55 protein-coding genes and 1 tRNA gene (2 of these 56 running past the window's edge) are annotated in these 56217 nt (G+C 59.8%); 23 read left to right on the top strand and 33 right to left on the bottom strand.

Annotation, left to right across the window (positions count from 1 at the left end):
* The 5 genes from C9E91_RS05970 to C9E91_RS05950 all read right to left on the bottom strand — a co-directional run.
* A protein-coding gene (locus C9E91_RS05970) for an alpha/beta hydrolase family protein (protein WP_107107443.1) crosses the window boundary here: on the bottom strand, positions 1-544 show its 5' portion. The gene continues 449 nt to the left of window position 1, outside the view; only the first 544 of its 993 coding nucleotides appear in the window; it begins with the start codon at positions 542-544; its stop codon lies beyond the left edge, outside the window.
* A 90-nt stretch (positions 545-634) separates the two neighbouring features.
* Positions 635-2272, bottom strand: a complete 1638-nt coding sequence (locus tag C9E91_RS05965; protein WP_107107442.1) for a cisplatin damage response ATP-dependent DNA ligase — start codon at positions 2270-2272, stop codon at positions 635-637.
* Positions 2272-3282, bottom strand: a complete 1011-nt coding sequence (locus C9E91_RS05960) for a ligase-associated DNA damage response exonuclease (protein ID WP_107107441.1) — start codon at positions 3280-3282, stop codon at positions 2272-2274. The genes C9E91_RS05965 and C9E91_RS05960 overlap by 1 nt, the downstream gene beginning before the upstream one ends.
* A 72-nt stretch (positions 3283-3354) precedes the next feature.
* The gene (locus C9E91_RS05955; RefSeq protein ID WP_107107440.1) at positions 3355-3927 is read right to left on the bottom strand and encodes a TMEM175 family protein; all 573 of its coding nucleotides are present in this window, start codon (positions 3925-3927) and stop codon (positions 3355-3357) included.
* Between the two features lie 93 nt (positions 3928-4020).
* Entirely contained in the window at positions 4021-6339 is a 2319-nt protein-coding gene (locus tag C9E91_RS05950; protein ID WP_107107439.1) for a sensor domain-containing protein, read from the bottom strand.
* A gap of 238 nt (positions 6340-6577) precedes the next feature.
* On the opposite strand from C9E91_RS05950, the gene C9E91_RS05945 reads away from it, so the two are divergent.
* Positions 6578-7951: a TIGR03808 family TAT-translocated repetitive protein gene (locus C9E91_RS05945; protein ID WP_107107438.1), complete on the top strand. Its 1374-nt coding sequence runs from the start codon at positions 6578-6580 to the stop codon at positions 7949-7951.
* A 6-nt stretch (positions 7952-7957) separates the two neighbouring features.
* Here C9E91_RS05945 and C9E91_RS05940 read toward each other — a convergent pair whose 3' ends face one another.
* The 7 genes from C9E91_RS05940 to C9E91_RS05910 form a co-directional block, all read right to left on the bottom strand.
* Positions 7958-8740 (bottom strand): crotonase/enoyl-CoA hydratase family protein, encoded by a 783-nt coding sequence (locus C9E91_RS05940; RefSeq protein WP_107107437.1) that lies wholly within the window; start codon positions 8738-8740, stop codon positions 7958-7960.
* Positions 8737-9606: a hydroxymethylglutaryl-CoA lyase gene (locus C9E91_RS05935; RefSeq protein ID WP_107107436.1), complete on the bottom strand. Its 870-nt coding sequence runs from the start codon at positions 9604-9606 to the stop codon at positions 8737-8739. The genes C9E91_RS05940 and C9E91_RS05935 overlap by 4 nt, the downstream gene beginning before the upstream one ends.
* Entirely contained in the window at positions 9603-11591 is a 1989-nt protein-coding gene (locus tag C9E91_RS05930; protein ID WP_107107435.1) for an acetyl/propionyl/methylcrotonyl-CoA carboxylase subunit alpha, read from the bottom strand. The genes C9E91_RS05935 and C9E91_RS05930 overlap by 4 nt, the downstream gene beginning before the upstream one ends.
* 9 nt (positions 11592-11600) lie before the next feature.
* Positions 11601-11984, bottom strand: coding sequence for a RidA family protein (locus tag C9E91_RS05925; RefSeq protein WP_107107434.1), 384 nt, complete (start codon positions 11982-11984; stop codon positions 11601-11603).
* Positions 11985-11994: 10 nt separating this feature from the next.
* The gene (locus tag C9E91_RS05920) at positions 11995-13602 is read right to left on the bottom strand and encodes a carboxyl transferase domain-containing protein (RefSeq protein ID WP_107107433.1); all 1608 of its coding nucleotides are present in this window, start codon (positions 13600-13602) and stop codon (positions 11995-11997) included.
* 35 nt (positions 13603-13637) lie between these two features.
* Positions 13638-14801 carry an isovaleryl-CoA dehydrogenase gene (locus tag C9E91_RS05915; protein WP_107107432.1) on the bottom strand — a complete coding sequence of 388 codons (1164 nt, stop codon included), beginning with the start codon at positions 14799-14801 and terminating at the stop codon, positions 13638-13640.
* A gap of 79 nt (positions 14802-14880) precedes the next feature.
* Positions 14881-18354, bottom strand: coding sequence for an indolepyruvate ferredoxin oxidoreductase family protein (locus C9E91_RS05910; protein ID WP_107107431.1), 3474 nt, complete (start codon positions 18352-18354; stop codon positions 14881-14883).
* A 292-nt stretch (positions 18355-18646) separates the two neighbouring features.
* On the opposite strand from C9E91_RS05910, the gene C9E91_RS05905 reads away from it, so the two are divergent.
* Positions 18647-19306 carry a glutathione S-transferase family protein gene (locus C9E91_RS05905; RefSeq protein WP_107107430.1) on the top strand — a complete coding sequence of 220 codons (660 nt, stop codon included), beginning with the start codon at positions 18647-18649 and terminating at the stop codon, positions 19304-19306.
* Positions 19307-19333: 27 nt separating this feature from the next.
* On the opposite strand, the gene C9E91_RS05900 is transcribed toward C9E91_RS05905, so the two are convergent.
* The gene (locus C9E91_RS05900; RefSeq protein ID WP_107107429.1) at positions 19334-20230 is read right to left on the bottom strand and encodes a LysR substrate-binding domain-containing protein; all 897 of its coding nucleotides are present in this window, start codon (positions 20228-20230) and stop codon (positions 19334-19336) included.
* Positions 20231-20261: 31 nt separating this feature from the next.
* Positions 20262-20618: a hypothetical protein gene (locus C9E91_RS19735; protein WP_181316020.1), complete on the bottom strand. Its 357-nt coding sequence runs from the start codon at positions 20616-20618 to the stop codon at positions 20262-20264.
* Between the two features lie 47 nt (positions 20619-20665).
* Between C9E91_RS19735 and C9E91_RS05890 the strand changes: the two genes are divergently transcribed.
* Complete coding sequence (locus tag C9E91_RS05890; RefSeq protein ID WP_107107427.1) at positions 20666-21028, top strand: MmcQ/YjbR family DNA-binding protein; 363 nt, start codon at positions 20666-20668, stop codon at positions 21026-21028.
* Here the strand turns inward: C9E91_RS05890 and C9E91_RS05885 are convergent, their stop codons facing one another.
* Together C9E91_RS05885 and C9E91_RS05880 are read right to left on the bottom strand one after the other, a co-directional pair.
* A complete protein-coding gene (locus C9E91_RS05885; protein WP_107107426.1) occupies positions 21029-21649 on the bottom strand; it encodes a glutathione S-transferase family protein in 621 nt (206 codons plus the stop codon).
* 118 nt (positions 21650-21767) lie between these two features.
* Positions 21768-22124: a DUF4406 domain-containing protein gene (locus tag C9E91_RS05880; protein WP_107107425.1), complete on the bottom strand. Its 357-nt coding sequence runs from the start codon at positions 22122-22124 to the stop codon at positions 21768-21770.
* Between the two features lie 123 nt (positions 22125-22247).
* On the opposite strand from C9E91_RS05880, the gene C9E91_RS05875 reads away from it, so the two are divergent.
* Positions 22248-23009: a DeoR/GlpR family DNA-binding transcription regulator gene (locus C9E91_RS05875; RefSeq protein ID WP_107107424.1), complete on the top strand. Its 762-nt coding sequence runs from the start codon at positions 22248-22250 to the stop codon at positions 23007-23009.
* A gap of 23 nt (positions 23010-23032) precedes the next feature.
* Here C9E91_RS05875 and C9E91_RS05870 read toward each other — a convergent pair whose 3' ends face one another.
* Positions 23033-23623: a phosphatase PAP2 family protein gene (locus C9E91_RS05870; protein ID WP_245407434.1), complete on the bottom strand. Its 591-nt coding sequence runs from the start codon at positions 23621-23623 to the stop codon at positions 23033-23035.
* Between C9E91_RS05870 and C9E91_RS05865 the strand changes: the two genes are divergently transcribed.
* The 5 genes from C9E91_RS05865 to C9E91_RS05845 all read left to right on the top strand — a co-directional run bounded on the left by C9E91_RS05865 (position 23622) and on the right by C9E91_RS05845 (position 27352).
* The gene (locus C9E91_RS05865; protein WP_107107423.1) at positions 23622-24098 is read left to right on the top strand and encodes a DUF2127 domain-containing protein; all 477 of its coding nucleotides are present in this window, start codon (positions 23622-23624) and stop codon (positions 24096-24098) included. The two genes, C9E91_RS05870 and C9E91_RS05865, sit on opposite strands and share 2 nt — an antisense overlap.
* Positions 24099-24430: 332 nt before the next feature.
* Positions 24431-24673: a hypothetical protein gene (locus C9E91_RS05860; RefSeq protein WP_146143980.1), complete on the top strand. Its 243-nt coding sequence runs from the start codon at positions 24431-24433 to the stop codon at positions 24671-24673.
* Between the two features lie 241 nt (positions 24674-24914).
* Positions 24915-25721 carry a DUF2092 domain-containing protein gene (locus C9E91_RS05855; protein ID WP_107107500.1) on the top strand — a complete coding sequence of 269 codons (807 nt, stop codon included), beginning with the start codon at positions 24915-24917 and terminating at the stop codon, positions 25719-25721.
* A complete protein-coding gene (locus C9E91_RS19955; protein WP_107107421.1) occupies positions 25718-25930 on the top strand; it encodes a hypothetical protein in 213 nt (70 codons plus the stop codon). The genes C9E91_RS05855 and C9E91_RS19955 overlap by 4 nt, the downstream gene beginning before the upstream one ends.
* A gap of 99 nt (positions 25931-26029) precedes the next feature.
* Positions 26030-27352, top strand: a complete 1323-nt coding sequence (locus C9E91_RS05845; RefSeq protein ID WP_107107420.1) for a DUF2254 domain-containing protein — start codon at positions 26030-26032, stop codon at positions 27350-27352.
* Positions 27353-27358: 6 nt separating this feature from the next.
* Here the strand turns inward: C9E91_RS05845 and C9E91_RS05840 are convergent, their stop codons facing one another.
* Positions 27359-28366 (bottom strand): asparaginase, encoded by a 1008-nt coding sequence (locus tag C9E91_RS05840; protein ID WP_107107499.1) that lies wholly within the window; start codon positions 28364-28366, stop codon positions 27359-27361.
* A 110-nt stretch (positions 28367-28476) separates the two neighbouring features.
* Positions 28477-29100 (bottom strand): helix-turn-helix transcriptional regulator, encoded by a 624-nt coding sequence (locus C9E91_RS05835; RefSeq protein ID WP_107107419.1) that lies wholly within the window; start codon positions 29098-29100, stop codon positions 28477-28479.
* 100 nt (positions 29101-29200) lie between these two features.
* On the opposite strand from C9E91_RS05835, the gene C9E91_RS05830 reads away from it, so the two are divergent.
* Positions 29201-30625, top strand: coding sequence for an MFS transporter (locus tag C9E91_RS05830; protein ID WP_107107418.1), 1425 nt, complete (start codon positions 29201-29203; stop codon positions 30623-30625).
* Here the strand turns inward: C9E91_RS05830 and C9E91_RS05825 are convergent.
* The 4 genes from C9E91_RS05825 to C9E91_RS05810 all read right to left on the bottom strand — a co-directional run bounded on the left by C9E91_RS05825 (position 30606) and on the right by C9E91_RS05810 (position 34730).
* On the bottom strand, positions 30606-31604 hold the full coding sequence (locus C9E91_RS05825) for an NAD(P)H-quinone oxidoreductase (protein WP_107107417.1): 999 nt from the start codon (positions 31602-31604) through the stop codon (positions 30606-30608). The two genes, C9E91_RS05830 and C9E91_RS05825, sit on opposite strands and share 20 nt — an antisense overlap.
* A gap of 79 nt (positions 31605-31683) precedes the next feature.
* Complete coding sequence (locus C9E91_RS05820) at positions 31684-33489, bottom strand: bifunctional diguanylate cyclase/phosphodiesterase (RefSeq protein ID WP_107107416.1); 1806 nt, start codon at positions 33487-33489, stop codon at positions 31684-31686.
* Positions 33490-33696: 207 nt separating this feature from the next.
* Positions 33697-33948: a ribbon-helix-helix domain-containing protein gene (locus C9E91_RS05815; RefSeq protein WP_028750717.1), complete on the bottom strand. Its 252-nt coding sequence runs from the start codon at positions 33946-33948 to the stop codon at positions 33697-33699.
* Positions 33949-34181: 233 nt separating this feature from the next.
* The gene (locus C9E91_RS05810) at positions 34182-34730 is read right to left on the bottom strand and encodes an HdeD family acid-resistance protein (protein WP_107107415.1); all 549 of its coding nucleotides are present in this window, start codon (positions 34728-34730) and stop codon (positions 34182-34184) included.
* Positions 34731-34877: 147 nt separating this feature from the next.
* Between C9E91_RS05810 and betI the strand changes: the two genes are divergently transcribed.
* The 3 genes from betI to betA all read left to right on the top strand — a co-directional run bounded on the left by betI (position 34878) and on the right by betA (position 38774).
* Positions 34878-35495: a transcriptional regulator BetI gene (gene betI / locus C9E91_RS05805; RefSeq protein WP_107107498.1), complete on the top strand. Its 618-nt coding sequence runs from the start codon at positions 34878-34880 to the stop codon at positions 35493-35495.
* Positions 35492-36961: a betaine-aldehyde dehydrogenase gene (gene betB, locus C9E91_RS05800; RefSeq protein WP_107107414.1), complete on the top strand. Its 1470-nt coding sequence runs from the start codon at positions 35492-35494 to the stop codon at positions 36959-36961. The genes betI and betB overlap by 4 nt, the downstream gene beginning before the upstream one ends.
* 163 nt (positions 36962-37124) lie before the next feature.
* The gene (gene betA, locus C9E91_RS05795; protein WP_107107413.1) at positions 37125-38774 is read left to right on the top strand and encodes a choline dehydrogenase; all 1650 of its coding nucleotides are present in this window, start codon (positions 37125-37127) and stop codon (positions 38772-38774) included.
* A gap of 58 nt (positions 38775-38832) precedes the next feature.
* On the opposite strand, the gene C9E91_RS05790 is transcribed toward betA, so the two are convergent.
* Entirely contained in the window at positions 38833-39279 is a 447-nt protein-coding gene (locus C9E91_RS05790; protein ID WP_107107412.1) for an RrF2 family transcriptional regulator, read from the bottom strand.
* 490 nt (positions 39280-39769) lie between these two features.
* Here C9E91_RS05790 and C9E91_RS05785 point away from each other — a divergent pair, with 490 nt between their 5' ends.
* From C9E91_RS05785 to C9E91_RS05755, 6 genes are all read left to right on the top strand, one after another.
* Entirely contained in the window at positions 39770-40501 is a 732-nt protein-coding gene (locus tag C9E91_RS05785) for a phosphoadenylyl-sulfate reductase (protein WP_107107411.1), read from the top strand.
* A 128-nt stretch (positions 40502-40629) separates the two neighbouring features.
* Positions 40630-41583 (top strand): sulfate adenylyltransferase subunit CysD, encoded by a 954-nt coding sequence (gene cysD, locus C9E91_RS05780; protein WP_107107410.1) that lies wholly within the window; start codon positions 40630-40632, stop codon positions 41581-41583.
* Between the two features lies 1 nt (position 41584).
* Positions 41585-43069, top strand: coding sequence for a sulfate adenylyltransferase subunit CysN (gene cysN, locus C9E91_RS05775; RefSeq protein WP_107107409.1), 1485 nt, complete (start codon positions 41585-41587; stop codon positions 43067-43069).
* Between the two features lie 223 nt (positions 43070-43292).
* Positions 43293-43640, top strand: coding sequence for a hypothetical protein (locus tag C9E91_RS05770; RefSeq protein ID WP_107107497.1), 348 nt, complete (start codon positions 43293-43295; stop codon positions 43638-43640).
* Positions 43641-44068: 428 nt separating this feature from the next.
* A complete protein-coding gene (locus tag C9E91_RS05765) occupies positions 44069-45130 on the top strand; it encodes a porin (RefSeq protein WP_107107408.1) in 1062 nt (353 codons plus the stop codon).
* Between the two features lie 562 nt (positions 45131-45692).
* Positions 45693-46757, top strand: a complete 1065-nt coding sequence (locus C9E91_RS05755; protein ID WP_107107406.1) for a 3-deoxy-7-phosphoheptulonate synthase — start codon at positions 45693-45695, stop codon at positions 46755-46757.
* 106 nt (positions 46758-46863) lie between these two features.
* Here the strand turns inward: C9E91_RS05755 and C9E91_RS05750 are convergent, their stop codons facing one another.
* Positions 46864-47643: a class I SAM-dependent methyltransferase gene (locus C9E91_RS05750; protein ID WP_107107496.1), complete on the bottom strand. Its 780-nt coding sequence runs from the start codon at positions 47641-47643 to the stop codon at positions 46864-46866.
* 202 nt (positions 47644-47845) lie between these two features.
* Here C9E91_RS05750 and C9E91_RS05745 point away from each other — a divergent pair, with 202 nt between their 5' ends.
* Positions 47846-48736: a LysR family transcriptional regulator gene (locus C9E91_RS05745; RefSeq protein WP_107107405.1), complete on the top strand. Its 891-nt coding sequence runs from the start codon at positions 47846-47848 to the stop codon at positions 48734-48736.
* Here the strand turns inward: C9E91_RS05745 and C9E91_RS05740 are convergent.
* From C9E91_RS05740 to C9E91_RS05710, 7 genes are all read right to left on the bottom strand, one after another.
* A complete protein-coding gene (locus C9E91_RS05740; RefSeq protein WP_146143979.1) occupies positions 48733-49131 on the bottom strand; it encodes a DUF6314 family protein in 399 nt (132 codons plus the stop codon). The genes C9E91_RS05745 and C9E91_RS05740 overlap by 4 nt on opposite strands.
* A gap of 31 nt (positions 49132-49162) precedes the next feature.
* Positions 49163-49693, bottom strand: a complete 531-nt coding sequence (gene msrA / locus C9E91_RS05735; protein WP_107107403.1) for a peptide-methionine (S)-S-oxide reductase MsrA — start codon at positions 49691-49693, stop codon at positions 49163-49165.
* Entirely contained in the window at positions 49690-50139 is a 450-nt protein-coding gene (gene msrB / locus C9E91_RS05730; protein WP_107107402.1) for a peptide-methionine (R)-S-oxide reductase MsrB, read from the bottom strand. The genes msrA and msrB overlap by 4 nt, the downstream gene beginning before the upstream one ends.
* A 188-nt stretch (positions 50140-50327) precedes the next feature.
* Positions 50328-50825: a free L-methionine (R)-S-oxide reductase MsrC gene (gene msrC / locus C9E91_RS05725; RefSeq protein WP_107107401.1), complete on the bottom strand. Its 498-nt coding sequence runs from the start codon at positions 50823-50825 to the stop codon at positions 50328-50330.
* A 44-nt stretch (positions 50826-50869) separates the two neighbouring features.
* A complete protein-coding gene (locus C9E91_RS05720; protein ID WP_245407433.1) occupies positions 50870-51667 on the bottom strand; it encodes a pentapeptide repeat-containing protein in 798 nt (265 codons plus the stop codon).
* A gap of 815 nt (positions 51668-52482) precedes the next feature.
* Positions 52483-52917: an IS200/IS605 family transposase gene (tnpA, locus tag C9E91_RS05715; RefSeq protein ID WP_107107399.1), complete on the bottom strand. Its 435-nt coding sequence runs from the start codon at positions 52915-52917 to the stop codon at positions 52483-52485.
* 148 nt (positions 52918-53065) lie between these two features.
* A tRNA-Pro gene (locus C9E91_RS05710) sits at positions 53066-53142 on the bottom strand.
* Between the two features lie 305 nt (positions 53143-53447).
* Between C9E91_RS05710 and C9E91_RS05705 the strand changes: the two genes are divergently transcribed.
* Entirely contained in the window at positions 53448-53843 is a 396-nt protein-coding gene (locus C9E91_RS05705) for a hypothetical protein (RefSeq protein WP_107107495.1), read from the top strand.
* A gap of 191 nt (positions 53844-54034) precedes the next feature.
* Here the strand turns inward: C9E91_RS05705 and ftsZ are convergent, their stop codons facing one another.
* Positions 54035-55057, bottom strand: coding sequence for a cell division protein FtsZ (gene ftsZ, locus C9E91_RS05700; protein ID WP_107107398.1), 1023 nt, complete (start codon positions 55055-55057; stop codon positions 54035-54037).
* Between the two features lie 193 nt (positions 55058-55250).
* Between ftsZ and C9E91_RS20145 the strand changes: the two genes are divergently transcribed.
* Both C9E91_RS20145 and C9E91_RS05690 read left to right on the top strand, forming a co-directional pair.
* On the top strand, positions 55251-55553 hold the full coding sequence (locus C9E91_RS20145) for a DUF2293 domain-containing protein (protein WP_107107397.1): 303 nt from the start codon (positions 55251-55253) through the stop codon (positions 55551-55553).
* A gap of 62 nt (positions 55554-55615) precedes the next feature.
* A protein-coding gene (locus C9E91_RS05690) for a GIY-YIG nuclease family protein (RefSeq protein ID WP_107107396.1) crosses the window boundary here: on the top strand, positions 55616-56217 show its 5' portion. Its footprint extends 127 nt past the window's final position; 602 of the gene's 729 nt are visible here — the first part of the coding sequence; the start codon lies at positions 55616-55618; the stop codon falls past the right edge of the window.

Below are 56217 nucleotides of genomic sequence, written 5' to 3'. Positions count from 1 at the left end.
CGGAAACCTCGTCATAGAAACCCGAGAAATTGCCCTTTTGGCCGTTTTCGCCGCGCATCGACGGGATCATGACGACGTAGCCGGCATCGACATAAGGCTTCATCAGCAGCCAATGGCCCTGACCGATGGCGTTGCCACCATGGAGGAAGAGCACGGCGGGCCTCGGCTTCGGCGTGCGCTCATAGCGCGATACCCAGGCAACGAGTTCCAGCTCGCCGCCGAGACCGCTGCGATAGAAAATCTGATCGGCGTCTGATGGCGCGACCAACGGCTCATATTTGTCGGGCGCCGGACCTTTGTTCAGAAGCTCGGTGCGGAACTTGTGGCGCTCCTTGGCATAATCGCCAACCAGAAGCGGAGGCTCGGCCACTGCGACGGCCGGCTTGCTAGTTTGGGGATCTATAACCTTGGCATCAACCGACTTGGCGACAGGAGCCGCGGTTTCGGCAGCCTTTGCGATGTTGGGAGCAAAAAGTGTTACGGCAAGACCGGCAAGAATGGTACGGCGACTGGGGCGAAATGCGTTGTCTTCAGACGTTGTCATATGATCTGTCCAAATATGCCCGGCGAATCGAAATCTGCACGGGTTGAAAGACGAGGCCAACTCACATTGTGGTGAGGAATCAACCAAGATCTATTCATCAACGGCAGGGGCCTTGGCGTCAATCAGCGCCACCAAATTTTCCAGCCGATCCGCCTCGTAGGGCGGCTTGTCGGGCCTGAGACGCGCAATTCGCGGAAAACGCATGGCGACACCGGACTTGTGCCGCGTCGAGCGATTGATCCCTTCGAAAGCGACCTCGAGGACGAAGCCGAAATCGCGATCGGCGCGCACCGCTCTTACTGGGCCAAAACGATCGATCGTATTGTTGCGCACGAACTTGTCGAGCACCTCCAGCTCGGCATCCGTGAAGCCGAAATAGGCCTTGCCGACCGGCACCAGTTGTTCACCCTCCGGTGTCATCGACCAGACGCCGAAGGTGAAATCGGAATAGTAGCTGGAACGTTTGCCATGGCCGCGCTGGGCATACATCAGCACGGCATCGACATTGTATGGGTTCCGCTTCCATTTGAACCACGGCCCCTTGGCGCGGCCAGCGAGGTAGGCGCTGTCGCGGCGCTTGATCATGACGCCTTCGATCACGGGATCCGGCGGCGCCGACCGCAAGCGGTCCAACTCTTCCCAGGAGGTAAAATCGACCAGCGGCGAGAGGTCGAAACGATCGTGGGGTGCGGCTTCGATAATTTCCGTCAGCCGTTCGCGCCGATCAAGAAATCCGCGGGCACGCACATCCTCTTCGCCGTCGAACAGCAGATCATAGGCACGGATAAAGGCCGGGTATTCCTCCAGCATCTTCGCAGTCACCGTCTTGCGGTTCAACCGCTGCTGCAGATCGGAGAAGGTGCGTGTCGGGCTGTTGGAGCGCGCCGTGCCACCGATCAGCAATTCGCCGTCGACGACGCCTTCGAAGCTGATGGCATCGACGATGTCCGGAAAAGCGCCGGAGATATCGTCGCCGGAGCGGGAATAGAGCTTACTCGTCATACCCGCCCGCGAAAGCTGGACGCGGATGCCGTCCCATTTCCACTCGGCGGCATAATCCAGGGGATCGAGCCCAGTGAGATCGCCGGGCTCGACGGCATTGGCGAGCATGACGGAATGAAAGATCGCCGGCGTCGCCAGCACCGGCTTGTCGCCCTTGCCCTCCAGCCACTGAAACAGGCTCTCATAGGGCGGCTGCAACCCATGCCACAGCGTTTCGATCTCGGTCACGTCCTTATCACTCAGCTCCGCCAAAGCCTGCTTGGCAAGCCGCGCCGACACGCCGATACGCAGCGCGCCGGTGGCGAGCTTCAGAAAAGCAAACCGGCCTGACGTATCCAGCCGGTCGAGCAGGTCGCGAACGAAGCTGCGCACCTCGGTACGCCCCAGCGCATTCATCCGACGCACCACCTCGCCGAGCTTCGGCTGCTCGCCCGCCGGGCGGACGATGTCGCTTTCCTTGTCCCAGACCAGCGAGATGGTCTCGGCGAGATCACCGACATAATCATAGGAATAGCGAAACAGCACCTCGTCCATGCGTTCAAGCACGAGCTCGCGCAGCATCGCCGGCTTGACGTTGCGCACCTCGAGCGTGCCGGCGATTGCCGCAAGACCGTAGCCGCGATCCGGGTCGGGCGTATCGCGGAAATAGTCGGTGAGCAGCTTCAGCTTGCCGTTGCGGCTCGGCGTCAGCACCAGGCGATCGAGGAGATCTGCGAAGGCTTTCATCAGTCCCCCTCATCCTCATAGCCGATCAGATGCAGCGGCTTGGCCGGAATGCCCTGCAATTCGCACCAGCGCACAAGCGCTTCTTCGCGTCCATGGGTGACCCAGACTTCTCCCGGCTTCAGCTCCGAAATGGTCTCCGTCAGCTCCGGCCAATCGCAATGATCCGAAATGACGAGCGGCAGCTCGACGCCGAGCTGCTTGGCGCGCTGGCGCACCATCATCCATCCCGACGCAAAGGCGGGCAGAGGTTCATGGAATCGCCGCGCCCAGCGATCGGAAAAAGCCGATGGCGGTCCGACGACGACAGCGCCCTTGAAGATCGACTGATCCCGGCTTTCGATCGTTGCCGGCAATAATTCGCCGAGGACGATGCCCTGCCCGGCATAATAATCGCACAACGTCTCCAACGCGCCGTGAATATAGATCGGCCTGTCGTAACCGGCATCGCGCAGCAGCCGGATGACGCGCTGCGCCTTGCCCAGCGCGTAGGCGCCGATGAGATGGGTGCGCTCGGGAAATTGCCGGAGCGAAGCCAGGAGCTTCGCCGTCTCGTCCAGCGGATCGGGATGATGGAACACCGGCAATCCGAAGGTCGCCTCGGTAATGAAGACATCGCAGGGAACGGGCACATAGGCAGCGCAGGTCGGGTCGGGCCGCCGCTTGTAATCGCCGGATACGACGATGCGCAGCCCATCCTTCTCTACCGCGATCTGCGCGGAACCAAGCACATGACCGGCCGGATGAAACCGCACCCGAACGTCGTTGATGGTCAGCTCCTCGCCGAAACCGACCGCCTGCTCCGATCCGGCAAAATCATCGCCATAGCGTATCCGCATGATGTCCAGGGTCTGGCGGGTGGCGAGCACCCGGCCATGGCCGGCGCGGGCATGGTCGGAATGTCCATGCGTTATCAACGCCCGCTCGACCGGTCGCACCGGATCGACATAGAAGCCACCGATCGGGCAGAACAGCCCCTCAGGGGCGGGATACAGCAATTGATCCGGTCTCATAGGACAAAAGATAGCGTGATTTATGCAATTATGTAGCGATCATTGGCGCTTTTTGAGCGAATTCGCCTTCCACTACTTCAGCATCCGCTCGAAGCGCCGGTCCGGGACCAGCCATATGCAGGCGACGATGAAATAGATGCCGAGGGAGATAAACGGATTGATGGCGGCAAGGATGATCGCGAGGATGTAGAGGCTGACGGAGAGCGCGGCCTTGCCATCCGGGCCGAGTGTGTGGGCAAAATCGGAATCCGTGCCATGCACCCGGATCAGCATCCGTCCGAGGATGTAGTAGGCGAAACCGCACATCAGCAAGACGAAGCCATAAACCATCACCGGGGTCATGGCGAAGTCGTTATCGTCCATCCAGCCGGTGGCGAAGGGCATCAGTGACAGCCAGAACAGCAGATGCAGGTTCGCCCAAAGCACGCCGCCCCTGACATGCTTCACCGCCTGGAACATATGATGGTGATTGTTCCAGTAGATGCCGACGTAGACGAAGCTTAGAACATAGGAAAGCAGCGTCGGGATCAGCGGTATGAGCGCCTGCAGCCCCTCGCCATGCGGCGCTTTCAATTCCAGCACCATGATGGTGATGATGATGGCGATCACGCCATCGGAAAAGGCTTCGATACGCCCCTTGCCCATAAATCGACTTCCCCTCTTCGCGTCAGGCCTCGGACAGAATCAATTTAAGGGCCTGCGTATATGGAGGCAGAATTACAGCGGACAGGGATGGGTTCAAGCGAGGCGATCGCGGGCGTCCGTCAGAATCCTCGAGATTTCCGCCGCCCCGACCGGCCGCGAGAAATAGAAGCCCTGGGCGTCATGGCACTGAGCCTGGCGCAGGAATTCGAGTTGCTCGTCCGTCTCCACGCCTTCGGCGACGACAGCAAGGCGGAGCCGGCGCGCGAGCGAGATGACGGCGGAGGCGATGGCGACGGTCGTCTCGTCGCGCGGTAACGCCTCGACGAAGGAGCGGTCCATTTTGAGACGGTCGAAGGGAAAGGTCTTCAGCGCCGCCAGGCTGGAATAGCCCGTGCCGAAATCGTCGATGGACAGGCGCACGCCAAGCGCCTTCAGCGCCTGCATCACATGCAGGGCGCGCGGCACGTCATGCATCAACGTGCTTTCCGTCAACTCGAGCTCCAGCCATTGCGGGTCGAGGCCGCTCGCCTCCAGAGCTTCGGTGACATGCGCGGCAAGCGCCGGATCGCTGAATTGCCGCGCCGAAACATTGACGGCGATCGTAAGCGGCGGCAGGCCCATCGCCTGCCATTCCTTGGCCTGTCGGCAGGCCTCGTTCAGCACGAATAAGCCGAGGGGGATGATCAGCCCGGATTCTTCCGCAAGCGGGATAAACTGACCGGGCGGCAGCATGCCGTGGCGCGGATGACGCCAGCGCACCAGCGCTTCCAGTCCGACGATGCGGCCGCTCGCGACATCGACCTGCGGCTGGTATTCCAGGAAGAACTGCTTGGCGCCGATGGCGCTGCGCAATTCTTCCTGCTCGCTCAGCGGCATGGTGCCACCCGCGTCCGACCTATGGATATGATATTGCAATCGGTTGCGGCCATGTTCCTTGGCCTTGTACATGGCCGCGTCGGCGCAGGCGATCAACTCATCCGGCGTCTCGCCATCGGCCGGAAAGGCGGCAACGCCGATACTGCTCGTCACGGCGACCTCGATTTCCCCGATCATCACCGGCTGCGTAATCGCCTTCTGCAGTTCGCGCAGCCGCCGCGTGATGCCGGTGTCGTGGCGCGACTGATGGACGATGACCAGCAGGAATTCGTCGCCGCCGAGTCGTACCACCATGTCGGAGGCCCTGAGGCTATCGACCATGCGCGCCGTCAATTCCTTCAACAGCTCGTCGCCGGCGCTGTGGCCGCGGCTGTCATTGACTTGCTTGAAATTGTCGAGATCGACATAGGCGACCGTCACCTTGCGGCCGTTTCGACGCGCCTTGAACAGGATCTTCGCCATGTTCTCCTTGAGAAAGGCACGGTTCGGCAGGCCGGTCAGGTCGTCATGATGGGCCATGAAGTAAATACGGTCTTCGGCGCGCTTGCGCTCGATGGCGATGCCGGCAATGTGGGTCGCCATGGCCACCAGCTCCAGCTCGCGTTCGGTCGGCTCGCGCACGGTGCCGGAATAGAGCGCGAACGTGCCGAGCACATTGCTCTGCGAGGTCACGATCGGCGTCGACCAGCACGAGCGCAGGCCGTACTGCGCGGCTAGAGCACTAAAATCCTCCCAGAGCGGGTCCGTCTGGGTGTCACTAACGAAGACCGGCTTGCCACGCCAGGCGGCCGTACCGCAGGAACCGACCTTCGGGCCGATGGCGATGCCGTCGATCAGGCGGCTATAGGCGGCAGGCAGATTGGGTGACGCACCATGGGAGAGACGGATGCCTTCAGGATCGAGCAGCAGCACCGACCCCTTGATGTCGGTCATCTGATCCTCGACCATTAATACCAGCGCCTCGAGGATCATCTCCAGCGGCTCGCTCTTGGCGATCATTTCCAAAAGTTCGGCCTGGCTGCGGCGCAGATGCTCCTGGCGCTTGCGCTCGGTAATATCGCGCGACGTGCAGATCAGGCCGATCACCTCGCCACGATCGTTGCGCAGCGGTAACTTCGAGGTCAGCCGATAGACCGGCTTGCCGCCGTTCGCGGAGGGAATGACGTCCTCCATATCAAGCCGCGGCTTGCCGGTAGCGATGATTTCCTGCTCGATGCGGTAGTATTTCGTAGCCCGCTCCAGCGGCACCAGATCAAAATCGGTCTTGCCGGTCAGCGCGCTTGCTCTTTCCATGCCGAGACTTTTTGCCGTGGCGGCATTGGCGAAGACGAAGCGGCTTTCCCGATCCTTGACGAAAAGAAAATCCGGCAGTTCATGCACGATCGCCTTGAGGCGTAGTTGCTCGATGCCATCGGCGACATGGTGCGCATTCGCCGCCATCAGCGCCTGCGTCGCTGCCAACAGGCGCTCCGTCTCAATATCAAGCGAACGACTGCGCTCGCCTGACCGGACGTGCTGAAGAGCCGGCTTATTCATGATGTGCATTCTCCCAACCCGGCCGCAGCTTCATCAAATGTCACAACCGAAACGCGATCATTATAGCTCCCGCTTCCTTCGAGGCTCTTAAGCGGATGGGTGAACGAAAGGATAAAACGGCGGAACCTGCGAGAAACGGGCGGCCTAATTCTACGAAAACAGCTCTTTTCGTGCCAAATCGGGACAGGCGCGCATGGCACGGTTCCTGCTTCTGCAAGGTTCGTTTCAGGAGTTGATAATGGTCCAGCGCCGCGCGTTCATTGCCTATATCGCCGCCTCGGCTGCAACCGGCCTGTTTGCCCGAAGCGCCTTTTCTGCGCCGCTCGCCAAGATGGCCGGCGCCGAGATGCGTGGACCGATCGATGCCATCGCCTACAAGGCGACACCGGGCACCAGCGACATCAGAAGCGGCAAGCTTCAGGCGATGATTGACAGCGCCGCGCGCGACAACGCGCCGGTCTTTCTGCCGCCCGGCAATTACAATGTGTCGAACCTTTCGTTGCCCGATAATACGCGCGTTACCGGCATCCCCGGCGCTTCGCGGCTGGTCTATGGCGGCGAAGGCCATCTGATGAGCGCCGACAAGGCGAAACGCATCGAACTGTCCGGCCTCGTCCTTGATGGCGGCAACCGCTGGCTTGCCGACTATGCCGGCGGGTTGCTGCAATTTACCGGCGTCGACCAGGTGCTAATCGACAATTGCGACATCGCCGGCAGCCGCAAACATGCACTGCAATTGGAGCGCTGCGGCGGGCGGATCGAACGCAGCCGCATTTCGGGGGCAGCCGAAGCCGGCCTTTATGCGGTCCAGTCGACCGGATTGACAGTCGCGGGCAATACGGTCGAGGATTGCGGCAATGGCGGCGTCCTCATTCATCGCTGGGACAAGGGCGAAGACGGCAGCATCGTCACCGGCAATCGCATCTCCCGCATCGGCGCCAATGATGGCGGCACCGGCCAGAACGGCAACGGCATCAACATCTTTCGCGCCGACGGCGTTTTGGTCTCCGGCAACCAGATAGCCGATTGCGCCTTCACTGCCGTCCGCGCCAATTCAGCCTCGAGCGTGCAGATCACCGGCAATCAGTGCTTGCGCTCCGGCGAAACGGCGATCTTCTGCGAATTCGAGTTCGAAGGCGCCGTGGTCAGCAACAATCTCGTCGATGGTGCTGCCAACGGTATCGCCATTGCCAATTTCGACAAGGGCGGGCGGCTTGCCAGCGTCACCGGCAATATCATCCGCAACCTGTCCCTGACCGGCCCCTACCCCCAGGAAAGCGGCTTCGGCATCGGGATCTCAGCCGAAGCCGACACGCTGATTGCCTCGAACCTCATCGAAAACGCCCCGCTCTGGGGCCTGAAACTCGGCTGGGGTCCCTATCTCCGCAACATCGTCGCCACCGGCAACATCGTCCGCCAAGCCCCTATCGGCTGCGCCGTTTCCGTCGCCGATGGTGCCGGCGCGGCTGTCATCTCCGACAATCTGTTCCAGCAAATGGAAAAAGGCGCAGTCTTCGGCTTTCGGTGGGACAAACCAGCTTCCGGCGACCTTACGATAACAGAGAGCGGAGAGTTTCCACAACTGACGATAGAGAGAAACAGGCTGATTTAAACGCCGCTATCTCCAGCTTGGCTCCCGCCGCTCGAAGAAGGCCGTAACCCCTTCCCTTGCTTCCTCCGTCTCCCACGTATCGGCCAGTTGAGTGATGACGCGATCAATAAGCTCATCGCTGATCGGCATGCCGAGAGAACGAGCCAGTGCCTTTGCCCGCGCCGCGGCCTGCGGCGAGGCGGCAAGCAGGTGGCGGATTTCGGATTCGATGGCTTCGTCGAGTGCGTCCTCCGGGACGACCCGGGACAGCAGGCCGGCCGCATGGGCCTGCCAGGCGTCAATGATCTTGCCAGACAGGAAGAGCGGGCGAGCCTTGGCCTCGCCGATGCGAGCAATGACATAGGGGCTGATCGTGGCGGGGATGATGCCGAGCCGAACCTCCGTCAGGCCGAAACGAGCCGTCGCCGCGGCAATCGCCATATCGCAGATACTGAGGATGCCGATGCCGCCGCCGAAGGCATTGCCATGCACGCGGGCGATCAGCGGCTTCGGCAATTCGTTCAGTGCCTTGAACATCATGGCAAGCCGCCGGGCTTCGACGATGCGTCCCGCACGGGTGGCATCGAACTGGGCGCGCATCCAACCGAGATCGCCGCCGGCGCAAAAGCTTCCGCCTTCACCCGCAAGAACCACCACGCGCACGCTTGCGTCCCTGCCGAGATCGTAAGCCGCCTCCGTCAGGGCATCGATCATCTCGGCCGACAGGGCGTTGTGCTTTTCCGGGCGCGCCAAGGTCAGGCGGGCGACACCACGTTCCTCGATGGCGATATGGATGGTTTGCGATGTCATGCGACGCTCCTCAGGCTGCGGGCAAAAGCGGCGGCTTGGGCAAGCTTCTCGTCATCGAGGCCTGTTTCGAAACCGTGCAGTGCCAGATAGTGGTGAACCGCCACGGTATCGACATTGCCTTTGGCGCCGGGCGCAAAAGGACAGCCGCCGAGACCGCCGGCAGCGGCATCAAACACCCGGATGCCCCGATCCAGGGCTACGCCGATATTGTCCAATGCCCGGCCCGAAGTATCGTGAAAATGACCGGCCAGCATGGCGGCGGGGAGATCGGCAAGCACGACTTCCAGCATTCTGTCTACCGCCTCCGGTTCGCCCCTGCCGATCGTATCGCCGAGGCTGATCTCGTAACAGCCGAGTTCGCGCAATTGCCGAGCGACGCTTGCGGCATTTGCCGGCGGCACTGCGCCTTCATAGGGGCATTCGACGCCGCAACTGACATAGCCGCGCAGCGGAATGCCACGATCACGGCTCGCCGCGGCCACCGGCCGGAAACGCTCGATGCTTTCGGCGATGGAGCAATTGATATTGCGGAGTGAAAAGCTTTCGGAGGCAGACGCGAAGATCGCCACCTCGTCGGCGCCTGCTGCAAGCGCCGCCTCCAGCCCCTGCATATTCGGCGTCAGCACCGCATAGCGAACACCGGGCTTGCGTTTGATCCCGGCCATGACATCGGCAGCATCGGAGAGCTGAGGCACCCATTTCGGACTGACGAAGCTGGTGACTTCGATGCGCTCGAAACCGCAATCGGACAGCAGATCCACGAGTTCGATCTTGGTGCCCGTGTCGATCAGCCGCTTTTCGTTCTGCAGGCCATCTCGCGGCGCCATTTCTACTATTGTGACATGGTTGGAAGTGCGGTCGGTCATTGCGTGTCCTCCGGCCGGAGCGATAGCAGGACAGCGCTCTCGCTGGTCTGATCCCCTTCGCCGACATGCAGGCTTTCCACCACACCGTCGCGCGTCGCCGTCAGCGTCAGCTCCATCTTCATGGCTTCCATGACGATCAGCGCCTCGCCCTTTGCGACCATGTCGCCTTCCTGCACCCGAACGATCTTGATGAGGCCGGGCATCGGCGCAATCAGCCGGTCGCCGCCAACGGCCGCCTCTTCAGCGCTATCCAGTGGGTCGGCCCGATGGAAATGATGGGTGTGGCCATCGAGGAACAACGTCATGCTGTGCGGCATCTGGAAAAAGTCGGCACGCAATTGCCGCCCGTCGATCTCCACGCGGCAGCAGCCATCATTGCGGCTGATGATCTGAACGGCGAGCGCGCGACCATCGAAATGCACGGAGTATCGATCCTGCCCTTTCGCAATCACGCGGCCGTTCGTGTGGCCGCCACTGTGATGCAAGGTGACAGGGCGGTTCACCTCACCCCAAAGCTGCCAAGCGCCAAGCGCTTGCCACGGGTCGCTCTCCAGGGATCGCGCCATGCCTCCGGCCTCGAAGATGGCGGCAATGGCAAGCGCGATATCGTCCGGTATCGGTGCTGCAGTCAGCCTCTCCGCGTCGCGGTCGATCAGGCCCGTATCCGGATGGCCCGCAACGAAATCCGGCTGCTGGCTCAATCGAACCAGGAAATCGAGATTGCTTGCCGTTCCCGCCGCCTGGGTATCCTGCAGCGCTCGCGTCAGCTTGGCGAGGGCCGCTTGACGGGTTGGCGCATGGACGATGAGCTTGGCGATCAGGGGATCGTAATGCGGTGTAATGCTGTCGCTTTCGCGCACGCCGGTATCGATGCGGACATCGCCCTCCGGAAATCTGAGATGTGAGAGCGTGCCGGTCACCGGCAGGAAACCCCGCGATGGGTCTTCGGCATAAAGCCGTGCCTCGAAGGCCCAACCGTCGATGGAGAGTTCGGCCTGGGTTCTCGGCAAGGGCTCGCCGCCGGCAATCCGCAATTGCCATTCGACCAGATCGACGCCGGCTATCGCCTCGGTGACAGGATGCTCGACCTGCAGGCGGGTGTTCATCTCCATGAAGAAGAAGCGATCCGGCGACAGGCCATCGGAGACATCGGCAATGAATTCGACAGTGCCGGCACCGCGATAATCGATGGCGCGGGCTGCGCGGACGGCAGCTTCGCCCATGGCGCTGCGCATCTCCTCCGTCATGCCGGGGGCCGGCGCCTCCTCGATCACTTTCTGATGACGGCGTTGCAAAGAACAATCGCGCTCGAAAAGATGCACGACATTGCCATGGCTGTCGCCGAAGACCTGGATTTCGATATGCCGGGGCTGGGTCAAATATTTTTCGATCAGCACGGCGTCGTCCCCGAAAGCGGATTTCGCCTCGCGTCTTGCCGCTTCCAGCGAGGCCACAAAATCTTCCGGTCGATCCACCCGCCGCATGCCCTTGCCGCCGCCGCCTGCCCGCGCCTTGATAAGAATAGGAAAGCCGATCTCTGTTGCCCGCTCCGCAAGGAAAGCCGTGTCCTGTTTATCACCATGATAGCCGGGAACGACAGGCACGCCTGCGCGCTCCATCAACGCCTTGGCCGCGTCCTTCAGGCCCATGGCGCGGATCGAGGCCGGCGATGGGCCGGTAAAAACCAGTCCTGCGGCTTCGACGGCCTCGGCGAAATCGGCATTTTCCGAGAGAAAGCCATAGCCGGGGTGAATGGCCTCGGCGCCGGATCGCCGTGCGGCGGCGATGATCCGCTCCCTCGAAAGATAGCTTTCGCTCGCAGCCGCCGGACCGATGTGAACGGCCTCGTCCGCCAACGCCACATGCAACGCATCTCTGTCGGCGTCCGAATAGACGGCGACCGTGCGGATGCCCAGCCGCCTTGCCGTCCGGATGACCCGGCAGGCGATTTCTCCGCGATTGGCGATCAATATCCTTGAAAACATTGGCAAACCCTATTGCGCGGCGACGACCTCGACTTCGAGCAGCCACGCGGTGTCGAAAATCCCCGCGATCACCACCGTCATCGCCGGGGCGAGCGAGCCCAAGTACTCACTGCGGATCTCGCGGTTCTCGAGCGTATGGTGACGATCGGCGAGAAAGGTGGTGACCTTGACGATGTCGGCCTTGCTCATCCCCGCAGCCTTGAGCTGTGCGTCGACATTGAGCCAGACCTGACGCGCCTGCGCCTGAAATCCCTCGGGAAGCGTATCATCGGCGGTCGTCGGAATCTGGCCGCTGACAAACAGCAATCTCTCAAAATTCTCCAGTTTGACGGCCTGGGCGTAGCCGCCGCGCGGCTGCGGTGCGTTCTTGGCATTGACGATGTCGCGTTTCATCTCAATCTCCTCACATCCTGAACAGGCCGAAGCGCGTGTCTTCGACCGGCGCGTTGAGCGCGGCGGAAAGCGACAGAGCCAGCACATCACGGCTCTTGCGCGGGTCAATGATACCGTCGTCCCACAGACGCGCTGAGGCGTAGAGTGGGTGGCTCTGGGTCTCGAACATCTTCAAGGTCGGTTGCTTGAAGGCCGCCTCTTCCTCCTTTGTCCAAGGCTTGCCGGCGCGCGCCAGGGCCTCGCCGCGCACCGTCGCCAGCACGCCGGCCGCCTGCTCTCCGCCCATGACCGAGATACGGCTGTTGGGCCAGGTCCAGAGGAAGCGCGGCGAATAGGCCCGGCCGGCCATACCGTAGTTGCCGGCGCCGAAGGAGCCGCCGATGAGCATGGTGATCTTCGGCACTTTCGTCGTTGCCACCGCCGTCACCAGCTTGGCGCCGTGCTTGGCAATGCCTTCCGTTTCGTATTTCCGGCCGACCATGAAGCCGGTGATATTCTGCAGGAAAACCAGCGGGATTTTGCGCTGCGAGCAAAGCTCGACGAAATGCGCGCCCTTCAATGCCGATTCCGAAAACAGCACGCCATTATTGGCGATGATGCCGACGGGGATGCCGTGAATATGGGCAAAGCCACAGACCAGTGTGGCGCCATAGCGCGCCTTGAATTCGTCAAAGCGTGAGCCATCGACGATACGGGCAATGATTTCACGGACATCGTAGGACGTGCGCAGGTCGGAGGGCACGATGCCGAGTATATCCTCCGGATCGTAGAGCGGCGGCTCCGGCGCGCGCAGTTCGACGGTCGTCGGTTTGTGGCGATTGAGATTGGCCACGGCCTGCCGCGCCAAGGCAAGCGCATGCGCATCGTCGCGCGCCAAATGGTCGGCGACGCCGGATAGACGCGTGTGCACATCGCCGCCGCCAAGATCTTCGGCAGACACCACCTCGCCGGTTGCGGCCTTGACCAGCGGCGGCCCGGCGAGAAAGATCGTCCCCTGCCCCTCGACGATGATGGTCTCGTCGGACATGGCCGGCACATAAGCGCCCCCCGCCGTGCACGACCCCATGACCACGGCGATCTGCGGAATGCCCGCCGCCGACATATTGGCCTGATTGTAGAAGATGCGGCCGAAATGTTCGCGATCTGGAAAGACCTCATCTTGGTTCGGCAGGTTGGCCCCGCCGGAATCCACAAGATAGAGGCAGGGAAGATTGTTTTCAGCCGCGATCTCCTGCGCCCTCAAATGCTTCTTCACCGTGATCGGATAATAGGTGCCGCCTTTGACGGTGGCATCGTTGCAGACGATCATGCAGTCGCGGCCGGCAACGCGGCCGATGCCGGCGATCAAACCCGCTCCCGGCGCCTCATCGCCATACATGCCGTGAGCCGCCGTCGCGCCGATTTCGAGGAAAGACGTCGCAGGATCGATCAGCCCCGCCACCCGGTCACGCGGCAGTACCTTGCCGCGACTGACATGACGCTCGCGCGCCTGCACGCCGCCGCCCTCCGCCGCCCGCAACGCCGCCGCCTTAGCCACACCGATCGCCTCCAGCATCGCGGCACGATTGTCCCTGAAACGGTCCGAATGCGTGGAGATTTGGGATTTCAGGACGGTCATGCAGTATCACCAAAATTGGGGGTGAAATTTCAAAATCAGACAGTCTCGGTAAATAGCTCCCGCCCGATCAGCATGCGGCGGATTTCGGAGGTGCCGGCGCCGATTTCGTAGAGCTTGGCGTCGCGCAGCAGCCGGCCGGCGGGGTAGTCGTTGGTATAGCCGTTGCCGCCGAGGGCCTGGATGCATTCGAGCGCCATGCCAGTCGCCTTTTCGGCAGCATAGAGAATGCAGCCCGCGGCGTCCTTGCGGGTCGTTTCGCCGCGATCGCAGGCCGCGGCAACCGCATAGACATAGGCGCGCGCGGCGTTCATCGTCACATACATGTCGGCAAGCTTGCCCTGCATGAGCTGGAATTCGCCGATCGGCTGGCCGAACTGCCGGCGTTCATGCAGATAAGGCAGCACGACGTCCATGCAGGCGGCCATGATGCCGAGCGGGCCTCCCGACAGGACGACGCGCTCGTAGTCGAGGCCAGACATCAGCACGCGGACACCGCCATCGACCTGACCCAGCACATTCTCCGCCGGTACCTCGCAATCGATAAAAACCAGCTCCGAGGTGCTGGACCCACGCATGCCGAGCTTGTCGAGTTTCTGGCCTACGGAGAAACCCTCGAAACCTTTCTCGACCAGGAAAGCGGTGATGCCGCGCGGGCCGGCCTCCGGCGCGGTCTTGGCATAGACCACCAGCACATCGGCATCCGGACCATTGGTGATCCACATCTTGCTGCCGTTCAACACATAGTGGTCGCCGCGCTTTTGCGCGTGCAGCTTCATCGAGACGACGTCGGAACCTGAGCCGGGTTCCGACATGGCGAGCGCACCGATATGTTCGCCAGAGACCAATTTGGGCAGATAGCGTGCTTTCTGCTCGTCGGTGCCGTTGCGATTGATTTGGTTGACGCAGAGATTGGAATGGGCGCCGTAGCTCAGACCGACGGAGGCCGAGGCGCGGCTGATCTCCTCCATGGCGACCGCATGCGCGACGTAGCCGAGACCAGCGCCGCCATAGGCTTCATCGGCGGTGATGCCGAGCAGCCCAAGATCGCCCATTTCCCGCCACAGCTCCATCGGAAAACCATTGTTGCGGTCGAACTCGTCGGCGAGCGGCGCGATGCGCTGGCCGGCAAAGCGGCGCACGCTGTCGCGCAGCGCCTCAATCTCCTCGCCGAGCGCGAAGTTCAATCCCCCTGCAAACATCACCTTCTCCTCCCGCTTCCCCTAGAGCATGATCTTTTCCAAAGCCGCCTTACGGGCTCATGTGCCAATTTTGAGAGCATCACGCCGCATCGGCGGGTACGTGACGCTTCTCTTCCGGCATGTCATAGGTCTTCAGCTTCTCGGCGATCCGCGCCATAACCTTACGAGCCGCCTCCTCCTTGATCGGTCCGAAGCCTCTGATCTCATCGAACAATGTCAGGATGGCAAGAGCCTCCGTCTCATTTCCCGCGCGCAGACCGTTGAGAACGCGGTCGGCAATCACTTGATATTCACCGATCAAGCGGCGCTCCAGCCGGCGCTCCCGCATATAGCCAAACGGATCGAAGACCGTGCCGCGCAACCGCTTCATCGGTGCGAGCCTGCGCAGCAGCGGCAATATCCAGGGGCCGAATTCGCGCTTCTTCGGCCGGCCGTTCGGGTCTTTTCCGCCCAGCATCGGCGGGGCGAGATTGAAGGCCAATTTGAAGTCGCCTTCCATCTCGTCGCGCAAATGGGCCTCGAAGGCCGGATCGGTCAACAGTCGCGCCACCTCATATTCGTCCTTATAGGCCAGCACCCGCGCATAGGTCGCGGCGACGGCGAAGGGCACTTTATCCGAAAGCCGCTCCCTGGCAGCCGCAGCCGTGGCACGCTGGACGAAAGCGGCATAGCCATCGGCAAGCGCGGCATTCTGATAAGCGGTCAGATGCGCCTTGCGGTGGGCGATCAGCTCATCGAGGCTCATCTCCGCCAGCGTCTTGCCGGCATCCGGTTCCGTCATCATTTCCCGCACGGCCTGCGGATCATGCGCCAGCAGACGGCCCCAATGGAAGGCCGAGAGGCTGGCCTTGACGGCCACGCCGTTGAGCTCGATCGCCTTCTCGATCGCTTCCAGCGACAACGGCAGCAAGCCGCGCTGCCAGGCAAAGCCGGTGAGAAGGATATTGGTCGACATGGCATCGCCAGTGACCTCGCTTGCAACATGACCGAAATCAAGGAAGACGGATTTGTCGCTGACGGTCTTGGCGATGGTGTGTTGTACCGAGCCGATCTTGAAATCGAAGTCGCGATTGCGAACGAAATCGGCGACCGGCATCAGGCCGGTATTGACGATGGCCGTCGTGCGGTTCGAGGCGCAGAGCGTAATCGCATCCTTGGAGGCACCGACCACCTCGTCGGCAGCAAGCAGCAGATCGGCGCCGCCATTGACGATGCGCGACGAGGTGACGTCGGCCTCGCTGTAGCCGATACGCAGATGGCTCATGACGGCGCCGCCCTTCTGCGCGAGGCCGGCCATGTCGAGGATCATCGGTACTTTGCCGTCGAGATGGGCAGCCATGCCGAGAATAGCGCCGATCGTCAGGATACCGGTGCCGCCAACGCCGGCGATCGCGATGTTCCAGGGGCGCTCGCCGATGACGGGCACCTCGGGCATCGGCACTTCGGCATCCGCATGCTCCAGCGCCTTGCGCTTGCGGCGCTTACCGCCATGCACGGTCACGAAAGACGGGCAGAAGCCTTTGACGCAAGAGAAATCCTTGTTGCAGCTCGACTGGTTGATCTGCCGTTTGCGGCCGAACTCCGTCTCCAGCGGCTCGACGGAAATGCAATTGGATTGCACCGAGCAATCGCCGCAGCCTTCACAAACGGCGGGGTTGATGAAGACGCGCTTGGCCGGATCCTCCAGCAAGCCGCGGCTCCGACGGCGGCGCTTCTCGGCCGCACAGGTCTGGACATAGACAATGGCCGAGCAGCCTTCGGTCTCGCGCAGCGTCAGCATCACCTGATCGATATTGTCGCGGTGCAGCACTTTAACGCCGGGGGCCAGATCCGATGCCGCGTAGGCGGCGGGATTTTCCGCGAGCAGGTAGATCGGCGAAACGCCCTCGCCGTGCAACTGGCGGGTCAAGAGCTGTGGCGTCAGATAGCCATCGATCGGCTGGCCGCCGGTCATGGCGACAGCATCATTGTAGAGCAGCTTGTAGGTAACGTTGACCTTGGCGGCGACCGATTGGCGGATGGCGAGAATGCCGGAATGGAAATAGGTGCCGTCACCGAGATTGACGAACATATGCTTTTCGTCGGTGTAGCGGGCGATCGCTGTCCAAGGCACGCCCTCGCCGCCCATCTGCGTGAAGGTCTGAGTGTTTCGGTCCATCCAGGTGACCATGTAATGGCAGCCAATGCCGGCCATAGCGCGGCTGCCTTCGGGCACGCGGGTGGATGTGTTGTGCGGACAGCCGGAGCAGAAGAACGGCGTGCGGTTGAGCGGCGCGACGTGCGTGCGGCTGATCTGGCCGCGTTCGGCGAGATAGGCAAGCTTGGCAGCGATCTGGTCGTGCAGCGAAGGATCGAGATCGAGTTTGACGATGCGCCCGGCAATGGCTCTCGCCACCGAGCCGACGGTCAAAGCGGCCGAGAGGCTGAGATAGGGTTTGTCGTGCTCATCGAACTTGCCGACGATGCGTGGGCGGACATCGGCGCGCCAATTGAAGAGCTGCTGCTTGATCTGGTTTTCGATGATCTCGCGCCGCTCCTCGACGACAAGCACCTCGTCCAAACCTTCGGAGAAATGCCGGACGGTCTCGGGCTCCAGCGGCCAGGGCATGCGGATCTTCAGGATACGCAGGCCAATGGCGGCCATTTCCCTGGGGCCGATTTCGAGTTCGCGCAGCGCCTGTAATACGTCCTCATAGGCCTTGCCGGAGGAGATGATGCCGAAGCGGGCGTTGGGCACATCATGGGTGATTTCATCGACGCGATTGGCGCGGGCGAAAGCGATGGCGGCATAGGCCTTGTAGGTTTGCAGACGGTCGTCCTGCACCAGCGGCGGATCGGGCCAACGCAGGTTCAGGCCGCCGGGCGGCAGCTCGAAATCGGTCGGCAGCACGAATTGCCGCCTCTCGCCCGAGAGGTCGACGGCGGCCGTCGTCTCGATGGTGTCGGCAATGAACTTCATGCCGACCCAGCAGCCGGAATAGCGCGACATGGCGATACCGAGCAGGCCGTATTCGAGGAATTCGTGGATTGAGGACGGATAGATGACCGGAATGACCGCCGACATGAAATCATGGTCGGTTTGGTGCGGGATCGTGGAAGATTTGGCGGAATGATCGTCGCCAGCGAAACAGAGGACACCGCCATGCTTGGAGGTGCCGGCCGCGTTGCCGTGTTTCAGCACATCGCCGGAACGATCGACGCCGGGACCCTTGCCGTACCAGATGCCGAGCACGCCGTCCTTGCGGACGCCGGGCGACAGGCCGACTTGCTGCGTACCCCAGATGGCCGTGGCGGCAAGGTCTTCGTTGATGCCTGGCTGGAAGGTGACGTCATGCGCGTCGAGATAGGTCTTGGCTTTCAAAAGCTGTTGATCGTAGCCGCCGAGCGGCGAGCCGCGATAGCCGGATATGAAGGCTGCGGTGTTGAGACCGGCAGCGCGGTCGCGGCGCATCTGCGTCATCGGCAGACGCACGAGGGTCTGCAGTCCGGTCATGAAGACGCGGCCTTCATCTGCTGTATATTTATCGTCAAGCGATACGCTGGTCGCTAGCATCTGCTCTCCTCCCGAGATCGCAGTCACCGAATGCGTAAGAACATCTCCGCCGAATGCCTCCTACCGCACCGGAGAAAATCTAAATCGATATTAGCATGCACCATCGCTAATTTCCGAACGAAGGCGGTGCGCAGCCGGCACGATTCGCAAAGATTGGAGGGCTTGGCGGATATTTTCGTGCTTGATCCTGTACACTCATCAAAAGCTTTCATTGCAGATATAAGCCGGAGCCTCTTCCGCTTGGCGAAAGCCGCCCATAACCTCGCTTCGACTCGATTTTTGGAGACCGACCATGCTGACGATTTACGGCGTCTATCGCTCACGCGCATCGCGCAACTACTGGATGGCGGAGGAGCTTGGCATCCCCTTTCAATCCGTGCCCGTGATACAGGCAAGTCGGCTCGAAAATCCGCTAAGCCCGGAAGCGCCTATCAATACGATAACGCCCGAATTCCTGGCCGTGAATCCGATGGGCATGATCCCCGCTGTCAAGGACGGCGATCTCGTCATGCATGAATCGCTCGCCATCAATCTCTATCTCGCCCGCAAGTATGGCGGGCCGCTATCCGGGAAGACGGTGGAAGAAGAGGGTCTGCTCGGCATGTGGACCATGTGGGCAGCTACGGAGGTAGAGCCCTACTCCGTGGCCCTCGTCCGCATCTACGACCGTTCGCAGGAGAACACCGATGCCGGCAAGGCCGGGATCGCGGTTGCCTGCCGGTCGCTGAAGCGGCCATTGGACGTGCTGGAAAAGCACCTGACGGGCCAGGATTACCTCCTGGGCGATCGCTTCACCGTCGCCGACCTCAATCTCGCGGAGGTGCTGCGCTACGCTCAGACCGAGCAGGCATTGTTCGATAGCCATCCGAATTTGAAGACCTGGATCGAGCGCTGTCAGTCGCGCGATGCCTATAAGGCGATGCAGGCGACACGCGGCAAGGAGCCGGTGTAAAAACCGCGCGTTTTCCCTGGAATTGCCTTAGCGAAAGAGCTTCATGCTCTCTTCCATCTCGTCGCGCATCCAGGTCTTGAAAGCAGTCACCTTCTTGGCTTCACGCACGCCTTCCGCCGTGATGAAATAATGGCCGAAACCGTTTTTGGCACGAATGCCAAAGGGATCGACGAGGCATTTCTGTTGTAGTGCATAGGCGGCCAGCGTCTGCCAAGCGAGCATGACGCCCTGGCCCGCCATGGCGGCGTCGAGGCAAAGCGAGGCGTCGTTGAAGATATGCCGCTCTTCCATGCATTTGCCGGAGAGGCCGGCCTTGCTCAGCCAGACCTCCCACGTGAACATAGCCCTACTGTCGATGACGGCGGGAACCTGCAGGAGATCGGCCGGTTCCTTCAATCGGCTGGCGATCTGCGGCGTCACCACCGGAAAGATCTCCTGTTCCAGCAGTAGCTCGGACTTGACGCCCGCCCATTGGCCATCGCCGACGCGGATGCCGATATCGACATCCGACGTTGCCGGATTGATGAGTTGCATGGTCGCATCGATACGCAGCCTGATATCCGGATGACGTTTGGCGAAACGATCGAGCCGATGCACCAGCCATCGCGCCGCAAGAACCGGAGCCACGGAAATAGTGAGAATATTGTCATCACGGTGCTGCGCGGCTGTCACCGCCGCCGACAGTGCCTGAAAGCCTTCGCCGAGGCGTGCCAAGACCGAAAGGCCTGCCTCGGTCACGATCATGCCCTTCGGCGTACGCTCGAAAACCGGCCGCCCCAACTGCGCCTCAGCCTTGATCACCTGCTGGCTGACGGCGCCGATGGTCACGCCAAGCTCGTCGGCAGCCGCCTGCAACGACCCAAGCCGGCCCACGGCCTCCAATGCCCGGAGGCCATTCAGATGAACGCTGTTGAGATTCTTCATATAGAATATCTATATCAGCATCCCGGCATTCTCAATTGAAAAGCTGGGCGATGCGCGCGATCATTGCGGCATAAAACCACAACCGCCACCATCCCGTCGACTGATACACCACAAGCGCATCGTTGCGGTAGCGAGGAGGCATGCCATGTCGATACTGAAGCTTTTCTTCAATCACCTGCCGCGCGATAACAACGAGCGTGACGACCCGTTGCAACATCCGGCACTGGCGGCCATGTCGCTGGAGGAACTGGCCGACCTGCCGCTCATGCCCGAGAATTTGGGGCGGAAGGAAGGCCCAGATCAAAGATTGAAAGAATGCGTGTAACGAAAGAGCAAGCCCTTTCACACGCTGAACCTTCCCAACCGGCTCTTCGGCTATCTCTTCCACTGGTGTATGATTGTGGACGACATACGACCGGAACGGGAAAGCGCAGTATGGCCGTCAGCATCGAAACCGACGCGATATCCCAACGCCTTCAACGCGTTGCTGCGCAAGCCGGCCTGCCCGAAGTCGAGGTCAGCACCCACTATGGCACGCCGGCGCTGAAGGTCGGCGGCAAGGCTTTCGTTTCGGTCAAGAATGGCGAGACGATCGTGCTGGCGCTGCCGATCGACCGCAAGGAGCAGCTCATCGAGATGGCGCCCGAGATCTATTTCCAGTCGGATCACTATGTCGGCTGGCCGGCGCTGCCAACGCGTATCGACGCCATCGGTGACGAAGAACTGCAACTGCGGCTGATCGAGGCCTGGCAGTTTCGGGCGCCGAAGACATTGCGGGCTGCCTTCGACGCCTGTTGATCAAGCCCGCTCGGCGGCGATGGCTCTTTGCACGGCAGGGCGTTCCAGCATCCGCGCGTGGTGGGCGCTGACCTTCTCAAAGCGGGTCGGATCGACGCTATCGCCCGGCAACCAATTTGTCAGCGTGAAGAGATAGCCGTCGGCAACGGTATATTGCTCGCCCATCACCCATGGCCCTTCCAGCATCTTTTCCTCGATCAGCGTGAAACACTCACCCATATTCTGCGGCACCTTGGCCTTCATCGCTTCGATCGCCGCCTCATCGTCGGTCCAGCGATAGCCGCGCCCTTTGTGAGCATGGTTCACATGCACGGTCGAGGCGAGGTAGCTGTTGAAGGCCTGCATGCGGGCAAAATCGAAGGGATCATCGAGCGGCGCCAGCCGGGCGGCCGGCGCGATCTGGGCGACATAGGCGAGGATCGCAACGTTTTCCGTGATGACGCCTTTGTCTGTCACCAGCGCCGGAACACGACCCTTGGGATTGATCGCCAGATAGTCCGGCGACCGCTGCTCTCCGTTGGCAAAATTGAGGCGCCGCGGCTCGTAGGCAAGGCCCGACTCTTCAAGCGCTATCAGACTGGCGAGTGCACAACTGCCCGGTGCGAAATACAAATTCAGCATATCCGTTTCCTCCGCTCTGATTTCGTCAGACGTTAACGGCGACCGGAGGAATACGGAAGTGGCTGGCATCGATATCGGTTATGAAAGCTTTTGATGTATGCCGCCTGCGCACCGCACCTTAGGCACAGCCCGGCACATCTTCCAGCCGATACCAGACGGGAATGCCGCGTTCGCCGGCGATGCGGACGTCGTTGTCGGCTCCCTTGGACTCGCCGGGAAGCCGGAGAACGCCCTCGCACAGTTGCAGCAACCGGCCTGCGGTCGGGTGGAATATCTCTTCGTAGAGATCGTCGCCGATGCTCTTGCCGCCGGCGGCATGCCAGACCGGCAAGGCGACCCATTCGCCGATCATCGGCAGATGCCCTGCCTTGAACAAGGCATAGGACGGCTCTTCCAGCCGCTTGAGATTCTCCGCCATCTTTTGCGGATCGTCTCCGGTTCCCGAACGATACGGCCCGGCAATCAAGATCAACATGTCACATCTCCTCTTCCTCATGCATCATGCATGGATTTGCACGAATATGCGTTAAAGTTCTTGATTGTCGACTCATTTTTGATAAATTCACGATATTTCATGAATTATCGTGCGGAAACAGGCATGCTTACAGGCCAGCGAAAGACCCTCATCCTCGATATCCTGCGGCGCGACGGCCAGGTGATCGCCAAGAAGATCGCAGACGATTTCGGCCTGTCCGAAGACACGATCCGCAGGGATCTGAGGGAAATGGCGGCGGAGCGGCTGCTGAAACGCGTGCATGGCGGCGCGCTGCCGCTCGCACCGGAGCTACCGGATTTCTCCACGCGACGGGGTGTAGCGCCGGATGTGAAGCGGCAACTCGGCGCCTTTGTGGCGAAGATGGTTCAACCGGGACGAACGGTGTTTCTCGATGGCGGGACGACGACGGCGGAGATCGCCCGCCATCTTCCCAGGAACTTTGCCTTTACCGTCGTCACGCATAGCCCGACGATCGCGGGCGAGTTGGAACATCATCCGACAGCCGACGTGATCCTGATCGGCGGCAAGCTCTACAAGCACTCGATGGTGGCGACAGGCGCGGCGGCTATGGCGGCAATCTCATTGGTGCGGCCAGATATCTTCTTCCTGGGCGTAACCGCCATCCACCCCGTTCACGGCCTTTCGACCGGCGATTTCGAGGAGGCGGCAATCAAGCGGCATATCGCGCAATGCTCGGCGGAAACCTATGTGATGGTGACCCAGGAAAAGCTGGATGCCGCCTCTCCATGCCATATCCTGCCCATCACGGCGGTTTCGGGCATGGTCGTGCCGCCTGACATCACCGAGGCGAGCCTGGCGCCCTATCGGAGCGCACAGGTTCCCATTTTCACGGTCAGCGACTGAAGCAAGCTGCGATACAGATGCATTCAAAGCAGGCCAGTAATCCACCTGTCCAGCTTCGAATCCTGACGATAGGCTATGTTTATAACAGCCGCCGAAACGATGGCTGTCGCGGCGCCACCGAGAATGTCGGTGATATAGTGCGTCCCGACATAGATTCTGGACAGACAGACCAACAGAGCGACAACGAGGAAGGCGATACCTCTCCGCCACAGGCCACATAGCAGGAAAGCCGCAACAATGGCGAACGTCGCGGTCGCGTGATCGGACGGAAACGACCAATCGGCGGAGCGATCGATAATCAGGTGCGTGATACCTGCATCATATGGACGAATCCGGTGCACGAACAGCAGGATGATTTGATTGACGCCTAACCCAATAAGAAAAGACAACCCCGCCACAATACAGGCATGCCGCACATGAGTTTTGGAGGCGCCCCCACTCCACCATTGCAGCACAATCGCCAGAATGAGGAGTGGAACCCCGAATTGCGTGATCATGATCATGATCCGGTCCAACATTGGACTTATGCCTGCGAAACTATTGATCCATTGTGTGACTGCTTGATCCATGTGGTCATTCATCCAAAATTGTTGACGGGGATTGCGATCGAGCATGAATGAACGCCGGATTCATCAGCTCTTTGAGATCAGCGTGTTGCTAAAGGGCGCTCATGCGCTCATCGAATGTATTGGGGGAATAGCGCTTGCGCTGGTGAGTACCGCTTCGATCGTTCGTCTCGTGAATGCACTCACCCAAGAGGAATTGATCGGAGATCCCAAAGACTTCATCGCCACTCACCTTCTCGCCTGGTCGCATGACTTCTCCCTCGCGACCAAGAACTTCTATGCGTACTATCTCCTGAGCCATGGCCTGGTGAAAGTGCTGCTCGTCATCGGCCTTCTCAGGGGCAAGCTATGGGCATATCCAGCATCTTTGGCGGCTTTGGGGCTTTTCATCGTCTATCAGCTCTACCGTTTCACCGACACGCATGGCATCGGGCTTCTGGTGCTGACGGCCTTCGATGTGGTCGTCATGGGCTTGATCTGGCATGAGTACAGGCTCGTGCGGCAGCATCTGCCGACAAGGTAGTAAACAGGCGGCGCCATGTTGCTGTCGCATGTTGTCCTCCGACATGGAGGGACAAAGTCTGATTTCTGAATCTGTTTGCAATTGAACGCGGCGTTGAGCGGGCGGTATATGCGGCGTGCAATACAGTAATATACGCCCTCTATGCGATTGCTTCGCGTATAATCCAAATTCGATCTCTGAGACACGGGATAGAAGGAGGCGCGAAATGCTGAAACGCGATCTCCTACAAGTATCCGTATCACAGCGTGCTTTAGCGTATCGATCATCGACTACGCGACCGACTCGTTGTAGGGCGGCGGGGATATCGAGCCGCGCTGATCGAGGTGGCAATCGTGTTGAACGCCGCCGTCACTGCCTACGGCATCCGTCCAAGCCTGAATCTTGGTGAGCGCGGTGCAATTGATGTCGTCTTCGGGGTCTATCTTCTGGAGGAACGGCTGGTTTGGTCGCCGGGGCATGCGGGTCCGGACTGGTTCGGCCTCGCGCCTACGCCGCGCGACGCTAACGAATTCGTTGCGTTATGCGGCCTCCTGGTGTCGTGCCCTCGGATACAAGCTTTGCTTGATGGCGTCTGAAGAAGTTCCGGCGCTCGTTTCGATTTGGTCTTGAGACCTTTGATTTGGGCGAATTCGTAGCTCGAACCAATCGTCGACGTGCTCAACCAGAATTTTTTCGCGGAGGAAATCATGTGGAGCGACCAGCGCATAGGCCAGCCGGATTGACCAGTTCTTCGCGGGTGCCGGGCTCGATTTGAAATAGCCCCCGCCAGGCAGTGCGCCATGACCAATCATGAGCAACCAGAAGGAGGATACACCGATGAGGAGAAAAGAGCGAAAGGCCACATGGTCGACCGGAGTGGCGTTTTCGTCGGCACTGGCGCTGATCTTTGTGATAGGAGCGTCGCAGGGAGCAAGCGCTGGCGAAGCGGAAGCCAAGGCGCTACTTAAGGCGATGTCGGACTATATGGCGGCTCAGAAGACCATTTCGTTCGCGTATGACAGTAATCTCGAAGTCGTCACCAAGGACCACCAAAAGCTGCTGCTGGCGAGTTCGGGCAACATTGAACTCGGCAGGCCCGACAAGATCCGCGTTGCCCGGACCGGCGGATTCGCCGATGTCGAAATGCTTTTCGACGGCAAGACGCTCACCCTGCTGGGCAAGAACCACAATCTCTACACGCAGATGGAGGTGCCTGGCACGGTCGAGCATCTTGTCGATGAATTAAGGGAAAAGCTCCACAAACCCGTACCCGGCGCTGATCTGCTTTTGCCCAATGTCTACAATGAATTGATCGCAGATGTGGTCAATGTGAAGGATCTCGGCAGCGGCGTGATCGGCGGTACCGAATGCGATCATCTCGCATTTCGCAACAAGGATGTTGATTGGCAGATATGGATCGCCCAAGGCGACCACCCCTATCCCTGCAGGTATGTAGTCACCGCCAACAAGGTTGACCAGGCACCGCAGTACAGCATCCAGATCAGGGATTGGAAAGCAGGCGCTGACGCTGCCGCGGATGATTTCGCCTTCAACAACGCAACTGGAGCCAAGAAGACCGACATCGAGGAACTGAAAGATATCGACGAACTACCCGCTCATTTTGTCAAAGGAGGTGGCCAATGACCATGATCAGGAAACTGGGAATTCTTTTGATGGCTGCAGGCATGGGATTGTCCGGGCTTGAGGCGGGCGAAAGACTGTCGGTCCCCGGCATCCATGGCTTTGTCTCGACAGCGGAGGCAAGAGTCGGGCGTCCCTTGACGCCGGTTAGTGTGGCAGGCGTGGCACGGCGCACCTCACGGCGCTGCGCCGCAGGAGTGTACGCGTGCTAGGATCTCGCTGATTGTAGTAGATCGAACCACCGATATGCCTATTTTGGCGTAATCTGTGATGCGGCGATGGTATCCCGCTCGGATACCGAGGAACAAAAGATGAGCTGGAGCCGATTATATAGCTTGAAAAGCTACATAAAATCTTCGCTATGGCTCGTGCCGTTCATCGCCTTACTTATGTATATCATAGCAATTCGCATGGCCTATCTATTTGAACCGTGGTTAATCTGGATCGAACCATGGCCATGGGGTGTTGCGGGCTCGCAGAGGCTGCTGGAAACGATCATTACGATGACGCTGACCTTCGTCGTCTTTACGTTTGGGTCGCTGCTGGTGGCGATCCAAATCGCAGGCGGTCAACTGACGCCCCGGATCATTGCGACTACCTTGCTGCGCGACAATGCCATCCGATTCACCGTCGGACTTTTCATATTCACGCTGCTGTTCGCAACGGGCGCACTCGCAAGGCTGGAAACCGACACCCACCATGCCATCATAGGTGTCGCGGGCTTTTTGGGTTTTCTGTCCATCGCCGCCTTCCTTTATTTGATCGACTATGCCGCCCGTCTCCTACGACCGGTCAGCATTGTCTTGCGAGTGAGCGAGCAGGGTCGCGCGGTCATCGAGGACGTGTTTCCGACAATGGCGACAAGAGAAGCGGACGCCGCTACTAGAGATCCGAGACCAAGTACTCGGCCCGACAAAACTATCCTCTACAAGGGGCGACCCGCCATCATCGTGGCCATCAACAAAAGTGCCTTATTGAAGTTGGCCGAGAAAACGCAGTCAGTGATCGAATTGGTCCCGAGGATCGGTGATTTTGTGGCATCTGGCGAGCCCCTCTTTCGATTGTACGGCAACCGATTTCCCGAGGAATCCGTCCTGAAGGCGATGATCGCCTTCGGGCCGGAACGGACCCTTGAACAGGACGCGACATTCGCGTTCAGGATCATCGTGGATATTGCCATCAAGGCTCTCTCGAAGGCGATAAATGATCCGACGACCGCGGTGCCCGCGATCGATCAGTTGCAGCGCCTGCTCTGCTTCGTGGGTAAGCGCAACCTAACGGGAAAAACGATCCTGAACCAATCTGGAGAACTACGGGTCATCTGCAGGACGCCGGACTGGGAAGATTTCGTAAAATTGACCTTCAGCGAAATTCGGTTTTATGGCGCGGAAAATTTCCAGATCGCGCGCCGCCTGCGCGCCGTACTGGAATATGGCTTGCAGGTGCTGCCCGATTTCCGCCGGCCGGCTTTGGAGGCGGAACTGGCATTGTTGGATCGGCGGCTGGCAGAGCTATACGACTTTCCGGAGGACTTGGCGCTGGCCCAAATGGCGGATTCGCAAGGCTTGGGCGGCTCGACGCCTTCAACCGTACGACCGCTGTCCGGCACATCTCAGATTCGGAATAGTGGCTAAGCAGCCTTATGCCGTCAGCGCTTCCGCCGCTCTGATATCGCCGACATGGATGCCGTTCCAGTTGCTGAGCGTCCTGTTGGCCATCGCCATCAAACCGGCATGGACGTCCCCGCCCTTTTCAAAGAAGCGGGCGAGTACGGCGGCAACCATGGTTTCGGCGCCGCGGCCGCTGCCATCATCGCATTTGACCGCAATCGCGACGCCTTGTTCGGGAATTGCAGCGCAGAAGACGCCTTCGGCGCCGGTCTTGGCGAAGATGCGGCCCGGGGCCACCTGCATCAGCTTGGTGCAGGCCCGGCCGGTGCCGGCAACATAGAAGGGCTCGGCCATGCAGGCTTCGAACAGTCGGCGCGAGGCCTTGCCGCGCAGCGGCTCCAGGCCAACGCCCGTCGCCATCTTGGCGAAACCATGTGCCAGGCTTCTGAGCGGCACGGCGTAATTCGGGATCGAGCAGCCATCGGTGCCGCAATTGTCGTGGCCTAGCGGCGTTCCCGTCAGGTTTTGCATCGTTACGCGGATCTGCTGCTGCAGCGGATGGTCGTAGCCGACATAGCCCTTGGGATCGATGTCCTGATGGCAGCAAGCGCACACGAAGCCGGAGTGCTTGCCGGAGCAGTTGTTGTGCAGCGCCGTCGGCTTTCCGACAGTGCGCGCCTGGTGGATGATCGCTTTCTGCTCGAAGGACCAATGTGCGCCGCATTCCAGCGTGCCGACATCCCGGCCGGCGCGGGCAAGCATGGAGGCAGCCAGAGCCACATGCGCGTCCTCGCCGCTATGCGAGGAGCAGGCCAGCGCCAATTCCATGTCACCGAAGCCATAGGCATCCGCCGCACCGCTTTCGACCAGCGGCAAGGCCTGCATCGCCTTGCAGGCCGAGCGCGGAAACACTCCACTCTCGATATCGCCAAGCGACAGCACCAACGTCCCATCACCATCGACGACGGCAACCGAACCGCGATGACGGCTTTCAACGAGATTTCCACGGGTGACTTCGACACAGACGGGATTGGACATGATGGGAAGCACTCTTTGATTTGCGAGATACGCTACTGATAGCCGGTGAGCGGGGGATTGCCAACCGCCTCAGGAATCTATGGCCATGGTGACCACATAGCCGTTTCGCTTCAGATCGCCCGAATCCGATAGGCACAACGGCGCGCGCCGAGAAGGATGTGCTCCTCTCGCTCCACGTCTGCCCCAAGTGTCGCACGAAACGTTTCGAGTTCGGACCGACAGAAACCGGCGCATACCGTTGCGGCGGCGCAGATCGGGCAATGGTTCTCCACCAGCACAAGCGAACCGTCCTCTTCCTGCCAATGATCCGCCATATAGCCTTCGCGCGTGCGGATGGCGGCGAGGGTGGCGACGCGCGACGGCAGGTCGGCGGTGACCTCGATCTCGCTACGGTAGCGCTTGAGCGTCTCCGTTTCGCGGGCGGAAATGACCGCATCGACCGCACCCTGCCCCAACTGTTCGGCCATGGTCGCTAGAAGCGTCGCGGTCAAGTCGGCATGGCCATCGGGAAATTGGCGGTTGCCGGCCGCCGTCAGGTGCCAGAATTGCCGCGGTCGCCCCCGGCCCGATGCGGCTTCCGTCACAGGCTCGACCAGGCCCTCCTCTCCCATCTTCGTCAATTGTTGGCGCGCCGCTTCAGACGATATGCCGAGCGCACCACCGATCGTCGATGCGAGCTGCGGCCCGTCGGTTTTCAGCAGGATCAGAATGCGGTTTGCCGGCGATTGGCGCATTTTTCCAAGTTTTCTCTTGTTTTAATTTCGGCACGATGTAATTTCCAATTCATAACTTGGAAAATAATTATTCGCTAGGGAAAATGCCGAGGATCATCCGATGTCGAGCATCCAGAACGCAGATACGTCCCACTCCACCTCCATCTTCACACTCTTCTCGCCCCAGCTTCTGCCGGCAACCTTGATGCTCGGCGGCGGTGTCGTCCTCTATGCCGTCGAATCCTACATCACCGCGACGATCGCACCTTCCGTCGTTCGCGATATCGGTGGTCTGGAGCTGTTTTCCTGGATGACCACGCTTTTCGTCGCGGCCGGCGTTCTCGGCTCGATCACCGTTGCGACACGGCCGAGAGGCATAGGCCTGCGCACGGTCTACATCGCGGCGGCGCTGATATTCGGCTTGGGAAACCTGATCTGTGCCATGGCGCCGGCGATTCAGGTCGTGCTTGCCGGTCGTGCGGTGCAGGGTTTCGGCGCCGGCATGCTGGGCGCGCTTGGCTATGCTTTCATCCGTTTCGTCTATCCGGAGCCGCTGTGGCGGAAAGCGTCAACACTTTACGCCGCCATATGGGGTGTCGCGACGGTGCTCGGGCCGACATTGGGCGGGCTGTTTTCCCAAGGCAGCGCCTGGCGCGAGGCCTTCATCATTCTCGTGCCGTTGGCGGGCGTTATGGCGCTCTCGGCCCCGTGGCTGCTGCCGCGCGTCGAGGATGATCGAGCGCAACAGAAGACGCCGTTCCTTCAGATTGCCCTTCTGCTCGGCGCGGTCTTGTTGGTAAGCCTCGCCGGAACCATCGGAAATATGTCGAGCAAGGTCATGCTCGTTGCTATTTCAGTGGCTTCCGTTTCCGCCATGCTCACCGTCGAGCGAAAAAGCGCGAGCCGGCTTCTGCCGCAAGGCGCGGTCATGCTCAGCAAGCCGATATCCCGGCTCTATCTGACGATGTTCACGATGATGATGGTGCTGACCAGCGATATCTATATTCCGTATTTCCTGCAGACGCTGCATGGCGTGGCGCCGCTGGTTTCGGGCTATCTGGTCGCCCTGGTCGCGCTGGGTTGGACTTTCGCCGCCTTTTTTAGTGCGCCATTTTCCGGAAACCGGGCGGGCGCTGCAATCATAGTCGGCTGTATACTTGAAGCCGTGGCCACGGCTTCACTCATCCCGTTTCTGGCGAGGGATAATCCGTCCGGCGATCTTATTCTGCTCGGCCCGGCTGTCGTCGCCATGTTCCTGATGGGTTTCGGCGTCGGTCTCGGCTGGGCGCATCTGGTGACCAAGGTCATCTGCCTTGTCGGCCCTGACGAGCAGGACAAGGCGTCGGCTGCCATTTCCACGGTTCAGTCGCTGGGTGGCGCCTTTGGCTCTTCCTTTGCGGGCGTCATCGTCAACGGCGCCGGTCTTGCCGATCCCGGCGGCGTCCCAGGCGGCCTGTCGGCGGCCACATGGCTCTATGCGTTGATGGCCCTGCCCGGCTTCGTTGCCATTGCGATGTCGTTGACCCTCAAACGAGCTTCAGCATGATCTTGCCGATGTGATTGCTGGTCTCCATCAGCTTGTGCGCCTCGACGACGTCTTCGAAGGCAAATGTGCGATAGATAACGGGAGCGATGGTGCCTTCGTCGAGCAACGGCCAAACCTGGGAAAGGAGATCATCGCGGATGGCGCGTTTTTCTTCCGCCGTGCGCGGGCGCATGGTCGATCCCGTCACCGTCAGGCGTTTGACCATGATCGGCTGCAGATTGACCTTATCGGCCACCGCACCGCCGAGGAAGGCGATGATCGACAGGCAGCCGTCCTTGGCGAGCGAGGCCAGGTTCTTTTCAAAATAAGCGGCGCCGATCATATCGAGGACGGCATCGACACCATGGCCGGTTTCCGCCTTGATGACCTCGGCAAAGTCTTCCTCTTTATAGTTGATGGCCCGCTTCGCGCCGAGCTTCTCGCAGGCTTCGCATTTCTCCTTTGAGCCGGCAGTGGCGTAGACCGTGGCGCCGAAGGCTTTGGCAAGCTGGATTGCCGTCGTGCCGATGCCGCTGGAACCGCCGTGGATCAAGACGCTTTCGCCTTCGGTGAGGCCAGCCATTTGGAAGAGATTGGCCCAGACGGTGAAGAAGGTCTCGGGCAGTGCGGCCGCGCGAACGGCATCATAGCCATTCGGAAACCGCAATGCCTGGCCAGCCGGGAGAACACAATATTCGGCGTAAGCGCCGCCATTGGCGAGGCCGCAAACCTTGTTGCCGATGGCGAATTCTGTGACGCCGCGTGCGACATCGACAACTTCGCCGGCGACTTCCAGACCGAGAATAGGGCTTGCGTCCTTCGGCGGCGGATAAATGCCCTGGCGCTGGGCTACATCGGGCCGGTTGACGCCGGTCGCCTCGACGCGAACGAGGATTTCACCGTCTTTGAGGACGGGCAGAGGCCTGCGGGCGATCGTCATGACCTCGGGAGCGCCGAAAGACGGCAAATCCACAAAACGCATTTCAGACGGCAAGGGCATGACTCACTCTCCTCTCCCAGCAAAGCAATGGAGATAGTTTAGCGCATGCCGATTGAAAAGAAGCCGGTATGGGAGGGCGTCAATTAGTCTCGCCCAGACTCAGGAAGGCAACGCCGGTTTCGTCTTCCTTCGCCCTTGTCTTGATGCCGGCGATCGAGGTGCTGACGCGATTGATATTGTCGATAACCAGCCCTTCGGGCATTTCGAGAATGCCGATGGAGCAACGCATCAGCGGGAACATCGTCTCCGCGCCGCTGCGGTCGTGCCCGCGGATGCGGCCGGCGGCGCGGTCTTCGGCCGAATAGAACTCCAAGACGTCGGCATGGAAATCGGCCAGCAGCCGATCCAGAACCTCGCGCAATTCGTCAAGATTCCAGCCGGTCACGCCGATGAAGAAATCATCGCCGCCGACATGGCCGAGGAAATGGCGCTCGGCAAAAAAGTAACGCCGCATCAGCGCCGCAAACAGCGAGATGGCATGGTCGCCGAGGTGGAAGCCGTAGGCATCGTTGAACGGCTTGAAATTATCGAAATCGCAATAGCAGAAGTGCCTGATCTCGTCGCCGTCGCGACCGGCATTCTGCATGAAATCATGAATGGCGCGATTGCCCGGCAGGCCGGTCAGTGGGTTCTGATCCTGCGCGATCTTGAGCTGCTTCTCGTTGATGACCTTGATCAGCGAAGCCGCCGAGACGATGCCGGCATAGTGCGTGCCCTCGGTGACGATCAGACAATTGCTGCTTTCCATATTGGCGAAGATCGTCATCAGCGTATCGGCGTCAGAATCCAGACCCACGATCGGCGCCATCTCGACGAAATGCGAGATCGAGCGTTCATAAACCTTGTTCTTCAACAGGTCGCGGCCGAAGGGCTGGTAGATATATTCCTTGAGCCGGTATTCGTGGATGATGCCGCGCGGCTCGCCATTGGCGTTGACGACCGGGAAATAGGCCCGCCGCGGATTGCGGCGGAAGAGTTCGAAAACGCTGTCGATGCTGTCATTCTCGCGGATGGTCGGCAGCACTTCGATCTGCTTGCGGATGAGAATTTCGTCCAGCGATTGGCTGTTGCGAGCCATTTTGCCGAGATCCTGCAGATGCGGAAAGCTGGGCTTCAGCTCGTTGATCAGCGTCGTCGGACGGGCAATGAACCAGCCCTGGACAAGATCGACCCCGAATTCGCGGCAGATCAGGAACTCCGCCTCCGTCTCGATGCCTTCGGCGATGACGCGGGTACCAAGGACATGGGCGATATGGACGAGGTTTCTCAGAATGTGGCGCTTGCGGGCGTTGCGATCGATATTGGAGACGAAATGCCGGTCGATCTTGAGATAGTCGACAGGATAGTCCGACAGCAGCTTCATCTCGCCGTGACCGACACCGAAATCATCGATCGCCAGCTTGAAGCCGGCGCCGCGCAGCTTGGCGACCAGATCGCCGAATTCCGGCACGCTGGTGTTGTCGAAGCGCTCGGAAAATTCGAAGCAGACGGAGGACGGTGCGATACCGGCCTTCTTCATGTGCTGCAGCAAACCGCCGACCAGCGTTTCGCCCTGCGGGATCAGCCGGACGTCGAGATTGAGGAAGAGGGTCGCGGTTCGAACATTGGCAAGGGTCGCAAACTTCGCCAGCGCCCGGCTCATTGTCATCTGTTCTAGGCCGAAGAGCTGGCCGGTGCGCTCGGCCTCGTCGAGGATTTGGATCGGGCTGTCGAAGCCGATGCGTTCTTGCCCGCGCATCAAGGATTCATAACCGAAAACCGCGCCGGTACCCACCTCGACAATCGCCTGGAAAGCATTTTCGATGACGAGTTTGGCAAGCATGACAATCTGGTCGCTGGCATACCGGCGCAATACGCCCGGCTCGATGGCGGCAGTCAGGGACATGCCCATCTCCACTTAAGAATTTTGACTAAGTTTTGGGTAAAACTTTGGATTTGGCGCGTTTTCGGCTCAAGATGCGTCACAAGCGTCAAGGAAATCTTTCCCGGATGTGAAAGTTTCGTGAATGGTAAAAGGGCATTAACCGTAGCTTAGCCGCCTCTATCCAGGGGCGGCGGCCGGTCATCTCGTCAAGGATGTTGTATTCGCCGCTCAGTTATGCCGGCGTCTTTCCGCCTCGTAATCAGCAAACATGTCGGCAACACAGCGGCTGCTTTTCGCCACGCTCTCAGGATCGTTGGCTGCACGGGGTACATCGCAGATCTCACCACGCTTGCGCGCGGCATCCCACATGCGCAACGCCTCGCGCACTACCTCGCTGCTCGAAGCATATGTTCCGGTGTCGACAGCCGCGCGGATGCCAGCAGCCTGAAGCGGAGAGATGGAAACCGTTACCATCGGCATGATATTTCTCCCTTTTTTAGTTCTTAAGAAAAACTGTTTGCTGGAGATATATTCAAATGCATGTCGTTGGAGCTTCGAAGGCGCGTCTTGATAGATACGCATGCTCCAGATAACGGCGCCTACCGTTACGTCAGTCAGCGCCACTCCGTCCTCGACGGAAGCCCTCAAAGAGTAACGCCGCTCACGCCTCTTGTCAAAAAGTAGTAGTTCGTTAGCCCCTCTTTACCCGCCCGCTACTGCCTAAGAGCGAGGCCAAAGGCCATCAGCGTCCAGCCTTGAAAAATCAGGTCGAGCGCCAGGAACAGGCCAAGAATCCAGAGACTATTGACCGGCCAACCGACAGCGATCGCAATGCCGGCGAGCGCCGTCACCACACCGCCGATGACGATCCATATCCAGCCCCGTTCCGGCTTTACCTTGCGGCCGACCCAGACGCGAAATGTGCCCGCAATCAGCAATGCAATGGCAAGAAACATCGTCAAAGCTTCGGAGACGAGCAAGGGATTGGCAAAAGCAAGAATGCCGGCGAGCGTATAGAGCAGGCCGCTGAGCACCCAGAAGAGAATATGCTCCCATCCGCGGACCTGAAAGGCATGCGCCAGGTGAATGACCCCGCCGATCAGCATCAGCATGCCGATGTAATAGACCGATACGACCGTGGCGATGAAGAGATTGCCGAGTGCGATCCCGCCGCAAATGAGCAGAAACACACCGAGCGCAACGAACCATCCCCACTTGTCCCGCATGGCGGATGGCGGAACTTCATCCAGAACATTGACCATGACTGCACCTCCTCGTTCCCGGGGGCATGATACAGGATGTATCTCGGAAAGCGGCAGGAGATTCAGAAGTCGATCAAATCGGCCATCACTTTTTTGTTGATTGATCAGTCAATCAAAAATACAATGCCTCAAACTCCGAGGTGGTATATGCCGAAAGTCGGAATGGAACCGGTGCGCCGCAAGGCGCTTGTGGATGCGGCGATGCGCGTGATCGGCGATCACGGCTCGCTGACCGTCACCATGTCCGAAATCGCCAAGCAGGCTGGGGTATCTCCTGCCCTCGCCCATCACTACTTCGGCAGCAAAGAACAGTTGCTGATCGAAACCGTCCGGAGTCACTTACAGCGGCTGCGCGACAGCGTGGTGATGGAGCTGAGCGCCGCAAAGACGCCGCGAGAAAAACTGTCCGCCATCATCCGCGTCAGTTTCCAGGCCGATCAATTCGCGCCGGAGACGATTGCCGCGTGGCTCGCCTTCTATGCCGAGGCGCAGCGTTCCGAGGAAACGCGCCGCTTCCTTGTGATCTACGCGAGACGGCTGCGCTCCAATCTGCTTGCCAACCTCAAGGCACTGTGTCCGCACGAAGACGCAGAACGTATTGCCGAAGGCGCAGCCGCGATGATCGACGGCCTCTATATCCGTCAAAGTCTGAGATCGGCGCCGATCAGCATCGAAGCTTCGATCGCGCTCACTGAAGATTACATCAACGCTCTGCTCGCGCCGCTTTCCAAAAAAGGCCGCCCTTCAAAAGGACAGATAAAATGACCCTCAAAGCCCAGCCGAAAGCCTCGCATTTCATCGATGGGGAATATGTCGAGGATACCGATGGCACCGCCATCGAAAGCATCTATCCCGCGACGGGTGAAGTCATTGCTCGGCTGCATGCGGCAACTCCCGCCATCGTCGAGAAGGCGATCGCCAGCGCGAAGCGCGCGCAGCCGGAATGGGCGGCGATGAGCCCGACGGCGCGTGGCCGCATCCTGAAGCGCGCCGCCGAGATCATGCGCGAGCGCAACCGTGAGCTTTCCGAACTGGAAACACTCGACACCGGCAAGCCGATCCAGGAAACGATCGTCGCCGATCCGACCTCGGGCGCCGACAGCTTCGAATTCTTCGGCGGCGTGGCCGCAGCCGGCCTCAACGGTTCCTACATCCCGCTCGGCGGCGATTTTGCCTATACCAAACGTGTGCCGCTCGGCGTCTGCGTCGGCATCGGCGCCTGGAACTATCCGCAGCAGATCGCCTGCTGGAAGGGTGCGCCTGCCCTCGTCGCCGGCAATGCCATGGTGTTCAAGCCTTCCGAAAACACGCCGCTCGGCGCGCTGAAGATCGCCGAGATCCTGATCGAGGCCGGCCTGCCGAAGGGGCTCTACAACGTCATCCAGGGCGACCGCGAAACCGGACCGCTGCTCATCAACCACCCTGATGTTGCCAAGGTGTCGCTGACCGGCTCGGTACCGACCGGCCGCAAGGTCGCCGCATCCGCCGCGGGAAGCCTGAAGCACGTCACCATGGAGCTCGGCGGCAAGTCGCCCCTGATCGTCTTTGACGATGCCGATCTCGACAGCGCCATCGGCGGGGCCATGCTCGGCAATTTCTATTCGACCGGCCAGGTCTGCTCGAACGGCACGCGCGTCTTCGTCAACAGGAAGATCAAGTCCGAATTCCTGAAGCGCCTGAAGGCCCGCACCGAGGCCATGGTGATCGGCGACCCCATGGACGAGGCAACGCAAATCGGCCCGATGGTGTCCTGGGCGCAGCGCGAGAAGGTGCTGTCCTATATCGAGAAGGGCAAGGCGGAGGGCGCCACGCTGGTGGCCGGCGGCGGCATTCCCAACAATGTCGCCGGCGAAGGCTATTACGTTCAGCCGACCGTCTTTGCAGACGTGACCGACGAAATGACCATCGCCCGCGAGGAGATCTTTGGCCCGGTCATGTGCGTGCTGGATTTCGATGACGAGGCAGAGGTGATCGCTCGCGCCAATGCCACCGAATTCGGCCTGTCCGGCGGCGTCTTCACCGCCGATCTCACCCGCGCGCATCGCGTCGTCGACCAGCTCGAAGCCGGCACGCTGTGGATCAACTCGTACAACCTTGCCCCGGTCGAAATCCCCTTCGGCGGCTCCAAGCAATCCGGCTTCGGCCGCGAAAATTCGCTGGCCGCGCTCGAGCATTATTCCGAACTGAAGACGGTCTATGTGGGGATGAGCCCGGTGCAGGCACCTTACTAACGCAACCTCGGGGCTCGACCTCGCCTTTCGAGGTCGCCAACAGCGGCACCTCAGGGTGAGGTCGAGAACGACCAACCGCAAGCGCGAACGATGATCCGCCTCATCCTGAGGTGCTCGCCAAAGGCGGGCCTCGAAGGATCGAGGCGGCCACAGGGAGACAAAAATGCAGGCAGATTTCGTCATCATCGGCTCAGGTTCCGCCGGCTCCGCCATGGCCTACCGGCTGTCGGAGGATGGTAAGAATTCAGTCATCGTGCTTGAATTCGGCGGCAGCGACATCGGCCCGTTCATCCAGATGCCGGCGGCGCTTGCCTGGCCGATGAGCATGAGCCGCTACAATTGGGGTTACCTTTCCGAGCCGGAGCCGCAGCTCAACAACCGGCGCATCACCGCGCCGCGCGGCAAGGTCATCGGCGGCTCGTCCTCGATCAACGGCATGGTCTACGTCAGAGGTCACGCGGAGGATTTCAACCGCTGGGAAGAGCTCGGCGCTCAAGGCTGGGCCTATGCCGACGTACTCCCTTATTTCAAGCGGATGGAGCATTCGCATGGCGGCGAAGAGGGCTGGCGCGGGACCGACGGTCCTCTGCATGTCCGGCGCGGCGATGCCCGCAATCCGCTGTTCCACGCTTTCATCGAAGCCGGCAAGCAGGCGGGCTTTGAGGCGACCGAGGATTATAACGGCGGCAAGCAGGAAGGCTTCGGCCTGATGGAGCAGACGACATGGGCCGGTCGGCGCTGGTCCGCGGCGACGGCCTATCTGAAGCCGGCGCTGAAACGGCCGAATGTCCAACTGATCCGTTGCCTCGCCCGCAAGGTGGTGATCGAAAACGGCCGTGCGACCGGCGTCGAGATCGAGCGCGGCGGCAAGGTCGAGATCGTCAAGGCGAACCGCGAGGTCATCGTTTCGGCCTCCTCCTTCAACTCGCCGAAGCTGCTGATGCTCTCAGGCATCGGCCCCGGCGCGCATCTGCAGGAGATGGGCATCGAGGTGAAGGTGAACCGGCCGGGCGTCGGCGCCAATCTGCAGGACCACATGGAATTCTATTTCCAGCAGACCAGCCTGAAGCCGGTTTCGCTGTATTCCTGGCTGCCCTGGTACATGCAGGGCATTGCCGGGGCGCAATGGATGTTCTTCAAATCCGGCCTCGGAACCTCCAACCAGTTCGAAGCCTGCGCTTTCGTGCGATCCGCACCAGGAGTCAAGCAGCCCGATATCCAATATCACTTCCTGCCGGTCGCTATCAGCTATGACGGCAAGGCGGCGGCGAAGAGCCACGGATTCCAGGCGCATGTCGGCTATAACCTGTCGAAATCACGCGGCGCTGTGACGCTGCGCTCCTCAGATCCCAAGGCCGATCCCGTCATCCGCTTCAACTATATGAGCCATCCGGAGGACTGGGAAAAATTCCGCCACTGCGTGCGGCTCACGCGCGAAATCTTCGGGCAGGAGGCTTTCAACGAATATCGCGGCCCGGAAATCCAGCCCGGACCGGACGTCCAGACCGACGATCAGATCGACGCCTTCCTCCGCGAGCATCTGGAGAGCGCCTATCATCCCTGCGGCACCTGCAAGATGGGCTCGAAGGACGATCCGATGGCCGTGGTCGACCCGGACACGCGCGTTATCGGCGTCGATGGCCTGCGCGTCGCCGACAGCTCGATCTTCCCACATGTCACCTACGGCAATCTCAATGGCCCCTCTATCATGACCGGCGAAAAAGCCGCCGACCATATTCTCGGCAAGCCAAGGCTGGCGCGATCGAACCAGGAGCCCTGGATCAACCCGCGCTGGACGGTGAGCGATCGGTAAGTTCCGCGGGCGATCGAGAAGGAAGCCGGCGAGGAGCATACCGCCAGCCGAAGCCTCATCAAGCCAGCAGCCGAGCGACTTCCGTGGTATTGGGCAGCGCCACTGCATCGGCGATGGTGGTCGAGAACAGGACCTTGCGGGTGGCATCGGCAACCCTGGCGAAAACGTGGCGGATTTCGCAGGTTTGCTCGCCGTCGCAATCGTCGCAGCGACGATAGGCGGTAATGGAAAGACAGGGCAATGGCGCGATCGGCCCGTCGATGATGCGCAGGATCTCGCCGAAGGTGATTTCGTTCGCAGGCTTGCGCAGGAGATAACCGCCCTGTTTGCCGCGACGGCTGATGACGATGCCCTGATGTTTCAGGTCGAGAAGGATCTGCTCCAGAAATTTCTTCGGGATTTTCTGCTGCGCGGCAATATCGGAAATCATAACCGGCTCTCCCGCTTCGGCCTGAGCCAGAGCAGACAGCGCCCGCAACGCATATTTTGCTTTCTGAGTGATCATTTCGAACCGTCTACACACACATACGATGCGCTTACCCGATACATCCGGCCACATCGTTTCGGAACTCTCAATACTTTTACCAAGCTTCCATCCCGCATTTACACGCAGATAATGAAAAGCTTGGGTCGTGCCGGCAACCCAGCCTTGTTTTCATTCTTATCGCTATGCCCACAGTTTAGGGCAAAATTCGGCGTTCCGCATCTTTTTGGCCATCACTTCCGATTTCCGTTTGACAAGCCGCGTGTAACCCTACTATTTCTATAGACATTAAAGCAAGCACTTAGATATGACTAGTCTTATCGGTGCCGCTGCGCCGACCGGCCTCAGAGGGCAAAACGTCTTGGTTAACAGCCGAGGCGGTCGCTTTTCCGCATGGGCGCGGCTTCATGGAGATATTTGCTCTCTATTCCCTCGCTTTCGAAATCCATTTTTCTGTCCGCCCCCCTGACAAGCTGCGATACTCCGGTCCAATATCAGGACAGGATTCTCCATGACTGCCATCAATCTTATCGAAGAAGCCGGAACGCTGAACAGCCGGTTGGCGGCGCTCGATCTCGCGGGCCGTCTGTCTCTGGTCGCCGGCCTCGGCGGCCATGCCGTCTTTACGACCTCCCTCGGGATCGAAGATCAGGTTATCACCGCAGAGATCGGCAATCATCGCCTGCCGATCGAAGTTGCGACGCTGCAGACCGGCCGTCTTTTTCCGGAAACGCTGGCGCTGATCGATGAAACCGAAAGCCAATACGATATCCGCATCACCCGTTACGAGCCGGAACAGGCCGACATCGATGCCTATGCAGAGAAATATGGTCTCAACGGTTTCTATGAGAGCGTCGAAGCCCGTCATGCCTGTTGTGGCGTGCGCAAGCTGAAGCCGCTTGCGCGCGCACTTTCCGGCGCAACGATCTGGGTCACCGGCCTGCGTCGCGGCCAGTCGGCCAATCGTGCCGATACGCCTTTTGCCGAATACGACCCCGAGCGCAATCTCATCAAGGTCAACCCGCTTGCCGACTGGGACATCGACGTGATCCGCGCCTATGTCGCCGACAACAGCGTGCCGGTGAACCCATTGCATCAGCGCGGTTATCCCTCTATCGGCTGTGAACCCTGCACCCGCGCCATCAAACCGGGCGAGCCCGAGCGGGCCGGTCGCTGGTGGTGGGAAAACGACGAGAAGCGCGAATGCGGCCTGCATGTTCATGAGGAAACCGCTGCACAGTGACATCTCCCGCCGGTTCCCGGCACCGGTGTGAGGCGCAGCTAGACCTGCCGCCAGCCTACCGGGAACCAACACATCCTGTTCTTCCGGCCAGCCTCCCGGTCGGAACTATCTGAATTCTGGAGTTAGAAATGCCTGATAGCCGTCCGGATACGGAACTCTCCAATCCGCAGAGCACCAAGCCGCCGCTCGACCCGCATTTGAAGGCGCTAGAAAACGAGTCGATTCACATCTTCCGCGAAGTGGCGGCCGAATTCGAGCGTCCGGTGATGCTGTATTCGATCGGCAAGGATTCCTCGGTGCTGCTGCATCTGGCCCGCAAGGCCTTCTATCCTGGCCGCGTGCCCTTCCCGCTGCTGCATGTGAACACCGGCTGGAAGTTTGCCGAGATGATCACCTTCCGCGACGAGATCGTGAAGAAGTACGACCTCGACCTGATCGAACACATCAATCCGCGCGGCAAGGCCGAAAACGTCACGCCGTTCACCCATGGCTCGGCACGCTATACCGACATCATGAAGACGGAAGCGCTGCGCCAGGCGCTCGATGCAGGTCAGTACGACGCCGCTTTCGGTGGTGCGCGCCGCGACGAAGAGGCCTCGCGCGCCAAGGAACGCATCTATTCCTTCCGCACGCCGGACCATCGCTGGGATCCGCGCAATCAACGGCCGGAACTCTGGAACGTCTATAACGGCCAGATCCGCAAGGGCGAGAGCGTCCGCGTCTTCCCGCTGTCCAACTGGACCGAGGTCGATATCTGGCGCTACATCCAGGCCGAGGACATTCCCATCGTGCCGCTCTATTTCGCCGAAAAGCGTCCGATCGTTGAGCGCGACGGCATGATGATCATGGCCGCCGATCCGCGGCTCGAACTGCTGCCCGGCGAGGTCAAGCGCGAGGAAGTCATCCGCTTCCGTACGCTCGGCTGCTTCCCGCTGACGGGCGCGATCCGCTCGACTGCCACCACCCTCGAAGACGTTATTGCAGAGCTGGAAATCGCCACGGTTTCCGAACGACAGGGCCGCGCCATCGACCGCGACCAATCCGGCTCCATGGAAAAGAAGAAGCGTGAAGGATATTTCTGAGATGACCGCAGCCGCAACCGCAAACGTCGTCACCCTGCCGGCCGCCGAGCCCGCCAAGGCAGTGCGCGACTCGCGCCCGCTTCGCCTGATCACATGCGGCAGCGTCGACGACGGCAAATCCACGCTGATCGGCCGTCTGCTCTGGGACACCAAGGCCGTCAAGGAAGACCAGGCCGCCACGCTGCAGCGCGATTCCACCGGCAAGCAGAACGATCTCGGCCTGCCCGACTTCGCACTTCTGCTCGACGGCCTGCAGGCCGAGCGCGAACAGGGCATCACCATCGATGTCGCCTATCGCTATTTCTCGACCGATAAGCGCTCCTTCATCGTCGCCGACACGCCCGGCCATGAGCAATATACCCGCAACATGGCGACCGGCGCCTCCACCGCCGATCTCGCCGTGCTGCTGGTCGACGCGCGCATGGGCATCCTCGAACAGACGCGCCGCCATGCGACGATCGCTTCGCTGCTCGGCATCAAGCAGTTCGTACTTGCCATCAACAAGATCGACCTGACGAACTACGACCGCGCCGGTTTCGAGAAGATTTCGCATGATTTCCGCGAATTCGCTCTGTCGCTCGGCGTCAAGCAGATCACCGCAATCCCCATGTCGGCGCTGAAGGGCGAGAACGTCGTCTATTCCGGCCAGGCCGCCATGCCCTGGTACACCGGCCCGACGCTGGTCGAGACGCTGGAACTCGCCACCGTGCGTTCGGCACAGGCGGTCGGCTTCCGCCTTTCCGTCCAGCGCGTGTCACGACCGGGCGAAAGCTTCCGCGGCTATCAAGGCACCGTTGCCGGCGGCTCGGTGAAGCCGGGCGACAGCGTCATGATCCTGCCGTCGGGCATGGTCGCCAATGTCTCCAAGATCGTCACCTTCGATCTCGTCCGTAACGCTGCCGTCGCAGGAGACGCGATCACGCTCGTGCTCGACCGGCAGGTGGACGTATCGCGCGGTGACATGATCGTCGCCATCGACAGCCAGCCGCAATCCGGCCTCTCCTTCGACGCGCAGATCGTCGCGCTGCAGCCGGAGGGCATCGAGCCCGGCAAGCGTTACTGGCTGAAGAGCGGCAGCCGTCGCCAGCGCGTGCAGGTGCAGCCGATCGCTCAGCTCGAGCTGAAGACCGGCGCCTGGGCACCTGCACAGGCGCTCTGGATGAACGCGATCGGCAAGGTCCGCCTCTCCTTCGACGAAGCTGCGGTCTTCGATCCCTACGAGCAGAACCGCTCGACCGGCTCCTTCATCCTGATCGACCCCGAAACCAACAACACGGTTGCGGGCGGCATGATCACCGGCAAGCGCGCCGACGTCGGCGGCATTCATAAGGATGGCCAACGGGTACTCCTGTCGCTGCCGGCCGATCTTGCCGACCAGATCATGGCCAGCGAACTCTTCAGCAGCCGCCGCGACGAAACCGAAGTTCGTCGCGTCACCGCAGCACAGGCCGCGGAGATTTGGGCGAACGCCGCCAGCGATATTTGATCGACGGTAAATTGGTGATGGAAAAAGGGGCCGAACGGCCCCTTTTTTTTAGAAAATATTAGCCATAAGCGCCGTTAGCTTTTCGTCGTGCGCAACAATATATTTCCCGAACACATAAAATGTGTGCATCGCAAGATGGTGATCACAACTCATAGCAAACGCGGGAGACTGGAGTTTCAGTCCGCCGCTGCTATACAATAGCCCCATGATATCAGGTCGGTTTTTGAAAATTATCGCGTGGAGCTATATCGCGGCACTGGTTGCCGTGACCCTCGCGCATCTCAATTTACAGGCCGAACTGGGCAATCCCTTCAACATGTATCGTGCCGGCGCACTCTGCGTCGCGGGCATGCTGGCGCGCCTTGCTTATCCGCAATCGCCCTCCTTCACCTGCCTGTTGATGATCGGCAGCGTCTCGGTGCTCGGCTTCTCGCATTTCGTGGCGAATGGAAGTTACGGTTCTCCGATGGATATCATCGTGGACATGTCCGGTGGCCTCTGGGGCATCGCGATCGGCGCCGTCCTTAGCAAGCTGATATCGCCGTCCTCGAAGCGAACCGTTCTGTATTAGTCGGACGGCCCTTCACCTTACATCAATCCAGTTCGCGATGTCGTCAACGGCGTCGACTTGGTCTGCGTGCCGCACACGCACGTTCAGCATTGAACTTCCGCGACTTCCAAGAGCGCGCTGCAGCCGGAACAGATTTCCTAATCCGAAGTGATTATTACGTAGATAGCATTACGGGAACCTTACATTTCGGTAACCTTACTATCTGTATTTGCAGATGTGGCTTTCCTGCAACTTAAAATGAAAAATCAAGAAAACGTCATTCTGTGAAAAATATATCATATTACTTTGAAGGAATTCGGTCTTAATGACGAACAGAAGCGGGTGGGGCCCGTTTCTCCCGAGTCGGGGTTTTTAACAGGGATAGGGTGAGGCACGTCGGTTTTTCGGCGCGATGGCCTGTGCCCAATCTATATTGGATTGGAGTTTTTATGAATATCAAGAGCCTTCTTCTCGGCTCCGCTGCTGCCCTCGCAGTAGTTTCAGGCGCACACGCTGCTGACGCTGTTGTTGCTGCTGAGCCGGAACCGCTCGAATACGTCCGCATCTGCGACGCATACGGCGCCGGCTATTTCTTTATCCCGGGCACTGAGACCTGCCTCAAGATCGGCGGCATGGTCCGTACCGAAGGCAAGTGGTACAACGCCTACAACCCGGCTGACCGTTTCGGCACGCTGTGGCACACCCGCGCTCAGTTGAGCGTTGACACCGCAAGCGACACCGAATTCGGTCCGCTGAAGACCAACACCATCTACCGTTGGGATTGGCAGGAAGGTGGCTCGACCACCACGAAGCTCCTGTTCGCCAACATCAGCCTCGCTGGCTTCACCGTTGGTAAGCTCGACTCGCAGTATAACCTGTACATGGGTTATGCCGGCAACGTCATCAACGACGACGTGGTCTATGACGGCCCGTACGAACTCAACCAGTTGACCTACAACTACGACGCAGGCAACGGCTTCACCGCTGTTATCTCGCTCGAAGACTCCAACTCCGGTTCGGGCGCCAAGGGCGTCAACGGCGAAGACAGCTCCGACCATTACGCTCCGGACGTTGTTGCCGGTGCTGGTTATAAGGCTGGCAACTTCGGCTTCAAGATCGTCGGCGGTTATGACTCGATCGTTGAAGAAGGCGCTATCAAGGCTCGCGCCGATGCCGACTTCGGCGTCTTCAAGGCGTTCGTCATGGGCGGCTGGAACACGGACGGCGACAAGCTGAACAAGTACGCCAGCGCAAACGGCGCCGGCCCGGCCAAGGGCATCGGCTGGGGCGATTGGGCTGTTTGGGGCGGCGTCACCGTTCCGTTCAACGACAAGCTCCAGGCCAACGCTCAGGTTGCTTACACCGACTCGAAGATCTTCGCAGCTACCGCCAACCTTCGTTGGAACCCGGTCAAGAACCTGCTGGTTCAGCCGGAAGTTTCCTACACCAACTGGGACTCCATCAACCAGGACCAGTGGGCTGGCGTTCTGCGCTTCCAGCGTAGCTTCTAAGACCTCGTTTCTGAGATCTGATCTGACTTGACCCCTGATCGGATGGGGGCCGGTCCAACTTCCAGCGAAGTTGGGCCGGTCCTTCCGAGTTAGGGTATTCTTACATTTTAGAGCAACTACCAACCGGATGCATCACATCCGGAGGTAGATTTTTATTTTCGTCATATTATATATAATGATATTCTCATTTGCATGACCTGACCTCTCCAATGCCAGGACAATGGCATTGTTTCGGGGGCACTGTCCGCAGAGGGCCAAGAAGCTGCAAGCAGTTCTCGGAAGGTCTTGAAGCAAAAGCGAGAAGCCTCCGCCCACAACGAAGGTTGTGATGATGCGCTGCGAAAGTATCAACATTATCGACAAGCCGTCTTTTTTGTCGTAGAGAGGCCGCATGTCATTCACCTGCGCAAATGCCTCGCGATTTTATTCGTACCGCTGCTCTCAGCGGAGGCGGGCGCGTGCGTAGGTAAAATCGACGCAACGACATAGACCCGAACAGCCGCTAGTCCTACCTGGCGGCTTTTTTGTCGGCACGGTATGACCCCAAAAAGGAACCGATACCGTGTTGAATTCCACTGATGATTTGCGAATTGTCGAGATCACTGCCCTCACCTCGCCCTCCCGTATCATAGAGGAGATCCCGCGGGATGAGGCCGTCACCACAACCGTGACGGAAGCGCGTAGCGCCGTCCATCGCATCCTGAACAATGACGACGATCGATTGATCGTGGTGATCGGCCCCTGCTCCATCCACGACCCTGTCGCAGCGCGCGACTATGCCGCCCGCCTGAAAGAACAGCGCGACCGGTTCGCCGACGATCTCGAAATCATCATGCGGGTCTATTTCGAGAAGCCTCGCACCACGGTCGGCTGGAAGGGCCTCATCAACGATCCTCATCTCGACGGAAGCTACCGCATCGAAGAGGGATTGCGCATCGCCAGAAGCCTTTTGATCGACGTCAACGAGATCGGGCTGCCCGCCGGCTGCGAATATCTCGACACGATCACGCCGCAGTACATTTCCGATCTGGTAAGCTGGGGTGCGATCGGTGCAAGGACGACCGAGAGCCAAGTGCATCGCCAACTCGCGTCTGGCCTTTCATGCCCGGTCGGCTTCAAGAATGGCACGAATGGCGATGCAAGGATCGCGCTCGATGCGATCGTGGCGGCCTCGCAGCCGCATCATTTCCCGGCGGTGACCAAGGAAGGCCTTGCAGCGATTGCCTCGACACGCGGCAACGAGGATTGCCACCTCATTCTGCGCGGCGGCAAGCAACCCAACTACGACGCGGCCAGCGTGCAGGCAGTATCGGCGCAGGCTCAGCAGGCCGGACTTGATCCGCGGATCATCATCGATGCCAGCCATGCCAATAGCGGCAAGAACCCCGAGAACCAGCCGATGGTCGTCAGCTCCGTCGCAGAGCAGATATCTGCCGGCGACCGTCGCATCAAAGGCATGATGATGGAGAGCAATATCGTCGGCGGCCGCCAGGATCTGGTGCCCGGTAAAGCGCTGGTCTATGGCCAAAGCATCACCGACGGCTGCATTGATTGGCCAACGTCCGTCCGCACGCTGGAGGAACTGGCCCGAGCCGCACAAACACGGCGGCGGATGGCCCGCCAATAGCATTTCCGATCAAGGGGTCGTTCACCGATATACATTGGTGAACGACCACCGGTCGCTTTCAAGCTTGCCCTCACCAGGCGCCTCAGGACAAGCCTCCTCCTCCGTTTCAGGATCGCCTACCGACAATCAGTTTTAGCGATCCCTCGAATTCCGGCTGCGCACGCAGATGCCCGTATTTGGCATCCCATGTACCGTCCTTGAGATCGCGTCCGAGATCGAAGGCGAAGCGGTCGCCGATCGAAGCATCGACGAAACTCCAGGCCGAGTTGGCGAGACGGGCACCCGGCTCCAGCAGGCGTTCCGGGCGCCCGTAATAGGCCTCGCCGAAACCGTCCGTGCAATGGAGCGGGATCGGCACCGGAATGACTTTGGCATTGCCTCCCAACCCCTCGCTGATGGTCGCTATCTGCGGGTAGCGGCGTGCCTCCACCGCGATCACTTCCGGCGCATAGTCAACGAGCCAGAAGCGATCGAGTTCGTCCGGATCGGCGGTGAGGATCAGGACGGGACCGCGCGTCACCCGCCGCATCTCAGCAAGCCCTGCCGCCAGATCGGACCACTGATGCACGGTGAATGTCGCCATGCAGGCATCGAAACTGCCATCAGCAAAGGGAAGCTTCTCGCCAGTGGCGTCAATGGCTGCAGGCAGATGCACCGGCCGCTGCGCCCGCATCGATGCAGACGGCTCAACCGCCGTCACCGCGCGATCAACGGGCTCATAGGAGCCGGCGCCAGCACCGACATTGAGGACGCTGCGGGCATCGCCCAAGGCGGCCTGGATGAACGCCGCAATATGCGGATCCGGCTGGCGATATTTTGCGTAATTCGTGCCGATCACGCCGTAGTTCGCGTCACCTGCGCTGCCGTCCTGATGTCTGCTGGCCATCATCTCTTCATCCTCATTGTCTGGCTGGGCTGAGCAGCCTCGCGGTTCGTCAAGCATAGCGTTGCCATCGCCGAAAATGCTCGCGCATTCCGAACGTCATTGTTCCCTCAATGGGAAAATTTACATTGTAAGCAGGACAAAACATTATGGCGCACAGGAAGAAAACCGATATGATCGAACAAAAGCTGTTCGGAAATCTCACATGGCCCGCCGCATCCCATCCCTTAACGCCTTACGTGCCTTCGAAGCCGCCGGCCGGCATGGACGGATGACGCTGGCGGCGGACGAGCTAAACGTGACGCATAGCGCCGTCAGCCGGCAGATCCAGCATCTCGAGGATGTGCTGGGTGTGCCGCTATTCGAGGGGCCGAAGAACAAACTACGGTTGACGGAGGCAGGCTCGACCCTGTTGTCGGGCTTGGTCTCCGCTTTCGATCAGATCGATATGTCGGTGCGGTCGGTAGCCGATACGGAAGACGGATCACTCGACGTCTCCTGCCCCGGCACCTTTACCATGCGCTGGCTGATCCCGCGGCTTTATCGATTTCAGGCCGAGTATCCCAATATCGAAGTCCGCCTGACGGCATCGTCCCGTCCTGTCGATTTTGCGCGCGACGGCTTCGATGTTGCGATCCGGGTCGGGGCGGCACCCTGGCCGCAGGGCGCGGAGGTCATCGCGTTGTTTCCGGAGCAGACAGGCCCCGTTCTTTCCCCTTCCCTCGAAAGAACCGCCTCCGAAAATTTCGCTGGCGTTCCGCAGCTTCATACCAGAACCCGCCTTCGCGCCTGGGGTGACTGGCTGTCGCGGTCTGGCGCGCCGGTCGAGGCCGGAGGGCGCGTGGAATATGAGCATTTCTACTTCATGCTGGAGGCTGCCAGTGCCGGCCTTGGCGTCTGCGTAGCACCTTGGCCCTATGTGACCGACGACATCCGCTTCGGCCGCCTCGCCGCGCCCCTGGGCTTCATCGACAGCGGACATCATTACGTGGCGCTGCGGCGTGCCCGGCGCAATCGAAAATCGGTCCTGTTCTGCGAATGGCTGCAGAAGGAAGCGCAGGCATTTTCAGCCTCGCATCCCGCCCTGACGAGTTAGGCGCGGCGATAGTGAGCCAGACTCACATAGTGCTTTCGTGGCCCTTGCACATGCCATATCTCGGCCCAGGCATCCGGCCCGCGAAAGAAGAGACGGCCGCGATAGAGATCGGGGCCACATTGATGGACAAAGCGCTGCGAGGCGCCATTTCCGATGCGAATGAATTCGGTGAGGTCGGGGAAATTGACGGTGACATGCCCGGCCTCGCTATCCAGCCGGTAGGTACGGCTGCTCCTAAGCGTCGCATGGTCCATCATCGTGTCGCCATGCTCCTCGAACTGGTGCGGCGTGACGAATGCCTGTCCTTCGAAGAGGATAAGGGAGGCGTTGAGGCGGTCGATGACCTTCCGCCTCACGTCCCACGTGCCGAGATAGGGTCTCAGCCGTTCATCCATGACCGCCCCCGGCGGCCAACGCATCCGTCATTCAGGAAGCCGCGCGCTGCGTAGTAGCATCGGACTGCCGGGCCGGCAGCTTCCAGCCGGGGCGAACGAAATGGCAGGTATAGCCGTTCGGGATGCGCTCCAGATAATCCTGGTGCTCCGGTTCGGCTTCCCAGAAATCGCTTACCGGCGTCACTTCGGTGACGACCTTGCCCGGCCAGAGACCGGAAGCGTCGACATCGGCGATCGTGTCCAGGGCGACCCGCTTCTGCTCGTCGCTCGTATAGAAGATCGCCGATCGATAGCTCAGGCCGACATCGTTACCCTGGCGGTTGCGTGTGCTCGGATCATGGATCTGGAAGAAGAATTCCAGAAGGTCGCGATAGCTGATCTTCTCGGGATCGAAGGTGATCTCGATCGCTTCCGCATGGGTGCCGTGGTTGCGATAGGTCGCATTGCGGACGTCGCCGCCGGTATAGCCGACGCGCGTCGATATGACGCCGTTATAGCGGCGGATGAGGTCCTGCATGCCCCAGAAACAACCGCCGGCGAGAACTGCACGTTCCGTAGTCATCGGATATCCTCCACTTGGTCGAGATAGGCGCCATAACCCTCGGTTTCCATGCGATCACGATGCACGAAACGGAGGGAGGCGGAGTTGATGCAATAGCGCAAACCGCCGCGATCCTCCGGCCCATCCGGGAAGACATGGCCGAGATGGCTGTCGCCATGGATAGAGCGCACCTCGGTGCGCAGCATGCCGTGCGAGATGTCGGTAAGCTCGTTGATATAGGCAGCTTCGATCGGCTTGGTGAAGCTCGGCCAGCCGCAACCCGAATCGAACTTGTCGGACGAGGCAAACAGCGGCTCGCCCGATACGATGTCGACATAGATGCCGGGCTGCTTATTGTTCAGATATTCGCCCGTGCCCGGACGCTCGGTACCGCTTTGCTGCGTCACGCGGTACTGCTCGGGAGACAGCTTCGCTATAGCCTCGGAAGTCTTGCTGTAGTTCTGCATTCCTGTTCTCCTTACCCTCAGACGCATATTTCGAACTCAGCCAGGTACTACGAGAGAACACTGGATATCGTTACAGACATCAAGCTCGATGAGCGTCGCGGGAGTGGTTGCGACGGAAATATAGGTATGGAGCAAGGGATTTGCCATATCGCACACAGCAGCGTGATGCGCCGGCCATCTAGCGGCGATCATTCATCCCAGTCGCAGGCAGCGGTAAAAATAGCCGCCAAGGCCTCAATGCCGGCCTGGTCGTCGGCGTCGAAGCGGCGGGGGAGCGGGCTGTCCAGATCGATGACGCCGAAGACATAGCCTTCGCGAAACAGCGGCACCACCAGCTCCGACCGGGAGGCGGCATCGCAGGCGATATGACCCGGGAAAGCATGCACGTCTTCGACAAGGATCGACCGCTCCTCCTCGACCGCCGTCCCGCAGACGCCGCGGCCGACGGCAATGCGCACGCAGGCCGGCTTGCCCTGGAACGGCCCGAGCACGAGTTCGTCATCCGACTGCAGGAAATAGAAGCCGGCCCAGTTGAGGTCCGGTAGCATCTGATAGATCAGCGCCGAGGTGTTGGCGGCGTTGGCGATCGGATCGGACTCACCGTCAAGCAGCGCCTGCAACTGGCCGGCAAGTTCGCGGTAGAATTCAGGTTTGCTGCCGTGCTGGATCGTCTTTTCTGTAAACATCGGATTGCTGCCTTTCGGTTATGTCGTTACCGGCCGGATTGTTTTCAGTCCTTGTCGTCGGGCGGACAGGGCCAGCCTTCCGGCGTTTTCAGCCCGGCGGGCAACTTGGTCGCTTGATCGCCGCAGGCAAGATTGATCTGCTGTTGCTCCAGGCCGGTGGCGGCCGAGAGATCGAGCCCTTCGATACGCGTCAGATACATGAAGGCGCCGCTAAAGGCGACCGGACCCTTGATCGTCGCGCCGCTCAGAGCGGCGCGGGAAAGATTGGCGAGTGAAAAATTGCTCCCCGTCAGCACCGCCTTGTCGAAATCAGCGCGGCCAAGCTCGGCCTTCTGAAAATCCGCGTTGGTAAGCTGCGCGCCGCTAAATTCCGCCCGTTGCAGCTCGGCACTGGCGAATCTGGCGCCGTTGGCCAGGACATTGGTGAAATCGGAGCGGTATGCTTCGATTCTCGAGAAATTCGCCGCCTCAGCCCGCGCATTCTTCAACCACGTGCGCACCAGCGTTGCCTTCTCCAGATTTGCCAGTGTGAGATTGGCGTTGCTAAGGTCGGTGCTGTCGAAATGAGCACCGACAAGATTGGCTCCGTGCAGGTCGGCGCCCTGCAGCATAATATTGTTTTTGCTGCATTCGCTCCAATCGAGACCGGGCGAAGCCACGCTGCCGCAATCGCCGGCTCGTGCAGAATTGTGGGCGCCGGATGCGAGCAGGATTGTCACTGCCAGCGCCAGCCCGGAAAGACCGGCAACGACGCCCCTATCCCTCGCTGCAAACCAATTCAAAGCCGCGCCGCCGGCATTTCGTCCCCGCCAAGACCGCATCCTTGTCCCTCGCTTCTTCATGCGGGCGCCTCCTCAGCATCGAGTCAACCACCCCGCTCCAATTTTGTATATAGGTGTTTTTCGCCCACGAAAAACGCCCCTGCCACAAAAGGATATCTGTTGCCGCAGCCGTTATCAGCGGTTCGTTGCGAGGATAAAAACCCGTGAGCCACGGATAAGCAAAATCGGCAAATTCGGGAACAGCGCCGCGCCCAGGGAGCAAAGCTGCCCGAAACGAGAAGTGGCCTGGTCGAGGGAAACGACCAGGCCACCATGGGCGCAGATTGGAGGTCAATCTAATCTAGCAAGCTAATAGTAAGTCAGACTTAGCTTTTGTCAACAAGCATGTGGTGGGGCGTTCCTATCGCCGCCACACAGGCAATTCTCACATCGGTAAACTCAAATAGTGACAAAAAATTGGGCCGCCTTTCGGGGACGAGGGGGCGGCCCAGTGGCTACCGGAGCAGCCACGTAGGCGGAGAGTCGCCTAACGGTTAGATAATATCATTAAATTTTTGAATCTCAACGAAACTATTTTAATTAGTTGAATTGAATTTTAACTAAAGAGCCTAGACCTAAACGTCTAAACCATTCGGCCTCAGAACCGGTCGGACAAACTATTCTCACCGACAGCTCATCCGAAAAGCACCGCATCAAGGCTGGCCAAGTCTCTTACCTCCTGATCAGGCCGCATAGCGCCACGCCCAGACGAGCCGGACGTTAAAAGAAATAATCGGTGAAGAATTCGGCTCTGACGTCCGAAAAGTCATGACCTCCACCAGAGGTGGAGGTTTGAAACGCTGCGCTTGAACCGCTAGAAGCGGTTTTGCTATAGGTTAGTAGCTAGGATTAAAGAGGTCGGCAAAGTCGGAAGCTTTGTCGGCCTTTTCTTGATTACGGATATAGCGTCTGACGACCTGCTCATCGTAGCCAGTCGTGGACACGAAGTACCCACGCGCCCAAAAGTGATATCCCTTGTAGCGCCGCTTGCGGGCACATTTGTTGGCAACGTAAAGCGCCGTCTTGCCCTTCAAGAAGCCGACAATGTGCGACACCGAATATTTCGGCGGGATCGATATCAGCATATGCACATGGTCGGGCATCAGGTGCCCTTCCTCGATCCGGCAATCCTTTTGCAGAGCAAGCCTATGCAAAAGGTCACCCAACTCACGGCGCACGTCCCCGTAGAGTCTTTTCGTGCGGTATTTACTCGCGAAGACCACGTGATATTTGCAGTCCCACGTCGCATGTGATTGCGAGCGTTCATCCATAAAACCTCCGTTTCATGTCTCGGCCAGCCTAGCGGTCCAAGCACGGAGGTCTCTCAATTACTATGTAGAACTCGTCCAGTCCTCCACCGAAGGTGGAGGTTTATCTTGCTCACAACGAAAAAAGCCCGCGAATGCGGGCTTTTCAAGCTGGTCGGAGTGGAGTGATTCGAACACTCGACCCCCACGTCCCGAACGTGGTGCGCTACCAGACTGCGCTACACTCCGTGACCAGCGGCGCTTCTATAGACCAGCCATTTTTGATGCACAAGCACCAAAATCAAAAAAACCATTCGATTTTTGACGAAAAGATTACAAAGGCAATTGCTTAGAAAATCGGCAGGAAAACAGGTGGCAAACCGGCCGACGTGCGTAAGACGCAACACATTCAGCAAAATCCCACTTTGTACACGCGGATGGGAATTTTCTTTTGCCGGCTTTGGCGCTAAAGCCTTAGCGGGACAGGCGGAAAGGTCGTGGGACAGCGGCGCTTCCGCAGCCGATTGCGAGACAGAAGCTTCAAGGACGATACGATGAATATCCGCATGATTACCGCGGCGGGGCTGTTGCTGGCCCTGGCCGGCTGCACGACCACAAGCACAGCTCTTCCGACGATTGCGAGCAACCCGGTTCAGGACCGTTGGGAAGGCCAGTCGGCCGGCCGGTTCTTCGCCTCCTTTGGTCCGCCGCTTTCCGACCGCGACGAAGGCGGCAACCGCGTCTACACCTGGCGCGGCGGCTACAAGACGGTCAGCGTTGGCGGCAAGAAGGGTGCAAAGAAGGGCAAGCTCTATCTTAGCTGCAAGGCCGATATCGTCACCAACCAGAGCTATGTCATCCGCTCGATCCACATCCTCGGCGACCAGCCTGGCACCAACGGCTCCTCTTACTGCGCCGAACTGCTGGCACCGCCGGAAAAGGCAAGCTGAGCCTCGAAATATCGAGGACGGAATATCGCAGGCGGCTCGAAAGGGTCGCCTGTTTTCGTTTGGTGAACTCGAGCGGTTCAGCGTTCCACGGAATCGCTTTCCCGCTCTATCCCATTGTTTTGACGCATTCCGGATGGAAAGCGGCTCACGCACTTTTCCTGGAACTGCTCTCGGCATCGAAATTACGCGTGCTATTGCAGCGTAGGCTTTGGCTCCATATCCAGAGCGAAAACTCCCATCGGATCAGGGAGTGAGCTACCTTCCAATCCGGTCGCCACGACGGAGAGCCGGAACCTGCCGTCAAGATTGGGGTCGAAGATCGCACCGATGACGATTTCCGCGTCACTTTGCACCTCGTCGCGAATGCGGCTCGCGGCTTCGTCGACCTCGAAGAGCGTCATATCCGAACCGCCGGAGATCGAGACCAAGACACCCTTGGCGCCTCGCATCGAAACGTCATTCAGCAACGGGTTCGCGATTGCAGCCTCAGCCGCTCTCATCGCCCGGTCGTCCCCCGTGGCTTCGCCCGTGCCCATCATCGCGCGGCCCATGCCACGCATGACCGATTTCACATCGGCGAAATCTAGATTGATCAGGCCTTCCTTGACGATGAGATCGGTGATGCATCCGACGCCGGAATAAAGCACGCGATCAGCAGTCATGAAGGCATCCGCGAACGTGGTCTTTGCATCGGCAATGCGAAACAGATTTTGATTGGGAATGACGATGACCGTATCGGCTGCCTGCCGCAGCGCCTCGATGCCGAGTTCCGCTGTCTTCATGCGGCGATTGCCTTCGAATGTAAACGGTTTCGTGACAACGCCGACGGTCAGGATGCCGGCCGAGCGGGCAGCATGAGCGATGACCGGTGCGGCACCGGTCCCTGTTCCGCCGCCCATTCCGGCGGTGACGAAGCACATGTGCGAGCCGCTGAGATGATCCATGATCTCATCGATCGACTCCTCGGCAGCCGCGTGGCCAACTTCCGGCAGCGAACCGGCACCGAGACCTTCCGTTACATTTGCTCCGAGTTGGATGCGGCGTGATGCCTTCGATGTCGCGAGGACCTGAGCGTCCGTGTTGGCCGCGATGAAGTCTACACCCGCCAAATTTTCAGCAATCATATTGTTGATCGCGTTACCGCCACCACCGCCCACGCCAATGACAGTAATGTGTGGTCTTAGGCCTGCAATGGCGCTCTTGGCATCCGTCATGTTCCACTCCCCTCATTCGTCTTGATCGCACGTCTGTCGCTTCGAACAGCGATTCGCGCGTCATCGTAGAGTCGCAACAAGGCGTTGGCGGGGCAATGGAGTTTGCGCAGCCGAATGCGAGACGGAAGCTCAAGGGCGCTACGATGAATGATATTTCTTAGCTGCGAAGTCGATATTGTCACCAACCAGAGCCATGTCATCGCGCGGCCCACATGCGCGAGCATTTTCGAGGTTGTCCCGAGGTGGCGATCTTTTTCTACGCATACAAAATCTGCGCAGTCCCGAAGAATTGGCAGGCGCTACGATTGCAGAAGCAGTCGATCTGACGATGCAGAACCATCTACGCCACGAGTTCACCGACCATGATCAACTGCTAATGGTAGGTATCCGGCGAAAGGAGGCTCGCCGCAGGGGGCCAGCCGAAGATAGACGCGATGATAGCATTGTGGAGGAAGCTCGACATCCTTACCCACTAATTGCGGCTCGACCGCTTTGATCGGCGGGCTTTTCTTTTGTCTCGCAACAGGCACAATGCGCGTGTAAGGAGAGTCGTCGCGCATGAACGATCATATCAAACAAGACATTCTCTTAAAGATAAGGCAAGTTGCCGCCACTAATGGCGGCAAGCCTCCCGGTGTTGCCCGCTTTGAAGCGACTACCGGCGTAAAGCGCCACGCGTGGCAAGGGAAAATTTGGCGCAATTGGAGCGATGCAGTTGTCGAAGCCGGTTTCACTCCGAATGAACTTCAGGGTGCCTGGCGCGCGGAAGAGATACTTCGGATAGTTGCGGATATCGCGAAGGCCCTCGGTAAATTCCCGACAAGTAATGATCTCAAATATGAGCTTCATCAACGCCCGAACAGCCCCGATGCAAAGACGGTTCTCGCAAAATGGAACATGTCGGATTTAGCGTTTGCGCTCGCCGAGTATGCCGACCGGCAGGGCGAAAATGAGGTTTCGGTCTACGCCCGAGCTTATGCTCCTCGCCAGCGCAATCGTGATGACGACGCCGAAAAAGCAGATAACTCGCTGGGCTACGTCTATATGCAACGCCACGGCACCGACTACAAGATCGGCTACACTACGTCGCTCAATAAGCGCGGCCGACAAATCCAGATCGAGCTTCCTCAGGAAATAGAGCTTATTCACTCAATCCTCAC

It is taken from the genome of Rhizobium sp. SEMIA4064 (assembly GCF_003025035.1).
GTDB lineage: Bacteria > Pseudomonadota > Alphaproteobacteria > Rhizobiales > Rhizobiaceae > Rhizobium > Rhizobium paranaense.
Note: the sequence above shows the minus strand (reverse complement) of the source record. Positions and strands in the feature narration are given on the sequence as shown.

What these genes read in the sequence shown, in the direction of transcription:
- C9E91_RS05965 (WP_107107442.1), bottom strand. Translation starts at nt 2,272, where the DNA reads ATGAAAGCCTTCGCAGATCTCCTCGATCGCCTGGTGCTGACGCCGAGC.
- C9E91_RS05960 (WP_107107441.1), bottom strand. Translation starts at nt 3,282, where the DNA reads ATGAGACCGGATCAATTGCTGTATCCCGCCCCTGAGGGGCTGTTCTGC.
- C9E91_RS05955 (WP_107107440.1), bottom strand. Translation starts at nt 3,927, where the DNA reads ATGGGCAAGGGGCGTATCGAAGCCTTTTCCGATGGCGTGATCGCCATC.
- C9E91_RS05950 (WP_107107439.1), bottom strand. Translation starts at nt 6,339, where the DNA reads ATGAATAAGCCGGCTCTTCAGCACGTCCGGTCAGGCGAGCGCAGTCGT.
- C9E91_RS05945 (WP_107107438.1), top strand. Translation starts at nt 6,578, where the DNA reads ATGGTCCAGCGCCGCGCGTTCATTGCCTATATCGCCGCCTCGGCTGCA.
- C9E91_RS05940 (WP_107107437.1), bottom strand. Translation starts at nt 8,740, where the DNA reads ATGACATCGCAAACCATCCATATCGCCATCGAGGAACGTGGTGTCGCC.
- C9E91_RS05935 (WP_107107436.1), bottom strand. Translation starts at nt 9,606, where the DNA reads ATGACCGACCGCACTTCCAACCATGTCACAATAGTAGAAATGGCGCCG.
- C9E91_RS05930 (WP_107107435.1), bottom strand. Translation starts at nt 11,591, where the DNA reads ATGTTTTCAAGGATATTGATCGCCAATCGCGGAGAAATCGCCTGCCGG.
- C9E91_RS05925 (WP_107107434.1), bottom strand. Translation starts at nt 11,984, where the DNA reads ATGAAACGCGACATCGTCAATGCCAAGAACGCACCGCAGCCGCGCGGC.
- C9E91_RS05920 (WP_107107433.1), bottom strand. Translation starts at nt 13,602, where the DNA reads ATGACCGTCCTGAAATCCCAAATCTCCACGCATTCGGACCGTTTCAGG.
- C9E91_RS05915 (WP_107107432.1), bottom strand. Translation starts at nt 14,801, where the DNA reads ATGTTTGCAGGGGGATTGAACTTCGCGCTCGGCGAGGAGATTGAGGCG.
- C9E91_RS05910 (WP_107107431.1), bottom strand. Translation starts at nt 18,354, where the DNA reads ATGCTAGCGACCAGCGTATCGCTTGACGATAAATATACAGCAGATGAA.
- C9E91_RS05905 (WP_107107430.1), top strand. Translation starts at nt 18,647, where the DNA reads ATGCTGACGATTTACGGCGTCTATCGCTCACGCGCATCGCGCAACTAC.
- C9E91_RS05900 (WP_107107429.1), bottom strand. Translation starts at nt 20,230, where the DNA reads ATGAAGAATCTCAACAGCGTTCATCTGAATGGCCTCCGGGCATTGGAG.
- C9E91_RS05890 (WP_107107427.1), top strand. Translation starts at nt 20,666, where the DNA reads ATGGCCGTCAGCATCGAAACCGACGCGATATCCCAACGCCTTCAACGC.
- C9E91_RS05885 (WP_107107426.1), bottom strand. Translation starts at nt 21,649, where the DNA reads ATGCTGAATTTGTATTTCGCACCGGGCAGTTGTGCACTCGCCAGTCTG.
- C9E91_RS05880 (WP_107107425.1), bottom strand. Translation starts at nt 22,124, where the DNA reads ATGTTGATCTTGATTGCCGGGCCGTATCGTTCGGGAACCGGAGACGAT.
- C9E91_RS05875 (WP_107107424.1), top strand. Translation starts at nt 22,248, where the DNA reads ATGCTTACAGGCCAGCGAAAGACCCTCATCCTCGATATCCTGCGGCGC.
- C9E91_RS05865 (WP_107107423.1), top strand. Translation starts at nt 23,622, where the DNA reads ATGAATGAACGCCGGATTCATCAGCTCTTTGAGATCAGCGTGTTGCTA.
- C9E91_RS05870 (WP_245407434.1), bottom strand. Translation starts at nt 23,623, where the DNA reads ATGCTCGATCGCAATCCCCGTCAACAATTTTGGATGAATGACCACATG.
- C9E91_RS05855 (WP_107107500.1), top strand. Translation starts at nt 24,915, where the DNA reads ATGAGGAGAAAAGAGCGAAAGGCCACATGGTCGACCGGAGTGGCGTTT.
- C9E91_RS19955 (WP_107107421.1), top strand. Translation starts at nt 25,718, where the DNA reads ATGACCATGATCAGGAAACTGGGAATTCTTTTGATGGCTGCAGGCATG.
- C9E91_RS05845 (WP_107107420.1), top strand. Translation starts at nt 26,030, where the DNA reads ATGAGCTGGAGCCGATTATATAGCTTGAAAAGCTACATAAAATCTTCG.
- C9E91_RS05840 (WP_107107499.1), bottom strand. Translation starts at nt 28,366, where the DNA reads ATGTCCAATCCCGTCTGTGTCGAAGTCACCCGTGGAAATCTCGTTGAA.
- C9E91_RS05835 (WP_107107419.1), bottom strand. Translation starts at nt 29,100, where the DNA reads ATGCGCCAATCGCCGGCAAACCGCATTCTGATCCTGCTGAAAACCGAC.
- C9E91_RS05830 (WP_107107418.1), top strand. Translation starts at nt 29,201, where the DNA reads ATGTCGAGCATCCAGAACGCAGATACGTCCCACTCCACCTCCATCTTC.
- C9E91_RS05825 (WP_107107417.1), bottom strand. Translation starts at nt 31,604, where the DNA reads ATGCCCTTGCCGTCTGAAATGCGTTTTGTGGATTTGCCGTCTTTCGGC.
- C9E91_RS05820 (WP_107107416.1), bottom strand. Translation starts at nt 33,489, where the DNA reads ATGTCCCTGACTGCCGCCATCGAGCCGGGCGTATTGCGCCGGTATGCC.
- C9E91_RS05815 (WP_028750717.1), bottom strand. Translation starts at nt 33,948, where the DNA reads ATGCCGATGGTAACGGTTTCCATCTCTCCGCTTCAGGCTGCTGGCATC.
- C9E91_RS05810 (WP_107107415.1), bottom strand. Translation starts at nt 34,730, where the DNA reads ATGGTCAATGTTCTGGATGAAGTTCCGCCATCCGCCATGCGGGACAAG.
- betI (WP_107107498.1), top strand. Translation starts at nt 34,878, where the DNA reads ATGCCGAAAGTCGGAATGGAACCGGTGCGCCGCAAGGCGCTTGTGGAT.
- betB (WP_107107414.1), top strand. Translation starts at nt 35,492, where the DNA reads ATGACCCTCAAAGCCCAGCCGAAAGCCTCGCATTTCATCGATGGGGAA.
- betA (WP_107107413.1), top strand. Translation starts at nt 37,125, where the DNA reads ATGCAGGCAGATTTCGTCATCATCGGCTCAGGTTCCGCCGGCTCCGCC.
- C9E91_RS05790 (WP_107107412.1), bottom strand. Translation starts at nt 39,279, where the DNA reads ATGATCACTCAGAAAGCAAAATATGCGTTGCGGGCGCTGTCTGCTCTG.
- C9E91_RS05785 (WP_107107411.1), top strand. Translation starts at nt 39,770, where the DNA reads ATGACTGCCATCAATCTTATCGAAGAAGCCGGAACGCTGAACAGCCGG.
- cysD (WP_107107410.1), top strand. Translation starts at nt 40,630, where the DNA reads ATGCCTGATAGCCGTCCGGATACGGAACTCTCCAATCCGCAGAGCACC.
- cysN (WP_107107409.1), top strand. Translation starts at nt 41,585, where the DNA reads ATGACCGCAGCCGCAACCGCAAACGTCGTCACCCTGCCGGCCGCCGAG.
- C9E91_RS05765 (WP_107107408.1), top strand. Translation starts at nt 44,069, where the DNA reads ATGAATATCAAGAGCCTTCTTCTCGGCTCCGCTGCTGCCCTCGCAGTA.
- C9E91_RS05750 (WP_107107496.1), bottom strand. Translation starts at nt 47,643, where the DNA reads ATGGCCAGCAGACATCAGGACGGCAGCGCAGGTGACGCGAACTACGGC.
- C9E91_RS05745 (WP_107107405.1), top strand. Translation starts at nt 47,846, where the DNA reads ATGGCCCGCCGCATCCCATCCCTTAACGCCTTACGTGCCTTCGAAGCC.
- C9E91_RS05740 (WP_146143979.1), bottom strand. Translation starts at nt 49,131, where the DNA reads ATGGATGAACGGCTGAGACCCTATCTCGGCACGTGGGACGTGAGGCGG.
- msrA (WP_107107403.1), bottom strand. Translation starts at nt 49,693, where the DNA reads ATGACTACGGAACGTGCAGTTCTCGCCGGCGGTTGTTTCTGGGGCATG.
- msrB (WP_107107402.1), bottom strand. Translation starts at nt 50,139, where the DNA reads ATGCAGAACTACAGCAAGACTTCCGAGGCTATAGCGAAGCTGTCTCCC.
- msrC (WP_107107401.1), bottom strand. Translation starts at nt 50,825, where the DNA reads ATGTTTACAGAAAAGACGATCCAGCACGGCAGCAAACCTGAATTCTAC.
- C9E91_RS05720 (WP_245407433.1), bottom strand. Translation starts at nt 51,667, where the DNA reads ATGAAGAAGCGAGGGACAAGGATGCGGTCTTGGCGGGGACGAAATGCC.
- tnpA (WP_107107399.1), bottom strand. Translation starts at nt 52,917, where the DNA reads ATGGATGAACGCTCGCAATCACATGCGACGTGGGACTGCAAATATCAC.
- C9E91_RS05705 (WP_107107495.1), top strand. Translation starts at nt 53,448, where the DNA reads ATGAATATCCGCATGATTACCGCGGCGGGGCTGTTGCTGGCCCTGGCC.
- ftsZ (WP_107107398.1), bottom strand. Translation starts at nt 55,057, where the DNA reads ATGACGGATGCCAAGAGCGCCATTGCAGGCCTAAGACCACACATTACT.
- C9E91_RS20145 (WP_107107397.1), top strand. Translation starts at nt 55,251, where the DNA reads ATGTCATCGCGCGGCCCACATGCGCGAGCATTTTCGAGGTTGTCCCGA.